Raw genomic sequence first — 57,671 nt, 5'->3', positions numbered from 1 at the left:
GGCGCGGGTGGCGCATGGCGAACAGATCACCTTGGCGGCGGAGACGCTCGACGCTTACCATCGCCTGATCGCCCGCTTGTTGCCGTTGTTCGATGTATTGGTGGTTGGCCCCGAAGATGCCGGGGCGACCATCCCGCTGGCGCGTCCGGCTGAAGCGCCGACCCAACCCCGGCGGCGCTACGATGATGTCCCGGCCATCCCACCGCGCCACGATGCCGACTCGGGGCGCACAACTACCCGCATGGTACGCCCGCCGCCGCGTGAGCGCACCGCCTACCCCGATGATGAACTGGCGCGCTATGTCGCCCGCCCACCCCGGCGTGCTCAGACCGACTACGACCGGCTGGGGCAGGTGGGCGGGAATAGGTGGCAGCGCAGCTTCCAACAACAGCCATGGGTCTTACCGGTGCTGATTGTGGTTAGTCTGGCGTTGATCGTGGCGGCAGTGGCAATCAGTTTCCAGCAGATCCGCGCTGTGCGCAGCCTGCCGACGCCCATCCCGACCAGTATGGCTCCGGCCTTCAGTACGCCCACGGTGGCCTCGCGGATCGAGACCGGGGCCACCGCAGATCCGGCGCTTATTCCACCCCCGGTTTCGCCGGTGGTGATCGTTTCGCCCACCCCAGAGGCTCCGGTTGAACCGGGGACGTTGGTACTTGGTCGGAATGCGCGGGTGGCGATCCAAGAGCCGCTCAATATTCGTGCTCAACCCGGCCTCAATCAGAGCGCGGTCTTGTTGGCGATAGATCCTGGCACGCAGGTGCTGTTGGTTGAAGGCCCCACTGTTGCTGATGGCCTGAATTGGTGGAAGGTGCGGGTGGCGAATATTGAGGGCTGGTGTGCCGGGGATTATCTTCAGGGAGAGTAGCGAGCATGTACGAGGGTTTACATATTGTCCACCGCCACCACGGCGCGATTGACCTGCGGAGCGATACGGTGACGCTGCCAAGCCCGGCCATGCGCGAGGCGATGGCGCGTGCCGAAGTGGGCGACGATGTCTATGGTGAAGACCCGACCATCAACCGCTTGGAGGAGATGGCGGCGGCGCTGTTGGACAAAGAGGCGGCGGTGCTGGTACCGAGCGGCACGATGGGCAACCTGAGCACACTGCTGGCCCACTGTGGGCGTGGCGACCGGGTGATTATGGGGGATCAGTGCCACATCTACTGGTACGAGGCGGGTGGTGCTTCAGCCTTGGGGGGCATGGCCTACCATCCTCTCGCTACTGCTACGGATGGCACGCTTGATCTTGATCAGTTGCGTGACGTGGTCTGCTTGGGCGATGATCAGCATGAAGCACCCGCGAGTCTGATCTGCTTGGAGAATACGCACAACCGCTGCGGGGGTGTGGTGTTGCCGTTGAGCTATCTGGCCGAGGTGCATGCGCTGGCCCAGGATGCCATGCTGCCGGTGCATCTGGATGGGGCGCGCATCTTCAACGCGGCGATTGCATTGGGGGTGCATGTGCGTGAGATCACGCGCCATGTGGATAGCGTGCAGATCTGTCTCTCGAAGGGGTTAGCGGCTCCGGTTGGCTCGTTAGTGTTGGGGACAGAACGCTTTATCGCACGGGTGCGGCGGATGCGCAAGATGTTAGGTGGTGGGATGCGCCAAGCCGGGGTGATCGCGGCGGCGGGGATCGTGGCCCTTGATCAGATGGTGGATCGGTTGGCGGAGGATCATGCCAATGCGCGGATGTTGGCGCTGGGCCTTGCGAAGGTGCCGGGTCTGCGTATTGATCTGGAGCGGGTACAGACCAACCTCGTGCGCTTTGAGTTGGACGTTACCGATCTGCGGGTCGAGGAGTTCTTGGGGCGGCTACGCCAGCGCGGGGTATTGATGGGGGGCATGGGGGGGCGCACGGTGCGCGCCGTGACCCACTATGGGGTCAGTGCTGAGGATGTGGCGCATGTGTTGGATGTGGTGCGCGAGGTGGTGTAGTGGTTCTCTCATCCCCTGCGTCACGGGGCGGTGGTGGGGCGGGCTTCGACAGGCTCAGCCCACGGATCATCCCCTGTGTCACGGGGTGGCGGTGGGGCGGGCTACTTCTCTGGTTGCGGGATGATTTCGAGCAGGCTATCTGAGGAGAGCGTAACGAATTGCTCAATCTCCATAGCATAGGTACGGATTACCTGCTCAACCGTGACAGATGATGGTCAAATAATAACTTCATACACGAACCACCAAAACCTGTGCTTCACGGTTAGCAGCAAAACTCAAGCACGCACGAATATCATCTGTGGTGAGATCAGGAAAATCGTCAAGGATCTCTGGGATTGTCATTCCTGCCGCGAGATAGGACAAGATATCATAGACCGTATAGCGCAGACCACGGATTGTTGGCTTCCCGCTGCGCACATTGGGGTTGATTGTGATTAGGTCATGATAATTTTTATGCATTGTTTACTCCATCATATAGATGACACTTCCACACTCTTCCCTCGCCCACTATTGTAGCATGCTCGTAGATGTTTTTCATGGTGCGGGGCGTCATCATCCCATGCGTAACGGGGCGGTGTTGTGGCGTGTCCGCAGATGACGCAGATTTCGCGCTCGTTATTGTTGCCTGGGGAAAGGGATACGGGTAGGGGCGCGTCGCGACGCGCCCAGCCCGTGTGCCCCAACCTATCCCGTGGTTGCCCACCGTATCGGCGCATCCCGTGGGCGCGTCACGACGCGCCCCTACATCCGCACAGGGGAGTCCCAGATCTCAGTCGGTCGTTGGTGCATCGTGACCAGATGGAAGCCTGTGCTCCGCCTATGGGGACGCCCCTTCCGGCGTTTCAAACCCCTTCATTTCGGGGCGGATCTAAGCACCCGTGTCCTTTAACGGGGAGGTATACTCATAGGCGTTCGGTTAAAGAGGGGCTTCGTTGTGATGAATCCCCACCGCCTCCTTGGGAGTAAAACCTATCAACCGCAGAGGACACAGAGGTACGCAGAGGGATGGGTTTCGCGCTCCCTGTGGGTACGACCTCTGGTTTTTCCTCTGCGCTCCTCGGCGTCCTCAGCGGTCAACAACCGAGGCGCAAGAGGATGCTTAACCGACTGCCTATGGGGGTATACGCCCTCGATCAGTGTTTCAAACCCCTTCATTTCGGGGCGGATCTAAGCACCTCTCTATTTTTTGAGTGCCGGCTTTGTTTCTCAGGTTTCAAACCCCTTCATTTCGGGGCGGATCTAAGCACACCAAGAAACATTCATCCTGCACGCGGCATGGCTCCGGTTTCAAACCCCTTCATTTCGGGGCGGATCTAAGCACGCTGCTCCAACACAGAATGCAAGTTCTGTGATGGATGTTTCAAACCCCTTCATTTCGGGGCGGATCTAAGCACTCAAGTCCCTCCGGCGGTTGTAGCTCAGTTGGTAGGGTTTCAAACCCCTTCATTTCGGGGCGGATCTAAGCACTCGAGCGGAACCGCTTCGAGCTCCACCCTGAGAACCCGTTTCAAACCCCTTCATTTCGGGGCGGATCTAAGCACAAAAAGTACGTGCCAGGGCAGACGCTGGCTGTGCAGCTTTCAAACCCCTTCATTTCGGGGCGGATCTAAGCACGAGTGAGGCGGTCGGCGACGGGCTCGAGCTCAACCTGCTTTCAAACCCCTTCATTTCGGGGCGGATCTAAGCACTGTGGGTGACCCAATGTCACCCACATCTCCACCCGAGTTTCAAACCCCTTCATTTCGGGGCGGATCTAAGCACAGACTAAGTCTGCCGTCGCCGCGGCCGGGGACCCAATGTTTCAAACCCCTTCATTTCGGGGCGGATCTAAGCACACCGGGCAACCCCGCAAGAGTGGCGGGCAACCGTCACGTTTCAAACCCCTTCATTTCGGGGCGGATCTAAGCACACCCCGCAAGAGTGGCGGGCAACCGTCACCCCGATCGTTTCAAACCCCTTCATTTCGGGGCGGATCTAAGCACCGGTTTCGCGCTCCTGTTCGCCTTGCGGGCTCTGGTTTCAAACCCCTTCATTTCGGGGCGGATCTAAGCACTCGCCCATAAGTGTCAGGTCCTGCACGACGGGGCAGGCGTTTCAAACCCCTTCATTTCGGGGCGGATCTAAGCACTTGCGCGCGACCTCGTCGCTCGCAGTGATCAGGGCTTGTTTCAAACCCCTTCATTTCGGGGCGGATCTAAGCACTGTGACAGGGATGGGGTGCACAACCCTGTCCCAACCTGTCGGTTTCAAACCCCTTCATTTCGGGGCGGATCTAAGCACGGAGAACGACCGTGAGCTTTGACAAGCTGGCCCGCAAGTTTCAAACCCCTTCATTTCGGGGCGGATCTAAGCACTGCTGGACGTCGTCGTCCATAGCTACACTAAAGGAGTTTCAAACCCCTTCATTTCGGGGCGGATCTAAGCACAACCCGTGGTGGTAATGAGCATCCGGCGTAGGTGAAAGTTTCAAACCCCTTCATTTCGGGGCGGATCTAAGCACCGGGGGGCCCACTCACCACCTTGGTGAGTGGCAATTCGCGTTTCAAACCCCTTCATTTCGGGGCGGATCTAAGCACTGGCCGCCCAGCGCGCGGCCTACACACTCGTCGCCCGTTTCAAACCCCTTCATTTCGGGGCGGATCTAAGCACTGGCGTTCGAGAGTGACTTGGTCATAGGCGGCGCTATGGTTTCAAACCCCTTCATTTCGGGGCGGATCTAAGCACTCAGGGCCGCCGCGGCCGAGACCCGCGATCCGGCCCGTTTCAAACCCCTTCATTTCGGGGCGGATCTAAGCACGCAGGCATCCTCGAAGCTCTGCTTCGCGGAGACCGGGGTTTCAAACCCCTTCATTTCGGGGCGGATCTAAGCACAAATATTGCGAGAAATGTCGGACATGGTCTGTTGTTTGTTTCAAACCCCTTCATTTCGGGGCGGATCTAAGCACGGCTTGTCTTGAAGAACCTGTTCAGCAACATCTTTTAGTTTCAAACCCCTTCATTTCGGGGCGGATCTAAGCACCTTGCCGTTGGCAGGAGGGCCACTGACTAAAGTTTTGTTTCAAACCCCTTCATTTCGGGGCGGATCTAAGCACGGGGTTTATTACGAAACTACCCGAAGACCTTATAAAAGTCTCAAACCCCTTCATTTCGGGGCGGATCTAAGCACTCCGTGCCCAGCAGATCGCTGAGGAGGAGGGCTTGCTGTTTCAAACCCCTTCATTTCGGGGCGGATCTAAGCACGATCAGCGCTACTTCCCCGAGACGGGCCACAGCATCGTTTCAAACCCCTTCATTTCGGGGCGGATCTAAGCACTTCGACGGCTACTGCAGGGGCTCACGGTAGGGTTCGCGTTTCAAACCCCTTCATTTCGGGGCGGATCTAAGCACTCTCCCTCATTACGGAGATAGCAGAGCGGCCTCCGAGTTTCAAACCCCTTCATTTCGGGGCGGATCTAAGCACGCCATGAGGCGGACCTTCCAGCGCGAGCTGGAAGAGGTTTCAAACCCCTTCATTTCGGGGCGGATCTAAGCACACATTACCGATAGCACGGCGATTATTCCATAAATCGCGTTTCAAACCCCTTCATTTCGGGGCGGATCTAAGCACAACCGAAGCGCTCCATTCCGCCGTTGCGCTCCCAGTACGTTTCAAACCCCTTCATTTCGGGGCGGATCTAAGCACACCTCAAACTCTGGTGTGCCGGCGTCCCAGAACTCTAGTTTCAAACCCCTTCATTTCGGGGCGGATCTAAGCACTGTGACAGGGATGGGGTGCACAACCCTGTCCCAACCTGTCGGTTTCAAACCCCTTCATTTCGGGGCGGATCTAAGCACTTCGCTATGCCCAGGCTGACCCCGTGTGGTTTGAGCGGTTTCAAACCCCTTCATTTCGGGGCGGATCTAAGCACGTGGGGGTCACTCATCTGTGACGGTCAGCGCGTATCTGTTTCAAACCCCTTCATTTCGGGGCGGATCTAAGCACGCGTATCTGCCCCCACATTGGCGATCGACACCGTTGAGTTTCAAACCCCTTCATTTCGGGGCGGATCTAAGCACATGGCCCAATCCCGCCTGAAACGGCGGATGGCTTGAGGTTTCAAACCCCTTCATTTCGGGGCGGATCTAAGCACTGTGTTTGGCTATCCGATCGGGCCTCAGCACGAGGGTTTCAAACCCCTTCATTTCGGGGCGGATCTAAGCACGCCTCCCGGTCTTTGGCTACCCGCTCACTGAGCAGCGGATCTAAGCACCCACTCCCGCCCCACCGAACTGGTGGACGGAGCCAACAGTTTCAAACCCCTTCATTTCGGGGCGGATCTAAGCACCAGCCCGGCTGTCAGTTCTTCCCCGAGACGGGCAAGAAGTTTCAAACCCCTTCATTTCGGGGCGGATCTAAGCACCCTAACTGCTCGTCGGGTAACGGGTGTCTGACGGTGTTTCAAACCCCTTCATTTCGGGGCGGATCTAAGCACGACCTATGCTTTAGCTTGAAGGAGCTTGCTATGAAAAGGTTTCAAACCCCTTCATTTCGGGGCGGATCTAAGCACCCGAACCGCGTCACCCGGTTCCAGACCACGGGCCTGTTTCAAACCCCTTCATTTCGGGGCGGATCTAAGCACACTAATCGTGGGAGCGGAAGCGAGATCCGCTATATAGTTTCAAACCCCTTCATTTCGGGGCGGATCTAAGCACTTGGGAGCGGAAGCGAGATCCGCTATAGGGACGAAGTTTCAAACCCCTTCATTTCGGGGCGGATCTAAGCACTTCCAAATGTTGGAGAGAGCCAAACGGCAAAAGGAGGTTTCAAACCCCTTCATTTCGGGGCGGATCTAAGCACAGTGTATCTCCCTCATAATGAGGGAGGTTCCGGTTGTTTCAAACCCCTTCATTTCGGGGCGGATCTAAGCACTCGTGGCGGATGGCGCCTCGTACGACCGTCGCTGTAGTTTCAAACCCCTTCATTTCGGGGCGGATCTAAGCACAAAAAAGCTCTCGAAAGGAGCAAGACTATGACCCGCGTTTCAAACCCCTTCATTTCGGGGCGGATCTAAGCACCTTCGATCGTGGGGTGTTGAACCCCACCAGCGACACGGTTTCAAACCCCTTCATTTCGGGGCGGATCTAAGCACGAGTTTCACAACTTCACTCCCACCGGCCACAAGGCCGAGTTTCAAACCCCTTCATTTCGGGGCGGATCTAAGCACCGTGAGCGGCGTTGTCCAACACAACGGGATGTGGAGTTTCAAACCCCTTCATTTCGGGGCGGATCTAAGCACATCTGGGATTTACCAACATCATATTTGACGGCGAGGAGGTTTCAAACCCCTTCATTTCGGGGCGGATCTAAGCACAAGTGGCGCCGGCCCTGGCTTTGGGGCCGCCGCCGCAAGTTTCAAACCCCTTCATTTCGGGGCGGATCTAAGCACTGATCACACAACCCGGAGGCTCCGCCCCCACCAGTCGGTTTCAAACCCCTTCATTTCGGGGCGGATCTAAGCACACTGCTCGGGCCGGGGCCGGCTGGTGTAGTCGCTGTTTCAAACCCCTTCATTTCGGGGCGGATCTAAGCACACGGAGCCGTCGGCCCCAATGGTGAAAACACCGTGTTTCAAACCCCTTCATTTCGGGGCGGATCTAAGCACTTACCACAACCGTGCTTATCGAGCTCTACCCGCCCTTGTTTCAAACCCCTTCATTTCGGGGCGGATCTAAGCACACCATGGGCGAGAAGCCTTGTTCATGCGGGGGTAAGTGTTTCAAACCCCTTCATTTCGGGGCGGATCTAAGCACACTCTCCCCCCAAACCTCGCACAAGGGGAGAGAGAGAGGTTTCAAACCCCTTCATTTCGGGGCGGATCTAAGCACCCCCAGTCGACGCCGTCGACGCCAAATTGGTGGGTGTGTTTCAAACCCCTTCATTTCGGGGCGGATCTAAGCACGTCAACGACCCCCGCAACATGGCCATCCAGAGCCTGAGCGTTTCAAACCCCTTCATTTCGGGGCGGATCTAAGCACACCCGCAGGAAGATCAGTCGTGCTGGTAGCCGCACTAGTTTCAAACCCCTTCATTTCGGGGCGGATCTAAGCACTACACCCCGGCAGTGTGCCGGGAAGGAGTTAACCATGTTTCAAACCCCTTCATTTCGGGGCGGATCTAAGCACGGTCAGGGCGTGGCTGACGCTGGCTATAGTTATCGTCGTTTCAAACCCCTTCATTTCGGGGCGGATCTAAGCACCCCCCGGTCGAGACTCCGGTTCAGCTTGAAAATAAAACGTGTTTCAAACCCCTTCATTTCGGGGCGGATCTAAGCACTAAGTTGCCGCGGTGAGGCATGGGCACCCTCCGGCGGTTTCAAACCCCTTCATTTCGGGGCGGATCTAAGCACGACCAGACCGTGTTAAGCCTAGTTTGCCCGGAGGAAATGTTTCAAACCCCTTCATTTCGGGGCGGATCTAAGCACTTTGTCCTGGTTTTTGTGGTCGTGGTTATGATGTTTTCGTTTCAAACCCCTTCATTTCGGGGCGGATCTAAGCACAAGGTTTGGTTCCGTTTTTTTGCTTACTTAGACCTGTTTCAAACCCCTTCATTTCGGGGCGGATCTAAGCACTCGACGGACCGACCCCGCCACAATGGCGGGCAACCGTGTTTCAAACCCCTTCATTTCGGGGCGGATCTAAGCACAGAGGTACAACCACCCTATGATGGGTGGCAAATTCAAGTTTCAAACCCCTTCATTTCGGGGCGGATCTAAGCACGAGCCAGAGCCTCTATCGCTGGGACGGCCAGTTGAAGGTTTCAAACCCCTTCATTTCGGGGCGGATCTAAGCACGCGCCCTTCGGCGCGGGCGTACGCCCACGCGTTGAGGTTTCAAACCCCTTCATTTCGGGGCGGATCTAAGCACCAGTTGAACCTCGTGGTGACGCTGACCGACGCGATGTTGTTTCAAACCCCTTCATTTCGGGGCGGATCTAAGCACGCTGCGGCAACCCCCTCACGGGTGGCTGCGGCTCGGTGTTTCAAACCCCTTCATTTCGGGGCGGATCTAAGCACTTGATAGCGGAGGGCCTTAAAAACCCTCCGCCAGTCTCGTTTCAAACCCCTTCATTTCGGGGCGGATCTAAGCACGCTTGCGCTGAGCTCATCAGCGCCGGCTGCGGCTTACCGTTTCAAACCCCTTCATTTCGGGGCGGATCTAAGCACCTTAGTTGCCCCCGTGACCACATCCGCATCCGCATCCGCGTGTTTCAAACCCCTTCATTTCGGGGCGGATCTAAGCACACGTGGGCGTGGTCGTGTACGCCTACATGTATAAAGATGTTTCAAACCCCTTCATTTCGGGGCGGATCTAAGCACGAACGAAGATTTTCTGGAATATCCTCAAATTTTCGCCGTTTCAAACCCCTTCATTTCGGGGCGGATCTAAGCACACTGTCACCCCACTAAATAATCCGTTTCCGCAATCGGGTTTCAAACCCCTTCATTTCGGGGCGGATCTAAGCACCCGGCACCCGCCAATTGGTGGGCCGAGCCGGGACCGCTGTTTCAAACCCCTTCATTTCGGGGCGGATCTAAGCACATGCTGGTCGTTCTAACCGGTTGTGGCATCTCGACGAGTTTCAAACCCCTTCATTTCGGGGCGGATCTAAGCACATACTTTAATGTAAGGAGTTTTCCAGATGCGTCGCTGTTTCAAACCCCTTCATTTCGGGGCGGATCTAAGCACTGGTCAAACGACGACACCGAGGCCAGTGTCTTTATGGTTTCAAACCCCTTCATTTCGGGGCGGATCTAAGCACGGACCCCAATACAGTGACCCGATTCCAGGTCACCAAGTTTCAAACCCCTTCATTTCGGGGCGGATCTAAGCACAAACCTCGCACAGAGGGGAGACTGTTCGCTGTAATTCGTTTCAAACCCCTTCATTTCGGGGCGGATCTAAGCACAGGGATGGGGTGCAACACCCTGTCCAAACCAAGTTCGTTTCAAACCCCTTCATTTCGGGGCGGATCTAAGCACGAAATGGAGGTTCATCCCTAACGAGTAGCTAGGGGAGTTTCAAACCCCTTCATTTCGGGGCGGATCTAAGCACGGTTTGGTTCCGCTTTTGCTTACTTGACTTTCAACTTGTTTCAAACCCCTTCATTTCGGGGCGGATCTAAGCACTACATGGATATGTACCATTTGCGGGTAGTTTGTTTCGTTTCAAACCCCTTCATTTCGGGGCGGATCTAAGCACTTGCTCACTGGAAAGTCCAGTGGGTGATACCTGCCTCGTTTCAAACCCCTTCATTTCGGGGCGGATCTAAGCACTTGACTCGGTTCGTGCGGAGTGGGTCTCTCGTAGAGAGTTTCAAACCCCTTCATTTCGGGGCGGATCTAAGCACAAACCCGCACCTGAAGCCGAACTCACCTCCGCCATCAAGTTTCAAACCCCTTCATTTCGGGGCGGATCTAAGCACCATTGGGCGATTTTTCGTACGAGGGTCGGAGATTTTTGTTTCAAACCCCTTCATTTCGGGGCGGATCTAAGCACGAGTGGCTTTTTGGTTTGTCCAAAATAATCTCTTTTAGTTTCAAACCCCTTCATTTCGGGGCGGATCTAAGCACATCCAAAATTGCTGTTTGGTTTGATTCTTTCCAAATGGTTTCAAACCCCTTCATTTCGGGGCGGATCTAAGCACGCTTTGACTCAACTTTTAGTGCAAGAACCAAACAAAGTTTCAAACCCCTTCATTTCGGGGCGGATCTAAGCACGTCAACAATTTTACCCGTTCAGATTTGGACAAAATTGTTTCAAACCCCTTCATTTCGGGGCGGATCTAAGCACGGGCTCCCCAATTTTGGGGAGTGTATCTCCCTCATAATGTTTCAAACCCCTTCATTTCGGGGCGGATCTAAGCACGTTTTGTAGAAAGATGGGCAACGACAAAATAAAAAAAGCGTTTCAAACCCCTTCATTTCGGGGCGGATCTAAGCACGGCGTGCGGGGCCCCCGCGAAGGGGGTGGACGGGGTAACAGTTTCAAACCCCTTCATTTCGGGGCGGATCTAAGCACTGGGTGGAGCCGGCGCTCGTTACCCCGGTACCTTTAAGTTTCAAACCCCTTCATTTCGGGGCGGATCTAAGCACCCCCCCCAAACCTCGCATAAGGGGAGAGATAGTTCGCGTTTCAAACCCCTTCATTTCGGGGCGGATCTAAGCACCACCGCGTCCGCATCTGTTCAGCTGGGCCCAACGGGTTTCAAACCCCTTCATTTCGGGGCGGATCTAAGCACGAGAAAGGGATGAACCTAGGAAGTATTGATCGGGTCAGTTTCAAACCCCTTCATTTCGGGGCGGATCTAAGCACTGATGGTGCTGGCGGGGTGTTCAATACCCCCACCGAGTTTCAAACCCCTTCATTTCGGGGCGGATCTAAGCACTGCTTGTCCACCCGAAGTTCCCTGCCCACCGTACCAGGTTTCAAACCCCTTCATTTCGGGGCGGATCTAAGCACGTCACGCCCATTAACAACCCAAACCCTCAGTCGAGTTTCAAACCCCTTCATTTCGGGGCGGATCTAAGCACCGCCGAAACCTTTAGTCCCCCTTAATTAGGGGGGTGAGTTTCAAACCCCTTCATTTCGGGGCGGATCTAAGCACGCGCCAAGGCCGCAACTGGCAGGACTTCCCCAAGCGTTTCAAACCCCTTCATTTCGGGGCGGATCTAAGCACATCGTGGTGGTGGTCGGGGGTCGTAGGTACACCTGTTTCAAACCCCTTCATTTCGGGGCGGATCTAAGCACCGGGAGGCTAAGAGGGGGCTGGCAACCGGTTTCTAGTTTCAAACCCCTTCATTTCGGGGCGGATCTAAGCACGAGGTGGGCGGTGGTGGTTGGCAGCTCGCGGATCTCGTTTCAAACCCCTTCATTTCGGGGCGGATCTAAGCACCCGCCGCTACTGGGAAACCCGTGGAGGTCTCGAGCGGTGTTTCAAACCCCTTCATTTCGGGGCGGATCTAAGCACCCGGCAATAACCCCCAGATGCTGTTCGCTGTGTTCAAGTTTCAAACCCCTTCATTTCGGGGCGGATCTAAGCACCTGTTCCTTGGCCTCTGTGTTGCCGCCGCCGCGGCAAGTTTCAAACCCCTTCATTTCGGGGCGGATCTAAGCACGGCTTTCAACGACCAGTTCGCCCAAGGCCTGCCCCCTCAGGTTTCAAACCCCTTCATTTCGGGGCGGATCTAAGCACCCCAGTTTCCTTAACTGGATTGGCCGATAAGTTGAAGTTTCAAACCCCTTCATTTCGGGGCGGATCTAAGCACTTTTTTCCTGCCTGACCGCCCTGTTTCTTGAAGCTACTTGTTTCAAACCCCTTCATTTCGGGGCGGATCTAAGCACGTGGCTTGCGATGATGCCGCCGTTCAGGCGGATCTTGAGTTTCAAACCCCTTCATTTCGGGGCGGATCTAAGCACAAAAAATAAAGATCGGCGATAGGTAGGGTTCTGCGGGTGTTTCAAACCCCTTCATTTCGGGGCGGATCTAAGCACTCTCCCCCCAAACCTCGCACAAGGGGAGAGAGAGTCCGTTTCAAACCCCTTCATTTCGGGGCGGATCTAAGCACGAGGCAAAGGTAATGATCGTGTGTATGAGTTGCGACAGTTTCAAACCCCTTCATTTCGGGGCGGATCTAAGCACTATCCTATATGCCTCCAGTGCGGGGGCATAGGGTACGAGTTTCAAACCCCTTCATTTCGGGGCGGATCTAAGCACATTGGTGGGTGGAGCCAGGTCCGCCGGTGGCCCCGGGTTTCAAACCCCTTCATTTCGGGGCGGATCTAAGCACTCCCCCCAAACCTCGCACAAGGGGAGAGAGAGTCCGAGTTTCAAACCCCTTCATTTCGGGGCGGATCTAAGCACAACACCTCTCGAATGGCGGGCAACCGTCACCACAAAAGTTTCAAACCCCTTCATTTCGGGGCGGATCTAAGCACGGTTGCAGGTTCGATTCCTGTCCCGCCTGCCGGCGATGGTTTCAAACCCCTTCATTTCGGGGCGGATCTAAGCACCGGCTACTGCCAATGGCCCGCGGCCGGCGATGAATTGTTTCAAACCCCTTCATTTCGGGGCGGATCTAAGCACAATTTGTCATGCCCGTCGGCGGCTCCGTCGGGCGGAAGTTTCAAACCCCTTCATTTCGGGGCGGATCTAAGCACTACAGATCACCTTGACCGCGAAGGTCCGACGGCGATGTTTCAAACCCCTTCATTTCGGGGCGGATCTAAGCACGACATGTGACTCTGCAGGGGTAGTAAAGACTGAATGCGTTTCAAACCCCTTCATTTCGGGGCGGATCTAAGCACTGCTCGTTTTGTCGGCGTGTGGGTTAGAACCACCCAGTTTCAAACCCCTTCATTTCGGGGCGGATCTAAGCACTTGTTCCTGGTCCAGTGAATACCATGATTACATCTATGTTTCAAACCCCTTCATTTCGGGGCGGATCTAAGCACGATGCCAGTTCTTCAGCACCGAGCATACGCTTTGTGGGTTTCAAACCCCTTCATTTCGGGGCGGATCTAAGCACTACCTGCCGATAATGGCAGGTTCCGGTTGTAATTTTTGTTTCAAACCCCTTCATTTCGGGGCGGATCTAAGCACGCTCATTGCCCTGATCGCTGTCTTCGCCCTGTCAAGTTTCAAACCCCTTCATTTCGGGGCGGATCTAAGCACGTTATCATGCGTTACGTAAAGGCTTTTATCCTTTCCATGTTTCAAACCCCTTCATTTCGGGGCGGATCTAAGCACACAATTCAGGGGTGTGGTGTATGACATGCGGACAGGATTGTTTCAAACCCCTTCATTTCGGGGCGGATCTAAGCACCTGCCCCGCGAGAGCGCCCAGCCTGGGTGCCTCTTCTTGTTTCAAACCCCTTCATTTCGGGGCGGATCTAAGCACAAGTACTGCGAAAATTGCCGAGCGTGGTCCATTGTTTGTTTCAAACCCCTTCATTTCGGGGCGGATCTAAGCACGAGGTTTTAAGCATCGTTTCCAAATTTATTGGAAAACGTTTCAAACCCCTTCATTTCGGGGCGGATCTAAGCACCATTTGAGGAGCCGCGCGGACAATTCATACAGGTGCTCGTTTCAAACCCCTTCATTTCGGGGCGGATCTAAGCACGGCCTCAGGTGCCGAGGTATCAGGCGCCATAACCTGGTTTCAAACCCCTTCATTTCGGGGCGGATCTAAGCACAAATTGGTATACTTGTTGGTGGTGGCATTTCTTTTTGTTTCAAACCCCTTCATTTCGGGGCGGATCTAAGCACCTGGCAAAAAAAGCTAAGGCCTCCCCGTTTCGCAGGCGTTTCAAACCCCTTCATTTCGGGGCGGATCTAAGCACTTGTGAGGGTTTCACCCCCTGACCCGAGCTCGGAGTTTCAAACCCCTTCATTTCGGGGCGGATCTAAGCACGTAAATCCCCCTCGCCCTGTTTACAAAAATCAATAAGGTTTCAAACCCCTTCATTTCGGGGCGGATCTAAGCACCGCATTGTCCGAGGGCTATGCTGGTTTGGCGCTTCTTGATGGCTGAAATGTTGTCTGCCATTGACCAGCGATACTCCGTAGGGTTGCGTTTTTGGCCAAATATGTGCATACTCCGTATGTCAAGCTCAGTATAGCAGGTCTTTTGTTGGGTGGCAACCATGAATCATTGGGCACGGATGCTTGCCGATCTGCCGGGTATTGCGCAGCAGACAATTGCGCGCTATCAGCGTATTTCGCTGCCCCATCAGTGTAGCGCCGAAGAGCGTGTGCTGCGTTTGCGGCAGGCGTTATGCCGTCAGGCTACGGTACGGGCAGTCTATCAATCACTTGCAGCGGATGAGCAGGCGGCGCTGCATGTCTTGCGCGATCTGCATGCGGGGATGCGGCCTGCGGCATTGGCGCTGCGCTTTGGGCCGCTGCGCTCATGGTCGCAGTTGGCCAAAGACCCGGTGGCGCGTTCGATCAGTGAACGCTTGGTGTTGCTAGGATGGTTGCTGCCGCGTCCGGCAACGCCGCACCATCCGGAGCGTTTGTTGCTGCCGCCTGAGTTGCGGCGTTGGTTGCCTCAGCCGTTGGTTATTCCGCGTGTTGCGCCTGCACCGCATACGCCCTGCTTGCCCCCGCTGATCATTACTGCAAGTGCGCTCTTGTTAGCTTCGGCACGCCAGCCGTTGCCGCTCCGTGCCGATGGCCACTTGCGTCAATCTGCCCTGCGTGAGTTTGCCTGCTTGTCCGATCTGAGTGCCGATCTGGCTGGTCTTTTGCATACGACGCTTGAATTGCTGTGTGGCCTGGGGTTGCTCACCCGCTATGCTGGTGTGGCTAGCCCGACTCCTGGCGTGGGTGGGTTTTTGGCTCTTCCGCTTGATCAGCGTCTTGAGCGCTTGCGCAGTGCGTGGGTTGCCCTCGATACGCCCGATCATTGGCTGGCACGCCTCGATATGGCTACGAATGGGATTGTGTGGCCGATCCTACGCCGCCGCCTGATTGCCTGGGTTGAGGCGTTGCCGGTGGGATCGCTCATCGCCCCGGAGGCGATCTACCCTGCGTTGCGGGCTGCGTTAGGGCCGTTGGCCGATGCGCAAACCCATGGGTTGCGACGGGTGCGCCGTTCGCCATGGAGCGAGCAGCGCGCTGCGGCGGTCTGGCAGGCGAATCTCCAGGGGATGTTGCATTGGTTGGGGTATGTTGCATGGCCCGATACGCAGCATTGTCTTCGCCCACTGGCGCTGCCAGCGGAAGAATCGGCGTGGCGCTATGGTTCGCCCATGCATCTGTGGGTGCCCTATGGAACGACTGAGCGCGATCTGTTGGCGCTGGCTCCGGCGTTGGTTTTGGTTGAACAGCAAGCCGATGCCGCGCTCTATCGGATTGCCCCGCAAGGCGTGGCGCGGGCAGTGGCCCAGCGCCATGCTGAGTTGCCCCTCCGCATGATCGTGCAGCGCCACGCCGGCCCGGAGCCTGCTGGTTGGATGCCATCGGATTGCTGGAATCCCGCCCCGATTCGGGTTGCGCCCCAGATTGTGGTTGAAAGTCCCGATCCTACGGTGTTGGAGCAGGCCGCTCGCCAGCGCACGGTGCGCCGCCTCCTGGCGCGGCGTCTGGCCCCTGGGTTGGCCCTTGTCGCGCCAACCGACGTAGCGCCCCTCGTGCGGGCCTTGCAGCGTCAGGGTTTGGCGGTAGAGTCTGATGTGGCAACGGAAGCGCCACAGACTGCCCATGGAACCGATTTTGCCCCAGGTGTGCGCGCAACCCTCCTGGTTGCAGCCGCCTTCCTGCGGCGTTATGGGCCACCCGATCTGGCCATGCCACCACCCGAACAGCTTGAACGCGTGTTGCGCCAGAGCCTCCCGCCAGCTCTGCGGCAAGCCACCGATGCGACCCTACGCGATCTGGTGCGCCAGCCGCTAGGAGAAGACGATTCGCAGCCCTGGAATCCCCAGCCGGATGCGGGCGATGATGCAACAAGCCTGCGGGCACAATTGCGCGCAGCGATAGCCGCCAAACGGATGCTCACGATCCGCTATCATGATGCGGAACAGAACGTGACCACGCGCCAGATCCGTCCGCTCGATCTCTACTTCCAGGGCGAGCATTGGTACCTTCAGGCGCATTGTGCTCTGGTGGATGATCTGCGTACCTTTCGGGTGGATCGGATTATTCTAGCTTCCGGGAAGCTTTAAGGAGTGTTGCGATGGTTTCAGACCTGCCCGAATTTCCCGCACTATCCGAGCCTAGCGTCCAGGAAGAAGAAGCGAATCGGTTACACCGCGTCCTGCGCCAAGTGGCCGAAGAGGCTCCCCGCTGGAGTGCTGATCTGCGCGTCACGATTGGGCGTGCGAGTGCTATTTGTGGTCTTAAACAATCACAGATTCGCTATTACGAATCGTTGGGGGCACTCCAACCGGCAACAACAACCGGCCAGAGTGGCGCGAGTCGGCTCTACAACCTGAGCGATCTGCGCCGATTGCGCGTGCTTGCGTTGCTCAGCAGCGACTATAAGAGTGCTGAGGCGGCTGATATTGTGCGCCGCAATGCGAGTCTAATTGATCATGAGGTGCCCTTTGCCCTCGATACAGCCCTGAAACAGGAAGGGCAAGCGATTGCCGATGGCTTCTTTTTGGCCCGGATTATTAGCGAGATTATTTCAGCGTTTGAGGCCGAATTGGGCGAGCGTCAAAGCGCACACCCAGGATCAACGCTGCCGCGTGTGCGCGGGCTCATCTACCCAGGCCAAGCGATGCTGGAAGACTGGCCGCCTGATGCTGCCACGGTACAGCACTTGGGGCAGCAACTCTGCCAGAATCCGGCTGGCAGCTTGATTGCGCTCTATCGCCCCACACCACCGAGCGATACTACCTACAATTCACAGGAATGGGCCTACGAACTGCTCCAGAGTAGCGGCTCCGATACCCAAACCTTGCTCTTCTATAGCCACGAATCGCACCCTATTACCGAGTTTGATGCTGCAGTATTTGCGGTCTATGTTCCATCCGTTACGCCCGCACAGATGCTCGTGATTGCGCTTGATGCCCCGCTTGAGCCTGCCATCCTTGAGCCAGCCGAACTCGCCCCTGGCCGCCGACTCATCCTGGATCGGCTGCTTCAATTAGCACATACCATCTATCAAGATTTTCGGCGTGTCACCCATGGGCATGGGTATCGCTACCGCTCCGATGGCTTCCCGCTTGATCTGACGCGCCAGAGCTATAGCAATATTCTCAGGCTGATTGGCGAAACCATCTTCCCCCATGACGACTCACGTATGGCAGTCCTGCTGGTTCCTGATGGTCTGGATCAGCCAACCACGCTGGCGATTCTGGCCTATCATGGCTATGTAGACGCGCTGGTTGCGCATGCCAAACTCAGCCTAGAAGGCAGCGGTCAGGGGTTGAGTGGGCGCGCCTATCGTTCACGCGAGCCTTTTGTGTCGCTCAATGTGGATGCAGACCCCCATAAGGTACGCTATGGGTTAGAAGAGCAGAGCCATGTTGCCCTAGCGATTCCACTGGCTACGAGTTGGGGGCTTTCGCCCTTTGGGGTACTCTACCTCGCCTCGCGCAATCCCGATCAGCGCCTGGATAGTGCGGCGATGACCTGTGCCCTGGTCATCGGCGATATTCTGAGTGAACTCTTAGGGCGTTGGTGGCTCACCCGGTTACGCCGCGCCCAGGATACGCGGCTGCATCAGCAACTCCCAGCCATGCTGGCATGGCTCGATAGCCTCGATGCCCATGGCCCTGGCTTTCAACGGGCGCTGGCTGCCATCCGTCGGCGCTGGGAGCAGATGCGAGTTGTTGATGACCCGGTTGCCCTGCACGAGAGCCTTGCACTCGCCGTGATTGACATCAACCACTATCGTGAACTGATCCAGGTACGCAGCAATCAGCCCTTTCCGATCTATGTCCAACACCATGTAACGGCGGCAGTGCGCCGGGTTCTCGGTGCCGACTACCAGGATTGCTACTGGTTTGGCAATGATCATGCTGTCGTGCTGATTGATCACTGCACCGGAGAGCGGGCTAAAGCACTCCTCGAACGGATTGTTGAACAGGTTGCCGATGCACCACTGAGCATCCCTGGTCGCGCAGCCAACAGCGACTTCATCTCGATTTGTGCCGCCGTGAAGGTGCTACGCTACCAGAGCCTGTGCGATATTGCCTGCGATGATGCTCTGACGCTCAACCGCCACATGAGTACGATTATTGATTTGCTGCGTAACCGTGCGGGAAGGTTGCTTAATTTCGATATATTCTCGAAAAATCAGGCAAATACCGCCCAACGTGTAGCTTTAATTCCTTAAATCTCAGTCATATACGGAAAATATCAGCGTGAACCAAAAATGATCTCAAAAAGTATCTTCCCCTCGGAGGGTACAGGTGCTATACTTAAGCCCGTAGCGGAGGTGCGGGGGCCTGCGGCCCCCGCGAAAAAGAGAGCATTGCTGGTGCGGTTGGCCGCAAAGCGGCCAACCGCACCAGCAAAACCATGGGCTTGGGACGTAGCCCCAAGCAGAAATCTCGTGAGTTTGAGGTGTATAGGGCGCATCATGATACGCCCCTATGTAATGCTCGGAAGAAAGAGGACGCACATGGGTACCGCGAACCAGCACTCGGAGGAATCTGGCGAAGAGGATCACTGTAGTACGATGATCTACCTGATCGGAGATCTACGGGTTATCACCCCGCATGGCAAAGCGGATTGGAAGATCGCCCGACTCGGCGCTCACCAGATCAAACGGATGGTGAGTTACCTCGTAGCCAAAGCCGAACACCCCATTGCCCGCAACGATCTTGCCGCTATCGTCAGCCCCAATTGGCCCCACATCGCCCGACCCAGTAACCTCACCAGTGGCTTAAAGCAGTGGTTGAGGAAGTGGGGGATGCTTCCCGCACTGATCGAACGCGAGAACAGCATGATGCTGATCCGGCATAGGTGTTGGAGCAGCGACACCGATCAGATCGAAGCCCTCGCCGAGCAGGCCAATGAACATCTCTCCAACCACAATACGAGTGCGGCCATCCACGCACTCCAGCAGGCCGCCGCATTCTGTGGCGGTCGCTACCTGCCCGATTATGACAAGCCGGATTATCCCCTGACGCACCTGCAAACCTACTGGGAATCGTTCCAGCGCGACATCATTCACCGGCTGAGTGGTCTGCTGATGGAGCATAGCGCCTATAGCGAAGCCCTCAAGGTAGCCCGCAAGCTCACCCACTTGGGGAGTGAGGAAGCGAGCGATCATAGCATATTCGCCGATATTTTTGCCGCACTTGGTAGCCAGCATCGGGCGAACTACCATCGTAGAAAGGCGTCAGATGAGGATGAGGATGATGATTTTCCTGAACACGATACGGCCGCTTAAAGCCTTCCAGTATCAACCGCAACTATGCTAACTCCGGGCACGCGCACTGCCCGGAGTTTTTTTATGTTGCGCAAAAAACCATGCCCCGCACCAGAAGAAGCCCTGCACACGGCATGCGCCAACCATGCACGCAGCATGATCCACAAGGGTATGCTAGTCGTAGGAATAGTAGATCGTAAGGAGCGTGTGTATGCACCCCGCCATTGATGTTGCAACCCTACGCCGTTTTGATGCCGCGCTACCAACAGCAACGGCAACGGCTCCATCGGAACCCCTCTTGCGCGATCTCTGGCTGATCGCCATCGGCAATTCTGGAGAGAGCGTGATTCAGCGCATCGCTGCCTTGGGGCGCGGTGATGGGCTACATCTGGCCGCATGTGGCATTAACAATGATAATCTGGCGCCACGCTCACTCCAGGTACGTACACCCGATGGGGCAACCGAGCAGGTGGCACTCACTGAACGCCTCGTATTTAGTAGCGAGAATCCGCGTGATCGAATTGATGATTATCCGCTACTCAAAGATCGCTACGCAACCCTCCTGCGTGGCATCCCCGTCTTCGAGACCTTCCCGCGTGCCGGGTATGGTGGACACGGCCATCCCGTGATTTCTGCCCTCGATATTGATCTGAATAGTAGCGCGGTGATTGCCTTCTTAAACCATCAAATTCGTCGCTTGCGTGGCAATCATGCCGCTTCAGATGGGCGCAGCGATTGGGAACGGCTCCTGCGCCAGCATCACCAACACCATGCGAACCGGCAACACCGCCCGCGTGTGGTGGTGGTTGGCGGCGGCTCTGGTTCAATGGGCAATGCCGGACACCAACTGCTGCCCGCACTGGTGCGCCATCTGCTCAACGAAGCTGGCATCAAGGACTACGAACTCTGGGGGGTTGTGTTGGGGCCACATATCTTCAGTGGCCTGACACCCTTCACCCGCCATAACTACCGTGCCCTGCTCCACGCCCTTGATCATCTGGCCCGCAATGGGCAACGCCGCACCTACCTCCATGATCTACATATTGCCCTCCAAGCCCCGCCGTATGATCGGGTCTTCTTGATGGATGCGCCGACGGTTAGCACTGAACATGGGCGAAGTAGCGACACCGATCTCGAACGCTTCTTTGATCAGACCGCGTTGAGCCTCTATCTGCTCCTCACACGCGGCACTATCTGGCCGACAATTGCCAGTCATCTGGCAAATGAGGAGATCAGTAGCGATGGCCGCCTGCGCTACCTGCATACACTCCGCGCAGCCGTAGCGAGTCTGGATGTGTCCCACCTGCAATCAGCACTAGCCGATCAGATCCAGATTGCAAGCCTGCAAGCCCTAGCTGCCTGTTTTGAAACCGCTTGAGATCAGAAGGAGTAACCCAATGCTTGCACGTATGCTCCCGGCGACAGAAGCAGCGCCACCCCCTGAGAACGCAGGTATCACCTTCTGTAGCGCCGCCATGCTCACCCGCGATCTGCCCGCTCATCTGCTGCTCGATGCAACCGGACGCCCATTTTCCCCGGTGGTGTTGGCAGTGATGGATGATCTCAGCCAGATGCCCGCCCAATTTGACCTCTTGATCCGCAAGGAGGCAGTGGGAGGGGCCGAAGCGCTGCTTAAACAGAATGGCGAACGGATTGGCGATGCGGCTATCAATCGGTTGCATCGAAGGTTAGCGCATAGCAGCGACATCACCCCATTTAGCATCTTTTTGGAGAGCCTGCATAGCGAACTACTCCACCTCGATCATCTCTTCAGTGCGCAGTACGAAGAGGTTGGCTATGAGCTACGCAATTGCCAACAATCACTCCAGACATGGCAAGAGACGACCGAACAGGAACCAGGGCTATTCCAGAATATGATGGGCTGGATTGTTGGCAGTACCAAGCGGATCTCGCTGCCCCAAGCGATAGCCCTGTGGAATCGGCGTGAAAGTCTGCATCTCAGCTATCACGCTGTGGCCGCAGCACGGGCGGTGGTTGGGCGATTGAACGATGAGGTTGAGATATTACGCGAACGTCAAGCGAGTCTGCTGCAAACCATTGAGCGCAATCTAGTGCAAGCGCAGCAGCAGCAGCGTGAACACCGGGCAGCAGCAGAGGCCATGTCGCTCTATGCCCCCTGGACATGGCAGATTAACCCTGATTCCCTGTCTACACAACTCATGAAGCGGGTTGCGACTGATCGTTTGGTTGCCGATCTGATTGCGTACATAAGCAATAATACTCATCTTGATCATCTTGCCGAGGTGGCACATACACTTGCTGAGCGTGAAGCTGCTCGCATTATAGACAATCTTTCGATAGCCGAGGCCATAATGGCTGAAGCTGGTGATCTCGCTGATCCTGCCCTTGATCCATTGGTGCTGGTTGGACAGGCGCTCCTCAGTCAACTCCAAGAACAGAGCGCTTGGCGCTTACTGCGCACGGCGCACCCACGGGTTGAAATCGTCCAGGTGACGAATGATGGGCAACCCCTCTTTCATCTCGATGGTTTAGGCAGCGCCGCTTATGGTGATGCCATCCAACGGATGGGGTTTGTGCAACTCGAATCGGCGATCTCTAGTGCTGATCTGCGGATTCTTCAGGAGGGGAACGAGCAGTTTGAGCAGATTCTCAACCAACGCAACCTGTATGTCCTAGAGGATCTGGCCCAAGCTACGTGGAGGTAGTCTATGTACCCAAGCCCCCACCTTGTCGGGTTGCTACTCGTAACTGGCACCCTATTCATACACACCCAGTCCAACGCAATCCTTTTAGCGCCCGCCATCAGTGAAGCCGAACCAGCGCTGCAAGCGCGGGGTATCTTCTACCAACAGAGTCACGCGCTCGATCTTCCCAGCCGGGTACGCATTGCGAGTAGCCCAGATGGCACGGGGATGCTCTGTACTGATGATGAGGTTCGTCTGCATTTTCAGCCTGCCCAGGGTGCGCTACAGATGTGGCAGCATCTCTTTGCTGACCCAGAGGGCCATACGATTCGCTGCCTGCCACCACAAGAGATTGACCTCGCTGCGGGTGCCGGAAGGTACACGGTGACAATCACCCTCACTGATCAGTTTGCCGATACCTTCAGCAGCAGCAGTTATTACCTGATACCGCTATACCCGCCACCCACACCAAGCCCAACTCGGTCGGTAGCCAGTAGCCAGCATAGTCCAACACCTACCGCTACCATCCTTCTGCCACGATCAACACCGAACCAGAATACAGAATCGGGAGGATCAGATCTGACACGATCTCTCTGGTGGTGGGTACCAGTGGCGACCCTCGTGTTCCTGATACTCATCCTGCGCCTCCGTCCGCAACGGATCACGCCCCCACGCTTCCAGGGGATTATTGATCTTCGGGATCGTGAGACGGGTGAACATCGAACTATTCTGCTGCACAACTACCCTGCTGGCGTGGCGATTACACGCCAACCACTCGATTGTACGCCATTGCGCAGCCCAAGATCGCCACCCGCTGCGAGCACATGTATTCTGCCTGGGCCTAACGGAGCAGTTCTGAGTGGCGAGACCCAGCCTACCCCTCTCATCCCTGGCGAAGTAGTCATGATGAGCCACCTCGAAATACGGATGCGTTAGACCCGGAGGTACCCATGTTATGGTGCATGATCCCCAGCGCAATAGCGGCATTCCTGATCGCCCTACTCTTTCTGGTCGCACCCCGGCCACGTCTGCCCAAGCCACGCAACCTACGCCCGCGTCAGATCCTACGCGGGTGTCTGGCCAGCATCTTCCTGGTGTTGGGGCTACTCCTCAGCCTGCTCAGTCTGGCCCTGATGCAACCACCCATGATCACGGGTATCTAGTGCTTCAAGTTGATGGTACTCCCGGCCAGAACCATAGTGGGATGGCCGGAGTCGCGGCAATCGTGCGTAGTCCCGGCGGGCAGATCCTTGCGTGGCGCTCATGCCAGATGCCCGCCCACACCAGCAATGCGGCTGAGTACCAAGCACTCATCGTTGGACTCCAGTTGGTTCTGGAACGCTATGGGCGTGTGCGGGTACGCTGCCTCACCGACAGCCAGGTTGCGGTGGAACAACTCAGTGGCCGCGCCAACGTGCGTGCGGATGGCCTCGCACCGCTCTATGCGCAAGCCGCAGCCCTCGCTACCCAGCTTGCCCATGTCACCTTCATCCACATCCCACGCGACCTGAACCGCCTAGCCGATGCCTTGGCATGGGAGGCACTGAGCGGAAGGCGACTCTTGCGCGGCTATACGTAGCTTCCGGGAAGCTTTACAAGGAGTTGATATGCGCCTCTTTCCTGCCTATACACAAACCCGATTGATTGACCAGATCTGTGCCGTTGACAACATGACCTATGCCTACCGCCAAGTACGCAGCAATATTGCGGCCTATCGTCGGGCGCGTAGCACCGGCCCAGATGGACTCTCGCTGCACGATTTTGATGCCAACTGGCCGCAACAGATGGCCAACCTCACCGAAGAGTTGCGCAACGGAACCTATCAGCCGATCCCGGCGCGTATGGTTGCCATCCCCAAAAAGAGTGGCGGCGAGCGCGCCATTACGATCATGGCCATCCGCGACCGCATCGCCCAACGCGCTACCCTTCAGGTCTTGGAACCGATCTTCGATCCACTGTTGCACGACGCCGCCTACGGATGCCGTCCGCGCCTGAGTGTTACCGATGCGATTGAACGGGTGGCGCGCTATGCCGCCCAGGGCTATACCTGGGTAGTTGATGCCGATATTCAGGACTATTTTTCCAGTATTGATCAACGGCTGTTGCTCACATTGGTGCGTCAGCGCGTCCCTGAGGTTGCGATCCTACGCCTGATCGCCGCTTGGCTCAGAAGTGGCAATGGGGCCTATGTAGATGTAGCCCCACTCGCCTGGGAAGAACAAGGCGTTCCTTCGCTGCTCAACCGCACACTCCAAACCTTCCGCCGGATGTGGGATAACCATACAGAACACAGGCCACCTATCCCACCCACATTTAGCCCCACCGATCCGGTTGAAGATTGGGAAGCGCCAGAGGTTTCAGCGTGGCGCAGCCCATACAGCCCACCAACCCCGTATGGTGTGGGCCAGCAATCACCCCTGAACAACCTGTGGACAGCATTGATGTTGGCCCAACCCGCCCTGAATGGAGTACGGCGCGCATGGCCGAGTATCCAGCGCATCGGAGGGCGGCGCATCGCCCTGGCCGGTGCGGTCGCTGCCGGGGCTATCGCCGCCTACGAAGTCGCCACCAACTGGCCGCGTGAAGAGCCGCGTGGCACCGCCCAGGGTGGGCCACTCTCGCCACTGCTTGCCAACATCTACCTGCATCCCTTTGATATTGCGCTGACCAGCCAAGGGCTACGCTTGGTGCGCTACATGGACGACTTTGTGGTGATGTGTGCCAGCCAGAGCGAGGCCGAACGCACGCTACGCCTCATCGAACGCCAACTCACGATCCTCAACCTGCGCCTGAATCATGAGAAGAGCAGCATCCGCAACTATAACGATGGTCTCGATTTTCTCGGCCAGAGTCTCATTCCACGTCGGCGTGGCCCCACTATCGAGCGCGGACTACAAACATTCAGCGAAGCCGAGGTGATCATCCGCACAACCATGAAGCGTGTACGCACCCAGAAGCAATCCTCACACCGTCGCCGAACCAACCGCAAACCAGCGAAAGGCCGCTAAGCCATGCCTGCCCTCTACGTGAATGATCAGGGTGCAAACATTCGCAAACGCGACAACCAGATCATTGTCAGTCGCGGCAACACGACCCTTCAGGTCGTACCCATCCACAAACTCGAACAACTCATCGTCATGGGGCGCGGGGTGCAACTCTCGACCGCGCTTCTGATCACCCTGCTCGAAGCCGGGGTACCCGTCACCTTCACCAACCAGAGCGGCACACGCCACTACGCCACCCTCGCGCCGGGTGTCTCGCACTTTGCGGCGTTGCGCAGCCAACAAATGGCGCTCGTCCAAGATCCGGCGCGGGCGTTAGAACTGGCCCGCAGCCTAATCACGATCAAGCTCAGCGCCCAACAAGCACTCCTGCGCCGCAGCAACTGGCCCGCCAGTCGCTCCGCAATCAGCCAGATCGAGACTGCCCGTATAGGGGTGCAGAGCGCGAGCAACCAGGATAGCCTGCGTGGCTATGAAGGTGTAGGTGCCGCCGCCTATTTCGGTGCGTGGCGTGCCAGCCTGGGAACGGCCTGGGGCTTCCATGGCCGTGCCTTCTACCCGCCGCCCGATCCGATCAACGCGATGCTCTCGTTCGGCTACACCTTGGTGCTGCATGAGGTTGTGGTCGCCATCCAGATCACCGGCCTTGACCCCTATCTGGGCACCTTCCATGTGATCGAAGCCGGACGACCCTCACTGGCCCTCGATCTGCTCGAAGAGTTTCGCCCCAGCCTGGTTGATCGACTGGTACTTGATCTGGTAGAGAACCAGACCCTGCAACCCCAACACTTTGAACATCCCGCCCAACGACCAGAGGCAGTCTACCTGAGCAACGCTGGGCGTGAGTTGCTGATTGAACGCTACGAGAGCCTGCTCAACAGCCCGGTAGAAGTTTCTGGGATCGGGCGCACGGCATGGCGGCAGGCGATCCGGCTACAAGCCCAAGCGATTGCCCGCGTTATGCGTGGCGACATTGCCCACTATGCAGGGCTAGGAGTGGCCTAACCATGTTCACCGTGATTAGCTACGACATTGTCGAAGACAAACGCCGCACCAAGATACACAAACATCTCCATGGCTATGGTGTGCGGGTTCAATACAGCGTCTTCGAGTGTGATCTGAACAAAAAACAACTCAGCCAGCTTCAACAGGAACTCGCGGCACTGATAGACATCAACACCGACAGCATCCGCATCTACCAACTCGAAGCCGACTCAGCCCGCCGCACCCAGATCCTTGGCATCGGGCGGGTAAGCGTTGAGCCGGCGTACTACTATGTGGGCGGGTAGGATCAGCAAATGGGCAACGTCTGATTCCTTCCTCCTAACCCGTTGAGGGAAGGGCCGCCACCTCCACCCAACCATGCCCAAACACACACGCCTTCCCCACATGAATAGAGTTACCAATCAACAGCATGAGCGCTATCTCAGGTAGAACCTCGCGCAATATCACCGTCCCGATCATCCCGCCCAGGGTCATCGGGCGCGGCTGGGCCCCACGGGTACTCGTGCGTTCCCAGTCCACCCACTGGATCTGCGGGTTGTCGAGGCGCACCGAACGCGCCGCTGCCACCAGCGGGCGGTAGTCGGTTGGCCAGGGGGTAGCGTGGAAGGCGGCAAGGGCGGCGAGACGCCAGCAGGTGGCTTGGATGAGGGCGGGCAGATCGAGGTGTTCGAGGAAGGCTCCGCGTGCCTTGAGCCGCAGCGGAGTGCGCAGGGTGAGGCGCAGATCGGCGGGGAGTGCCTCGGCATGTGGGGTCAGATCCGCCACTCTGAGTGTTGGGAGTTCCCCTGTATCGAGCAAGCGCCCATCCTGGTAGATCGGACGCCCAATTGGGCGCAGCGGTTCGAGAGCTTCCACGCGCTCCAACTTGGCCTTGGCGTGATCGCGGCCGAGCCCGGCCTTGCCCAACTCTTCAAACCCAACCAAAAAGTAGGGCAGGTAATCAATCCCGCGTCCGATCAGAATCAACCCAAACTCCAAACTATCACCCGCCGCATAAGCGCGTTTGTGATCCAAGGGTGGCTCGATCACAAATGGGCGCGGGACATCCTGAAGATCATGGAAGTGCGGCACATCGGGCGGGTGCGGGGTCTCAAAGACCCAACGATAGGGGCAGATCTGGGTACTATGGCACTGATCCGAGTGGCCCCAACATCGCGCCGGGCATGCGGCGCGTTGGAAGGCGTAGCCAAACCCGCCGCGCAACAGGGCACCCTTGTAGGGCGGGAGGGTGGTTGCTTCCAGCAGGCGATAGGTGACACGCGCACGGAGCAGTGGCAGATCGGGCAGGGTGAAGAGATCTGACATAAGGCTCCTATAGACATGGGGAATGAAGCGTTTAGTGCATGATACAATATTAAGATATAGTAGGGTATATGCAAAGCCACCTCCGGTGGGGGTTCGGGGGAGGCTTCGCCTCTCCCGAAGAACTCTTTTTCTCTGCTGTTGGCGGCGAAGCCGCCAACAGCAGAGAAAAAAGCGGGTCTGGGGTGCAGCCCCAACATGGGTTTTAGGGCGGTAGCCCTAAAGTTACTGTCAATGGGCGGCTACGCCGCTAAAAAATACCAAATATGAGGAGCGTTTATAGTGGCAACTAAACTCATCAGGCTCGCCGATGGAACCATGATCGAAGTTGAGGCCAAGCCGAACGAGCCGCAGCAGATCTCCTCAGATCAGGCGCGTAGAGTAGAAGAGACCATTGAACGCATCAAGCCGCTGCTGATCAATGCCTGTCGGCCAGCCGTTGCTGCCTGGAATGAACTGAGCCAGGAGATGCTGATTGAACAAGCAGAGATCGAACTGGGCTTGGGCTTTGAGGGTGAGGCTGGTATTCCCTACTTGGCTAAGGGCAGTGCTAATGCCAACCTGACGATTACGTTGACGATTAAGCCTAAGCCAAGTGAGGGTCATGCATGATTCCGCCACCCTCGATTGTCCTCATCCAGAGTCAGGATGATACAAATACCGCAATTGGTACCGGTTTTGTGATCTACCAGAGTAATGCCGATAGCTACATCCTAACGTGCGCACATGTTGTGCGGGATGTCGGCGGGCGTGATCTGGTAAAGGCCGAGGGTGTGCCAGCCGAGGTAGTTGCTATCGGCGAAGATCATGGACTCGATCTGGCCGTTCTGCGGGTCGCGCAGATACCGGGTCGAGTGGCTCTCAGGCTACGCAGCACGGGCAATGCCGAACATGCGGTGCGGATCGAGGGGTACTATAAGCATATTTCGTACTACCCTCTGGAAGCCATCGAAGGGCGGCTGGTACGATCATTCACGCTCTCGGACTCGCGTAGACAGCACTTTGTTTCTGGATGGTACATCACCATCAACGCTCAACAACATCTGCGTGGTGGCTACAGTGGCTCCCCTGTCTGTGTCGCTGATGGGGCGGTAATCGGCGTCATGATCACCAGCGAGGGCGAGCAGCAGGGGCGAGCGATCTCTATCGAGGCGCTGCGGGCGATCTGGCCGGAGATGCCCGTGGGGCTGCTGCTAGATGCCGCTGCACCAGCAGTGCCAGAGCCACCTCCGAGCAATAATCAGCCCGTGGTGCTGGATGTTCTTGTGCCCGATCATGTCAGCGATCTGATCACGACCTACAAACGGCGGCTCCATATCCTAGAGATCCAGCAGGCCCAGAAGGGGATCAGTACTGAGCCGCATATCATCATTGAGATCGAGGATCTGCGCAAGAAGATCGCTGCCTACGAGGTGCAACGGGCAGACAAGCAGGCTCTCGAAGTCGAGTTGCTGGCCTTTCCAACGGCAACACCGAGCGATAGCGCCGCTGAGAGCCTAGACTGGCGACGCTACTATGATCAGACAACCCCCACCCCAGATCTCTGGCAAGCGCGGCTGATCCCCGACCTGCTCGCACTCAAGCAGCGCCTCAAGCGGAGGCGCGCCACCACCCTGCTGCTCGACTCGGATACCCGTCTCTCTGCCGCGCTCGCCTTTGGCTATGCCTTCCGGCAGCCCACTGGCTTTCAGCTACGGATCAACCAGCATGGAGACATCTGGACGACCGAGATGCAGGCGCGGGTTGCGGCCCCCCTAACTCGGCCAGAGATCGAGCCATTGGCGGGTGGCGGAAGCGACATCACCATCGAGATGAGTAGTGCGCGGCAGCATATTCACCCCGATGTGAAGACCTGGCTCGACGCGCATCCTGGGCAGATCGCTCGGCGGGTGCGTCTCGCGGTGAATGTCGAACAGCTTGATGGCCCGATGTCCATCGCTATTGCCCGCGCCATCTTCCAACTCATGCACGATCAGCGTCGCACGCACCCCGCCCCGCAGACGATTCACTTCTTCGCAGCGATGCCCAAAGGGTTGGCAGTACTCATCGGCTGGCACCTACATACCTGTGGGCCGGTGCAGTTCTATGAGAAACTGGGTGCCAGTTACCAGATCTCGTGTTTGCTCGATGAGCGGTGGTAAACCTCATCAACCGCAGAGGACACAGAGGTACGCAGAGGGATGGATTCTATATATATACCTACAGTTCTTCCTCTGCGTTCCTCTGATGAGCGGTGGTAAACCTCATCAATCGCAGAGGTACGCAGAGGGATGGGTTCTATATATATACCTACAGTTCTTCCTCTGCGTTCCTCTGCGTTCCTCTGCGGTTAAAAACCAGAGTATCGCAGTGCCTCTCAACTCTTCCTGTTTTTGGGGGCGCGTTGTACCCGCAGGATGGTGCGTTGCTCACCGGTCTCGATTGCGATCACCTCGACCCGCGCCTTCTCGCCTGGTTGCCATGCCGGGGTGTCGGCTTGAATGTCGAGTATTGCCAGCACATGTTCCGGGGCATGGCCGGGTACTTGGATGGCGATCTTTTGCGTATTACGTTCGATCACGTTACTCGTGATGATCTGACCCACTACGGGAATCGTGCGCGGTGAGGGTGTGGCTGCGGTCTGTTCTCCCTTCTTTCCACAAGGAGTAGTGCTTGTTGGGGGTAGCGAACGTAGATCCATCCGCCCATAGCCGCTTGACGTTTTGGCTCCCACGCCCATCTGATCCAGCGCCGCTGCAAGTATCTCAAAGGCGCGGCTACGCCACGCTGGTGGCCCACTTAGGGCGAGCAGGAAGCTGCCGGTGGCGGTGAGAAAGGGAATCGGCATCGGGCTGTCCCAGTCGGTGGGGGCTTGGCTGCCGCCCTGGTTGTAGTAGGCTTGGTGGTGAACGGTAAGCACATCGGCAGCTAATGATTGCGGATGGGCCGGATCGTCGGGGTACCACAAGGCATCGTGAAAGGTGACATAGCCCGCCGTGCTGGTGGCACCAAAGAGGAGTTCGTAGGCGCTCGGTGGCTGCTGCGCTGGATCATCGGGGTCATAGATCGTTGCCGGTTTGCCCCAGGTGTCATCTAGGCGCTGGCGCGCATAGGCAGCGGCGAGTCCTTTGAGCGCACTGCCCGGAATATACGGGATGCCGTAGGTGCGTTGTAGGCTGATCGCAGTCTCTAGGACGCTCGCGTTGCCGATGCCGACCACGACCCGCCCGCGTGCGGTCGCGAGGCGCAGTTCGGTGTCGGCGAGGTGGGTGAGGGTGTCGCGCCAGCGCCGAAAGCTGCACCGGTAGAGATCCAGCACTGCGGGTGTGCTGGCAATTGTGGCGGTGTCGGTCACCAGATTACGTTTGGTCTCTACGTCCTCGCCAGTGCGCTGTTGAGGTTGAGGTTGGGTGGGGATGAACTTGTCGAGCCAGAGACCAGGATGCTGGCATGCGTTCTTGTTCAGGCTTTGAAGGTGATCACGGCGGCTACTCATGGTTCTTCTCCCTCGCTACCCTCAACATGAAGTACCGATTGGGCAAAGCGTTTGAACCAGAGTAGCGCCGCTAATGCCTCGTGGGTGAGCCGCATGTAGCTCGCCAGTGGAGGTTTGCGACTCGCAGTGCCCAACGAATCGGCATTGGGGTAGCCCAAGACGATGGCGAGATCAGTGAGCAGATCCTTCTGCGGTTGTTGGCTATTCGGGCGCGACTGTACAAACGCAACGGCCTGAACTAAGCCTGCGCTCCGAATGAGGATCGGTAGGCCATGCGCCATGCTGCCATAGGCTTGTTTGTAGGCTTGATCACGCGCCGCAACCCGGCTCACCAACTGGAAGACGCCATCCGCCTGACGCTGTTCACGAGTCTGGATGTCTGGCATGGCTCACGCTCCCCCTAGCCGTACCCGGCACACGCCCCGCCCAACCGTGGCCTTACCGCCAAACTGCAAGCTCGGTTGGATCATCGTTTTGATCCGCTCTTCAATCGCAGCGCCATCCAGCGCCTTACGCTTAGGAGCCTGTACCGGGTTGATCAGCAGCATGCTGGAGAGGATACTCTCGGCGGGCAGCGCCTCTTCGTACCAGAGTTGCCCATTGGCAACGGTCTTGGTATCGTCCTTCAGTTTGATGCGTGCTACGACCTCGGTGGCGGTGTTGAGCAAAAAACTGAAGACCTCGTCCTGCACAACGCAGAGCCGCTCGGTGAATGTGGTGCGCCAATAGGTGGCATCGGGTTCAGGATCGGGGAAGAGCCAGATGCCGAGCTTGGTGGCCCAAGGAGCCAAATCCGTATCAACACTCGGTTGCAGATCGAGATCTTCGAGAACGACCATCTGGCGTTGCCCTTCGCGGATCACCAGACGCGCCTCACTGGCAAGTGCGCATGTCTCAGCCGGTGGGTCGGGTGGTGCGGGGAGATCGTCAATCCCGGCATCGCGGGCATCACGGGCAAAGCGGCGTAACACATAGGGCGAACTCACCCAAGCGAAGGTGCCGCCCAGGCTACGAATGGGGAGCAGCAACAGCCGCGCATCGGCAAACTGCACCGAACCGGCAAACTCGGCCGCATTGGTAGTATCGGGACCAAAGATGGCCGCAGTCTCTTCAGGCGAGAGTCCCGCACTATCGCGCAGCGTCCCCTTGATGGAAGAACCCGGCAGGTAGGGCAGTCCGGTGGCCTTCTCGCGGGCAATCGGCAGATCGATCACCCCCGAACCCTGGCCCGTCCCGGCGTGGAGTGGCGAGAGGGCGTGAATAAAGAGCAGGCGCGTGGTCGTGGTCATAACCTACACTCCTCCGTTGCGGCGTAGAAAGTTGAAGAATCCCTCCAGGACATCGGTAGGTACACTTCCAGTAGTATCACGCATGAGCGGATCAGGAAGTAATGTGCCACGATCATCAAACTCTGGAATCGAGGTAGCTTCGCCAACGGTGAGTCTCCAGCGTGCCGAACGCGAACCACGTGCCACATTGATATCTAAATCATCAGGTGGTTGTGTCCCTGCTAACCGTAGCACCAATCCTCGATAGCCGTCTGACCAAGGAATAGGTCGCAGAATAATAGGACTGGCTAGGCGTTCGATCAGTTCTGGTTCTCCATGTTGATAGATGACACCTCTGAGCAGATTCTTCCCCGCTGGATCACCACTTGCTCGATCCTTAAACTCGAACTGTATCGGTAAACCAAATGCTGCACGAGGAAAAGCCTCTACCGTACTCACATCGTGCGTGTGATCATGCACATTTCCATCGGGATCTGTAAAGTTGGCACGGGAGCGCGTGCGCCGTCGGATCTCGTCTGGCTCTGGCCAGTGGTTACGACCGGGCATAGGGCGCTGTTTACGTGTGTTAGTCTTGCGATCACGATACCAACGCGGATGTTGTGGCCGTTGTTGACGAAAGTTTTTCAGATGAGCGATCAATGTCTGCCACACCTGTATGGGATCAGGATGGAATGGGAAGAGAACGACATCGGCATACAAGTAGGGAATGTTTGGGAACCATGTACCTGTCACCTGCAAATTAGCCATACGATGCTCAATCCATTGACGCGCTGTGTGCAGATCCGACGCTGGAGGAATGAGAGGTTCTGGCGTTTCACGCGCAATAGCCCCAAAACCGCGCCGAGTACGCGCCCCAAGCCCACCGAAGGTCTCCCATGCCCAGAGCGCTGCATCAAGATCTGGCTGATACGTTGTCGGGTAGCTCAGGATGAGGCGGAAGCGTACTCCTTCACGCACCACTGCATCGGTTTTTTGGAGTGGAAACGAGACATAACCAAATGCCGAACGCATATCTGTGAGTGGTCTTCCATCAGGCGGCGTAAATGGCTTCCCCGCATCCAACACCTGCACCTCAACCTGCACCTTTGATGGGCGATCATGCTCCTTGCTACTCGCCGCGCCCCAGAGCAGATCCTCGGCATGCTTGAGAGCACTGAGATCAGCGCCAAATTGCCCACCGCGTGTAGCGCGCCACCAGAAACGCAACTGCCCGCGCACCTCGGTAGCGCGCACGGTGGAGATCGGGTCGGCTGTGCGGGGTTCAACCCCACCGCCAAAGAGCGGGGTGATCAGGCGATATTCGCGCACCTGGCGCACCATGTTCAGATCCGGCTTGGGGGCCAGATCGGGCGGATCATAAGGGGGAACTCGACTCACTGCCGCACCTCCTCTGCACACCCAGCACTGGGCCAGGCACCAATCGCCGCCAATCCGAAACCATCTCGCTGATCCTGAAGTTTGTCGCTTACCGCCTGCATCCAGGTGGCGTCAAGCCATGCCGCCACATCGGCCTGTTGCGCAAAATGAACATAGTAGACACTGCCCGCCGCTGCGAGGTGGCGCGTCTTTTTGGGTCGCCCATAGCGCCCGTTGGGGTGCTGGTAGGCCATGTCCCAGCCAGAAATGACCTGGGCGGGCGGGACGACGGCGGCCACCAGGGTGGCGGCGACTTCTCCACGTACCCACGTCAGCGGCGGGCGGTAGCCTGCGTCAAAGCAGGCGGGGGTGAGCAGCAACACCCGGCAGCAGCGCTGGCGGATGATCTGCTCGCGTAGCCCAGCAGGCCACGCCGGGAGCGCCGCGTTGGGTAACGCACTCCAGCGCATCAGCCGTCGCTCGCCACCTAGCGGTGCGACACCACCCGGAAAGTGTGGCGTAGCGGCGGCGAAGGTGGCAGCAAGGGCGAGGCGGCGCGTCTGGTGAATCTGGGGCCGTGCCGCCGGGGTAGGGGTCAACTCTAGCCCACTGGTCTGGAAGAGCGCACCTTCCTGGGCAGTCTGGGTTGTGGGCTGGATGACGACATGCATACGGGTATTGACCGCCAACTTCCTGATGCCCAGTTGGTCTGGATCTGGCTGATCGTCACGAGGAGCCTGGAGCCAGTCATCGTAGGTCTGCTTGAACCAGAACGGAGGTGCCTTGCTCCACGCTTTAAGTCGCTCATACTGGGCAGGCAGCACCGGGCGCAGCCCATCGGGCATGGCGATGGTGCTACCCGACGGCAGATCACGCGGGGCCAACCAGCGGCGCAGGGTGTGGGAACCATCCTGAAGCAGCAGCGCATCGGCAGGTGCGGGGAAGAGCCAGTCACAGATCGTCGCATCCTCGGTTTCATGTAGTTGCACGAGCAGCGGGCCACGCACTGCATAGTCCAGCACCGCATTACTCTGGGTGCGATCAAAGGAGCCATCGGCCAACAGACCAGCCTTGTGGCGCAACGCGCCCGCAATCGTGGCCGGGAACGGGAAGGGCAGCGTGCGGGCGCGTGCCCCAGGGGTAGGACCAAACGGACGCCCATCACGGACAATCAGTGGGTCACGCGGCTCGATCAGCCAGAGATGCTCTGCATGCTCACTCAAACGGGTGCTCCTTTCTCGGCCAGGAGTGTTCCTCGCGCCCGCGCTATCTCACGGGCCACAATCAATTCGTCAGCAAGCTGATCAATCCCCCGCACCGGGCGACCATCTTTGAGGTTGCCCGATTCTGCGGCCAAGGCCGTGGTGAGCAGAGCCAGATCATCCGATGCGATGCGCTGCGTCCCACGAGCGCCGCGTTTGCGCTGCAAGATCCGTCCGGCCTCGGCAACCAACGCCGTAGGTGGCAGCGTCGCCCCGACCCGCTCATCGAGCGAGCGCAGTTCATAGGCCACACCATCGGGGATGGCATCCTGCTGAAAGCGATCAATCAGCAACTGAAGTCGGGTCACAAATGGGCTATCCCAGCCGCCGCTGATGGTCGTATCAACCCCAGCGCGCTTACTCAATATGATCGCTAGGCCGTTCTTACCCATCCGCGCCTTGGCTAGATCTTCGGCTTCGTGCACCAGTCTGAGCGCATCGGTCAACGGCTCAAGGTGGTGGCAGATCGCAATCCCAACCGAAAGAGTAGCGCCAAAGGCTTGCATCTTTTCAGCATACGAAGCATGCAACGCCGTCGCACAATCAATCACACTATCGAGCGGGACAAAGGCCAGCAGATCATCACCACCGGCATAGACCAAAGCCCCGCGATACAGATCAGGATCTTCCACAATCCCGCGCACACCCGCCGCAAACGCATCAAGCGCGAGACCGAGTTGGCGCTGCTGCTCCAGGTCGGGTTGCCGATCAATCACCTCGCCCATACTATCGCCATCGGCCATCAGGATGGCATAGTAGGGTTCGGGTTGATCATCTACGCTGGCGTGCAGATAGGTAGCCAACGCTGCCTGCGCATTGCTCAGGGCTTGGCCATCCAACTCTTCGGCTAAACGGCTAGCGAAGAGGATACTGGCATCGTAGTCGTTCAGCGTGACTGGCGAGCTAAAGCGCGGATCAAGTTTGAGCATGTTCAGGCGGCGGTTCCCGGCCTGTAACGCATAGGCCGCCCGCAACGCTTGCAGGTAGGCATCCAGACCCTGGCGCACATCCAAACCCGCCGTATGCGCACGCCAGAGCATGGGTAGCGCGGCAAAGTGGGAGGTACTAGGGAAATCGGCCTGCTCATCACGGGCGCGGTAGTGGCGCTTAAAGAGATCAACCCCAGAGAGGCGTTCGGCGGGGCCAGCGCCATACAGCGCCAAGAGTCGCTCGGTTTTGTTGGCGAAGGGGGCTGGATCATAGTCAGCATCAAACTCACGATCATCAATCACCGACTCGCGGCGGCCATCAATCGAGGATTTCGGCACCTCTAAGGCCCAACTCGGTTGGTGGAAGGTGCGCGTATACTTGCGCGCCATCATGGCAGCATCGAGATGCCGACGGGTTTGCGGCACATCATCAAGCAGCGGCACCGCCACCCAAACGATCTCGATCAGATCGGCCATCTGCGCTTCTGCCCGCTGCCGATAGCTGGGATCATCCGGCCAGGTAATACGTTGCCGATTGTCGAAGACGGTACTCATCCACTGTTTTAGTTCAGCCCGTACCCGCTCTTCTACCTGCGTACCAACTTCATGGGGATCAGCCCCATCTGCCAACCGCGCCACAATGCGATTCACCACATCATGCGTATTAAGGTCATCCTGGGCGGGGAAGATCAGGGTCGCCTGATGTTCCTGGCGCAGCGCGAGGGCGGCACGCCGCGCCAGGCTACTCAACAGCATCGAACCGGCCCAAAGATCGCGTGTCCGGCGGGCAGCGGCAATAAACTCCTGCACCGGGCCAATGCTCAACAAAAAGAGATGCTGCATACAACTCCTTAGGTATGGCGTAGATCTTCAGATACCTCCACCCACATGCGGCCTGGATCGCATGTTACCAACCCCAGCTCCGTGCTGCGGTTGTCATCGCCTCGCAGACTACCCAATTCTCGCTTGGGTTTATGGTGCCAGATGACGATTTCTCTGATCAGAAGAGAGTATAGCATATGAGGAGAGATCCAACATTGTGGATCTCTCCTTGCCATGCCCTTTGTGCTACAATGTATTCAATCGCCGCTTTTCGCTGAAAGGGTTTGTTATGGAAGAACCGAAACTTTTTGTGCTTACTCTTCTAGCTGTACGCGCTAACATAGAAGATACCTCACCTACAGGTGAAGCAGGTGCAAGTACTATGCTATTGGTTCAGAACTCATCTGCCTCCGCAGAATCTGAGGGATGGAAGAATGTATATGAGAAATACCCTCAATCTGAGGGTTGGTTTGAACATCAGGTGACTGTGTTTGAACTACCCTATAGTATTGAAACAGATGGTTATCAAGTAGAGTATCATATTCATAAATCAGGAGGTGTGTCGTGATTTATGCTGGACAGGCACATATTCGATCAGTGAATTTCAAACCAACGATGCAATTAGTAGCTAAAGAAGAATTAGATTCGGAGCAGCGTTGGTCTGAATCGTTTGCTAGATCACAGGATGCTTTAATGAAGCTTGCTGAGAGAGCACGCCAGAATTATCTTGCAGGGAAAACCGAATTGTTAGACCCTGATAAATTGTGAAATCTCGCATCGACTCTGATTTTCGTGCAGCTTTTGCTTGTCTTCCTGCTGCCGTGCGTCAACAAGCACGCACGGCATATCGGTTATTCATTGCTAATCCGAATCATCCTAGCCTACATTTTAAATCAATAGCTCCTTCTGTCTATTCAGTACGAATTGGGATTCACTACCGTGCTCTAGGAGTGCGGGTGAAAAATGATGAGATCGTATGGTTTTGGATAGGCTCGCATGCTGAATACGATAAGTTGATTAAGCAGTTATAAAGGTTTGGCAGACTTCATGGGTAGATCTAAGTGACCCCCAACAACCTCTCAACCCCCGCCGCCCCCAATGCCTCCTCAACGGTGTCGGCGAGGCGCTCGTAGGGGTCAATCGGGTTACTGCTGGGGCTGTGCGGTTGCCAGCCGAGTTGCTGGAGCCATGCGTGGCGGAAGGTGGCGCTGGTGAAGAGGCCGTGGATGTAACAGCCCCAGATGCGGCCATCTTGGGTGTGGCAGCCGTCGGCGATGTTGGTGGCGGTGTCGCCACGTTGGGTGATCTGGGCTACCGGCGCACCCGCTGCACTGCGGATGTGGCTGCGTCCGGCGTGGATCTCGTAGCCGCGTAGCGGCGTTCCCTGCGCCCAGGGCATGGTCGCCTGCGCTGCAACTTCAACCGTCTCTTTGGTATGCTCGAAGATGGTGGCGACGGGGAGTAGCCCTAACCCCGCTTCGGCTCCGCCCCCACCTTCAACCCCTAGTGGGTCGCTGATCGTTTCGCCCAGTAGTTGGTAGCCACCACAGATGCCGACGACCGCGCCGGGGAAGGTGCTGAGTGCCGCGTCAAAGCCGCGCTCGTGGAGCCAGCGCCGCGCCGCCAGGGTGTGTTTGGTGCCGGGGATGATCACTGCTGCCGCCCCGCTCAGTTGATCGGGTCGCTCGACATAACGTACTTCTACCCCTGGCTCGCGGGCGAGGGGGTCGAAGTCGTCGAAGTTGGCGATGGCGGGCAGTTGGATGACCGCGATCAGCGTCTCGCCGCTGGCAGCGCGTGGCCCGCGCTCCAAGGCTACTGCGTCCTCTTCGGCCAGGCCGAGATCGGTGATCCAAGGCACCACCCCCAACACCGGCAGGCCGCTGCGCTGCTCCAGGATCTCCACGCCGTCGGTGAAGAGTGCCGGGTCGCCGCGAAAGCGGTTGACCAGCAAGCCGACCACGAGCGCCCGCTCTTCGGGATCGAGCAGCATGAGCGTGCCGAGGAGTTGGGCGAAGATCCCCCCGGCGTCAATGTCGCCCACCAGCACGGTGCGCGCCTGTGCGTAGGTGGCCACCCGCGCATTCACGATGTCGCGTGGCTTCAGGTTCAGCTCCACCGGGCTGCCCGCACCTTCGGCAATGACCAGATCATACTCGTTGCGTAGTGCATCTAGGTTGCGGGTGACGATCTCCCAGAGCGCGTCTTTGCGCTGCCAGTAGTCGTGGGCCTCCATGCTGCGCCACGGGTGGCCCTCGACAATGATCTGGCTGCGGCGGTAGCCTTCGGGTTTGATCAGTACCGGGTTCATCTGCACGGTGGGGCGGATGCGGGCGGCCTCGGCCTGTACGATGGTGCTGCGGCCTATCTCACCGCCGCCGACGGCGATGCCGGCATTGTTGCTCATGTTCTGGGCTTTGAAGGGCGCAACACGCAGCCCGCGCCGCACGGCAATGCGGCACAGTGCGGCAACCAGGGTACTCTTGCCCACCGATGAGGCGGTGCCGAGAACCATTATGACTGGGGCGGGCATAGGATCTCCTTCCACACGCGCAGAAGCGTCTGGTTCTCATCAGGGTGGCGCGGGGCAATCCGCACCCAGGCGGGTAGGCCGAAGGATGTCGCGTCGCGGACGACGCAGCCACGCCGCAGCAGCGCCATCCGGGTGGTGGTGGCGTCGCCACTGCGCACGAGCATAAAGGGCAGTGCGGTGCGGTGGACGGCAAAGCCCAACGCGGCGAGACCGTGGTAGAGTTGGTCGCTACTGGCCCAGAGTTGGCTCATGGTGATCGGCAGAAAATCGCTATCGCTTAGGGCCGCCGCGCCCGCTGCCAGTGCGGCGCTATTCACGCTCCATGTCGGTTGCAGGCGCGCAATCTGGCTGATGACGCCCTCGGTGCCGATCAGGTAGCCCAGGCGCAACCCGGCGATGGCGTAGCTCTTGGTGAGCGAGTAGAGGCGTAATAGCCCCGCTGGGGCATGATCGAGTGGCTCGCGCAGGGGGTAGGTGGCCTGCACAAACCCGGCATAGGCGCGATCTACCACCAGCATGCCGCCGTTTGCTTCACAGCATTCGCAGAGTGTGATGATCTGGGCGGGAGTCAGATCTATCCCGGTGGGATTGTTCGGTACACACAGCCATGTCAGCCGTGGGCGCAGGGCGCGGATCTGGCGCTCGATGGCTTCTATATGCAGGTTGAAGTGGGCTTCTTCACTGGCCCGCCATTCTTCCACTATCGCTCCGGCCAACTGGCTGGCGTGGGTATACTCGCCAAAGGTTGGCCCGATCACCAATACTGTATCACCGAAACTGAGTAGGGCACGGGCGATCAGGTGGATGAGTTCGTTGCCGCCATTGCCTACCAGGATCTGGGCCGGGGCACAGCTATGGCGCAGGGCGAGGCTGGTGCGCAGGTGGTAGCAACTGCGATCTGGGTAGGGAGCCGGATCGAGGGCGGCCAGGGCAGCGCGGACCCCTGCGGGTGGGCCAAAGGGGTTGAGGTTACTGCTGAAGTCAATCAGCGTTTCGGCGGCGATGCCCCAGTGGGCCAGTTCGGCATGGTCAAGCGCTCCGTGGACGATCATTCAATGCTCCTCTGTACCTGTACAGCAGCCGCATATTGACGCAAAGGCGCAACGACGCAAAGCTTTTGCTTGGGGGTAACTATTCACACTTGGGGTAAAAGAAACCTCGTTTTGACGCAAAGGGTTGTTGCAGGCTTTGCGCCTTGGCGTCTTGGCGTCAAAACCGGGATTACGCTTCTTTGGCCCACGCAGCCGCGAGAGCCTTGATCTCTATCGGTATTCCACTCACCACCAGATAGACCGCATCAGCAGCGGCGGCCACCTGCTGGTTGGCGCGCCCCAGTACGTCGCGGTAGATCCGGCCCAGTGGGTAGGCGGGGACAATCCCCATGCCGACCTCGTTGGTGACGATGATCAGGTGCAGGGCGCGGGTCTGGGCCACAGCCAGGATCGCGTTCACCTCGGCCACAATCGCTGGCTCCGGGTCGGCTTCGTGGGCCAGCAGCAGGTTGGTGACCAGGAGCGAGAGGCAGTCGAGCAGCACCACCGCGCCCATCGGTACCGCTTCAAGCGCCTGCGCAACGTTCAATGGGGCTTCGATGGTGGGCCAGGTGGCCGGGCGGCGCTGCTGGTGGTGGGCGATGCGCTCTTGCATCTCGGCATCACGCGCCTCGGCTGTGGCCACATAGATGATCGGTTCGCCCAGACGCCGGGCGTACTGTTCCGCATGGGCGCTCTTGCCACTGCGCGCCCCGCCGGTAAAGAGAGTGATGCTACTCATAGGAATATTCGCAGACTGATAACCGCTAACGCCACCACTTCGCTCAGTTCACACAATGCCCCATAGGTGTCGCCGGTGAGGCCACCCAGCGCCCGTGTCCACCATGTGGCCAACAGATGCGCCACGCCAGTCACGGCGAGGACTGCGAGCAGGCCGGGTAGCCCGGCGGCGAGGCCCGCAATCAGCAAGGCGCTGCCCGCCGCCACCACGAGGGTGATCGGGCTGGCTTGGGCGCGGGCGCTCTGGCCGAGGCCATCGGCGCGCGCACTGGGGAAACGCACGATACCATAGATCATCGCCCAGCGACCCAGCACCGGGGCGATCAGGACGGCGGGCCACCACATGGCCCCGGCAGCCAGCAGGAAACTCACCTTTAATAGTACCACTGCTGCGAGGGCTAGTGCGCCCATCGCCCCGATCCGGCTATCACGCATGATCTCTAGTTTGCGCTCACGCGGACGCCAACTCATCACGCCATCGAAGGTGTCGCTCAGGCCATCGAGGTGTAAGCCAGAGGTGAGGATGACCCAGAGCACCACGATCAGGGCGGTGGGTACCGGGCTGAGCCAGAGCAGGTTCGCACCTGCGCCGGTGGCCACCAGCAACCCGCCGATGACCAGCCCTGCGAGGGGGAAGAAGGGCAATGCGGCGGCAAAGCTACCCTCCGCCGAGGGCGGCAGCCATGGTTGGGGCAGAATAGTCAGGAAGCGCAGCGCTTCGCCGAGGCTACGCAATGGGTTAGAGATACGCACGGTGGGGTTCCTTTATGATGGTGAACGATGGGGTTCCCCTGTAGGGGCGAAGCATCGCCCCGCAAGGAGCCGGGGAACACGAACAGGATTGGCGGGCGATGCTTCGCCCCTACGGGATGATCGGGATGATCGGGGTTCCCCTGTAGGGGCGAAGCATCGCCCCGCAAGGATGCCGGGGAACACGAACAGGATTGGCGGGCGATGCTTCGCCCCTACGGGATGATCGGGATGATCGGGATGATTGATGCTGCCTGCACAAACCGTTCCACCATCTGCGGGGCGGCCAGGAAGTGCAGATGGATGTAGGAGGCCAGAACATTGCCGATTTGGGTACCCTCATTGCTCGCCTCTGGGCGCATAGCATCGGGTTGGCGCGTGTAGAGCCACGCCGTCTCCGGCGGGCGCTCGGCCCAAACCGAGTAGTGGAACTCGTGGCCGCGCATCGTCTCGCCCGCCCGCCAGAGCCAACTATCGGCCAGCGCCGTGACGGTGCGGTAGCCCAGCGTCAGCCGCCCGCTCATGGCCGAGTGGCCGGGCAGCACGCCTACCATCGGGAAGCTGCGCCCCGCCTCATCCTGCACCGCCTGAGTCAGATACATCAGCCCGCCACATTCGGCATAGATCGGCATGTTCTGCTGTGCAGCTTGACGTAACGCATTGAGCATGGCATGGTTGCCACTCAATGTCTCGGCATAGAGTTCGGGGAAGCCGCCACACAGATAGATCGCCCCGGTCGCCTCTGGGAGAACCTGGTCATGCATGGGGCTGAAGAAGGCCAACTTGGCCCCAGCCGCTTCGAGCAACTCCAGATTCTCCGGGTAGATAAAACTGAAGGCTTCGTCGCGGGCGATGGCGATGGTGGGGTTGGTGCGAGCGATTGGCGCGGGCGCAGTGGGGAGCGGTGCAGGTTCGGGCATGACCTCGGCGGCGCGTGCCAGTTCGAGCAAGCGATCCAGATCGATCCCGGCTTCGACACGGCTGCGCACCTGGGCGATCCACTCCGCCCAACGCCCCGGCTCGGCGGTGGGCACGAGACCCAAATGGCGTTCGGGTAGATTGAGCAGCGCCTCGCGGGTCAGTGCGCCAACCACGGGCAACCCGACGCTTTGCTCAATCGCCTGCTGCACCATCTGAATATGGCGGGCACTCCCGGCATTATTGAGGATCACCCCCACCACCTTGACCTGCGGGTCGAAGCTGCGCAGCCCGTGGATCAGCGCCGCTGCCGTGCGCGCCATCGAGGCGATACTCAGCACCACCACCACGGGCGTGTTAGTCAGACGGGCAATATGGGCACTACTGCCGGTATCATCATCCCCGGCATAGCCATCGAAGAGGCCCATCACCCCCTCGATCAGTGCCACATCGGCCCCGGCGGCGCGGCGGGCCAGGATCGTCGGGATGTGCGCGGGCGGCACCATCCAGGCATCGAGGTTGGCGCATGGGCGACCGGCAGCCAGCGCGTGGTAGGTAGGATCAATATAGTCGGGGCCACACTTGAACGGGGCCACCTGAAGGCCGCGTGCCGCCAGCGCGGCGATCACCCCGGCGGTGATGGTGGTCTTACCACTGCCGCTCATCGGGGCGGCGAGCATGAGGCGCGGGAGGTTAGGCATGGGAGAACTCCTGGGTGCTCTAAAAGTGTGGTATGTACAAAGTTCCAAAATCATCAGTCGCCCCTCACCCCCCTAGCCCCCCTCTCCCGTTCGCTGCGCGAACAGGCGAGGGGGGAATAGGCCAGGAGATACCTCAAGATAGTACCCCCCTCGCCTGTGGGCGAAGCCCACGGGAGAGGGGCTGGGGGTGAGGGCCATCCAGTGGCGAAGTGTCAAATTCGTTAGAACCATGTCCTACCAGTGTACACGCTACTTGACACAGCGGGATCGCCAAGGCGGCTCCGCTGGCCTCACCCAGCCGCATCTGCATGTCGAAGAGCGGGGGGCTGCCGATGCGCTCGAAGACGGCGGCGTGGCCGCGTTCGACCGAACGATGCGTGGCGATCAGGTAGGGTTGAATGGCCGGGGCCAGATTGAGCGCCACCAACGCGGCAGCCCCGGCGATCACGCCATCAACCAGCACTGGGACGCGCTGCGCCGCAGCCCCCAGCATCAACCCCGCCATCCCACCAATATCGAAGCCCCCCACGGAGGCCAGAACCCCCAGGCCATCGGCTGGATCGGGGCGGTGCAGGGCCAGCGCGGCTTCGATCAGCGCCACCTTGCGTTCCCACCCGGCCTCATCAATGCCCGTGCCGCGCCCGGTGACACTGGCCACCGGCAGCCCACACAGCCCGGCAATCACCGCGCTGGCGGCGGTGGTGTTGCCGATGCCCTTTTCGCCGGGTGCGATCAGATCGGCCCCCGCCGCGATCAGTTCGCTGGCGATGTCCATTCCCACCTCCACGGCGCACCATGCCTGCTCGCGGCTCATCGCTGGCTCGCGGGTCATGTCGCGGGTGCCGGGGGCGATCTTGTGCTGGCGCAGTCCGCGTAGATCGCGCAGGTCAGCATCCACCCCGACATCCACCACCACCAACTCGGCGTTGGCGTGGCGCGCCAGGACGCTACTGGCTGCCCCGCCGCGCAGCACGTTGCGCACCATCTGCGCCGTGACCGCCTGGGGAAAGGCGCTCACTCCGTGGCGGGCAACCCCGTGGTCTGCCGCCATAATCACCATAACTGGGCGTTCGATGCGCGGGCTGGGCGTGCCGCGTATGGCCGCGATCTGAGCACCTAACTCCGCTAAGCGTCCGAGTGCCCCCGATGGGGCTTCGGGGGCGGTGAGTTGGGGGATGAAAGGGATTTGCATACTATCGGTTGCTCTCCGTTTGACGCAAAGACGCCAAGGCGCAAAGCCTGCAAGTTAGAATTCAATCAAAACCTCTGCATCTTTGCGTCTTTGCGTCTTTGCGTCTTTGCGTTAAAACATGTATCCTCTCTGCGCCTTTGCGTCAAAATAGACTTCTTCAAAGCTCACGCTGCTCAATCTGCTCAAACGCCTCAAACCCCTCCTCAACCAGACTCGGCACAAACCACTCCAGCGCCGCACCCAGCCCGACCACCTCGCCAATGATCAGGATGGCCGGAGTGGGTAGATTGGCCGCGTGCAGCGCAGCGGGCAGATCGGCCAGGGTGGCCCGCACCACCCGCTGTTCGCGGGTCGTAGCGCGGCTGATCACCGCCGCCGGGGTGCTGGCCGCCCGCCCCGCCGCGATCAGTGTCGTACAGACCAGATCAACCCGGTGTAGCCCCATCAATACGATCAGGGTGGGAATGTGCGCCAGCGCGTTCCATTCGGTGTTGCTGTCGGCTTTGCCAGGAGCCTCGTGGCCGGTTACGACCGCAAAGGCGGTCGAGTAGCCCCGGCTGGTGACGGGGATACCCGCGTAGGCAGGGGCGGCCAGCGCCGATGAGACCCCCGGTACGATCTCGAACTCCAACCCGGCAGCGGCCAGGGCTTGGGCCTCTTCAGCCACATGCCCGAAGACGCTCGGATCGCCGCCTTTGAGCCGCGCTACGTGGTGTCCGGCACGGACATATTCGACCAGCAGATCGGTAATGGTGTCTTGCTCCAGTTTATGCCGGTCGTGGGCTTTGCCGACAAAGACCTGGATGGCATTGGGCCGCGCTTGGGCCACCAGTTGCGGGGCCACGAGCCAGTCGTAGAGTACCACATCGGCTTGGCGCAGCAGGTTCAGCCCGCGCACCGTGATCAGGTCGGGGCGGCCTGGGCCAGCCCCGATGAGATAGGCTTTACCGCTCAAGGTTTGTCTCCTTGTTACTGTAACTCCGAGATTCCGATTTTGACGCAAAGACGCCAAGGCGCAAAGTTTTGTTAGTGCGAAAAAGCCCTGGGAAAACTGCAATGCGGCGCGGTGGCTGAGCTTGTCGAAGCCAAGCTTGTCGAAGCCAAGCTTGTCGAAGCCATGCGGCGCATCCCAGATGTTTTCGCTGACAAAGGATTCGATTGGAACCTCTAGTGAAAACTTTGCGTCTTTGCGCCTTTGCGTCAACAAAATACTTCTGTTTCCCCCACACAGCTACTGGTTATCAGCCATCAGCCAGCGCGCAATCGCGTCGCGCAGCGCAGCGGCACGCGCCGGACTGCTGCCACTCGTACTGACGGCAACCGTCAGGCCCGCGCTACGGTGCAGGGCGGGCAGGTGGAAGTTGCCCTCACTGGGGGCATCGGCCACATTACACAGCACCCCACGCTCCGCCGCCTCGTGCGCCACCATGGCGTTCACCGCACGCTGATTGGTGCATGCGAAGGCCAAGCGTGCCGCTTCCAGATCACCCGCCTGGAAGGGCCGCGCCTCCCACTCAATCTGGCCCGCTGCGGCCCAGGCTTGGAGTTGCGCACTCGCCAGCGGGCTGATCAGCCGCACCGCTGCGCCTGCTGCCAACAACCCACGCACCTTGCGCTCCCCCACCGCCCCGCCCCCCACGACGGTAACGGCCACCCCCTGCATCCCGGTCAGAACGATGGGGTATTCGGGCACACGGGTGGGCGCATCACGATGCGCCCCTACGGGCGGGTCTTGGGCCACGGGCGCATTGTGATGCGCCCCTACGGATGGGTCTTGGGCCACGGGCACATCATGTGGTATCCCTCCCTCGCCTGTTCGCGCAGCGAACGGGAGAGGGGGGCTAGGGGGGTGAGGGCCAACGTCCATCCTCCCTCCCGCCGCATAGCCGCGTGGCGTCACCACATGGCCCCCGGCGATGTAGCTACGGCTGTTGCCGATCAGCACCACGGTGAACATGTCGGCCAGTGTCGGATCAGCCTCGGACAGCGTCGTCACCACCATACGCTCATCGGGGCGCGCCACGTTGGTGGCGAAGATGACCGGGGTATTCGCGTTGCGCTGGGTACGCAGAATGTCTAGTGCCACCCCTAGCTGCCAGTGGCGATCCTGCGAACGTGGGTTGTAGAGCGCCACCACCAGATCGCCGTTAGCCGCCGCCGCCAACCGGCGCTCGATCAGATCCCAGGGCGTGAGTAGGTCACTCAGGCTGATCACACAGAAATCGTGGCTGATGGCTGCCCCCATGCGCGCCGCTGCCGCCTGGAAGGCGCTGATACCGGGGAGGACGCGCACCTGCGGCGTCTGGCCATCCCAACCACGCGCCTGCAACCCCTCAAAGACCGGCCCGGCCATCGCGTAGATGCCAATGTCGCCACTACTCACCAGTGCTACCCGCCGCCCGGCCTCAGCCGCCTCAATCGCCTGCATGGCCCGTTCCACCTCGGTCTTCATGCCCGATGCGATCACCGTCTGTTGGGGCGTCAGCAAGCCCTGGATCGACTCGATATAACCCTGATAACCCACCACCACCTCGGCCTCACGCAGCGCCGCGTGGGCCGCCAGCGTCATCTGCTGGGGGTCGCCCGGCCCCAAACTGACCAGCGTCAGGTGGCCGGAAGGGCGCGGTTGGCACAACGCCACCGCCAGCGTGCAGCGCTCGAAACGCTGCTTGGGGACGAGCAGTTCACCGCCCGCTACCAGCAGTGCGGCTGGTTCGGCCACGCCGATCAGATCGAGGTGTTCACTGGCCGCACTGGGACTGAAGTCGCTGGGGTTGAGGTGCGCCATCTGCGCCGCCGTCACGATCTCCAAGCGTAGCCCCAGCCCCTCGGCCAACGCGATCAGCCCGGCTTCCTGCGCCTTCTGCTCCACCGTTGCCAGCGCCGCTAGGTTGGCCCGGCTCAACCCCGCCGCGTCCAACCCACTCAGCAGCGCGGCCTCCAGTTCGGCACGCGGCACCCCGCGCCGACAGCCCATCCCCACCACCAGCAGGGGCAGGTTGTAGCGCACGCCCTTGCTGGCCAGTTGCGGCCAGAGATCGGCGTGCGCCATGTGGCTCACCAGCACCCCCGCCCGGTAGCGTGCATCCAACAACTGCGCCGGGTCATCCACAAAGGTGAGATCGGGACACGCGGCCAGCCAGGTCTCCAACAGTTGGCGCTGCGCGTGCAGGGCGGGATGCACATAACAGCCCAGCGCTTCACCATTCACCAGGCACCCCATGGTGTGGGTGAGCGCCGAAGCCGGATCAACCCGCCAGCCCTGCTCCTGACCGAGCAGATCGAGCGCAGGCAAGCCCTGGGTGTCACTGGCCGTGGTGATCGCCGCGTGGCCGCCGGTGAGATGCGCGATCTGCCGAGCCAGCGCGTTGGCCCCGGCGCGATGCCCGCCCAGCAGCGGAATGACCGAGTTGCCCGCCTCATCCAGACAGATCACCGCCGGGTCGCTGCTTTTATGGCCGAGCAGCGGCGCACAGGCGCGCACGGCAATTCCCGCCGCCATCACCAATACTAAGGTGCGCCCCGGCTGCCACTGCTGCGCGATCAACGCCGCCACTGGCCCCTCATAATGCTGCGTGTCGCCCAGCGCGAAGCGACGTGGCACCCACGCCTCCCCGCCCAACCCCTGGGCAAGCTCGTGGGCCAACTGGCTGCCACGCCGACTCACCGCGATGATGAGGGGGGGGGTAGCGCCCAGCGACTGAAGTCGCGGGCTAACCTCACGAAGCCCGCCTACGCGGGCTGGGGTTAGCCCGCGTAGGCGGGCTTTGTAGTACCTAGCCGGGGGCTTCAGCCCCACGGCGAAGGTACCTGACACCTCCGCCACACCCCGCCGATAGCCGTGGCTAAAGTTGGGGTCGTAGAGACGGCTGGCCGGACTCGTCAGCGCCGGGTCGAGTGCCGCCCCGACCATAATCAGTGCGTGGCGCGTGAACCCGGCCTGCCGCACTGCCTCGGCAATGTCGGCCAGGGTGCCGCGCACCACCTGTTCATCGGGCCAACTCACCCGGTAGACCACTGCTGCCGGGGTGGTGGGCGTATAGCCACCACTAGCAAGCAGCCCTTCGACCACCTGCTCGATCTGATCCACACTCAGATAGAGCACCAACGACGCACCGTGCGCCGCAAGGCCACCTAGCCCCTCGCGGGGCGGTACGGGTGTGCGCCCCGCGCTGCGGCTCAGAATGAGCGTCTGAGTCACCTCCGGGATGGTCAGTTCCACACCTAAGCGCGCCGCTGCTGCAAAGGCAGCACTCACCCCCGGCACAACCGCGTAGGCCACATTGCGTTCGCGCAACAGCCGCATCTGCTCGTGGATCGCCCCATAGAGCGCCGGGTCGCCGGTGTGGACCCGCGCCACCACACCACCCGATAGAGCCACTTCAGTCATCAGATCAACAATCTGGCCCAAGTGAAGATCGGCAGAACCAACAATCCTCGCCCCCGGTTTCTGCGCCAAACCGGCCACACTCGCCTGCACCAGACTATCCGCATACAGCACCAGATCGGCCTGCTCAATGATCGTCCGCCCGCGCACCGTTATCAGATCGGGCGCACCTGGCCCGGCACCCACAAAATAGACCATTCCGGCACTCATGAAACACTCTCCCGCATAGCTACGTTTCCTAAAATTCAGATGTTGACGCAAAGGCTGTGCTTGGGGTAAAAGAAACCTCGTGTTGACGCAAGGATGCAAAGGTTTTATTGCAGGCTTTGCGCCTTTGCGTCTTTGCGTCAAAAAAGGCTCCGCATAGGAGTAGACAACTCGCTTACCCCAATCATGAAGAGTCCCGCGTGCGGCGCACGATCAATAAGGATAAGTAAGGGGCTTCATAGTCGCGCAGGCTGGCCAGATCGCGCACCACGCGCTCTTCGGGCATACCGATGCGCTCGGCATAGACCGCCTGATCGAGCAGATTCATCGCGCTCAGCGTGGCGATGATCGCGGGCAAATGACGCCCCACCTTCATCAGAATCAGCGTATGGAAAGCGGTGAACAAGCCACGCAACTCCTCCGCATCTTCCGGGGCAGGCAGGATGGCCACACGTTCATTCCCGCTACTGAGCGGCAACGCCACCTGTGCCGCCGTCGCCGCAAACGACGTAACCCCCGGAATGATCGTCACCGCGAGGCCGGGTTCGGCGTGTAGCAGCGCGTTGCGCAGATTGGTGAAGGTGCCATAGAGCAGCGGATCGCCCAACAAGAGGTAGACTGCCCGCACCGGCGTGTGCGGATGCGCCTGCACACACTCCAGGATCTCACGCGCTGTCTCCTGATAGGCAGCGCTCGCCAAGGCCGGATCGCGCTCCATCGGGATCGTCAGCGGGACAACCTGCTGGCGGGTCGGGTCAATCCAGGGCTGCGCAATCCGCAACGCCCGGCTCGCCTCATCGGGGCGGGTACGCGGCGTAAAGATCAGATCCGCCGCCTGAATGGCACGGATACCCTTCATCGTCACCAACTCCGGGTCGCCGGGGCCAAGCCCGACTACGGTGAGGTGGTAGGTTGATTCTTCAAGCATAGATGCTTATACTTTCTGGTATGGTGCAATCACAAACAACAACCTCAACGCCCCGTCTCGCCACCCAATTTCTGCGTCTGGCTCTGCGTCGAGCCGCCCGTGGCACGGGGTCGCAGCGCATCTTCTATGAACAGAGGAGTGCTATGCAGCCAGTACCAGATCTGCACGTCGTGCTTGGATCGCTGCGCTGGGTGCTTGTGGGCGGGTTGGCGCTGCGTGCCTATATGCCGGAGCGTGCCACGCTCGATGTTGCCATCCTCATGCATGCCGATGATGCGTATACTGCGCGTCAAGCCTTCCTCAAGGCCGGGTATTCGTTCCAAGGTGATCTGAGTATTGGTGGCTTTACGGTGCAATTGGCGCATGAGCCTCCTATTGATGTGCTTACCCGTAACGATCCGTGGCTGGACATGGTGTTGCGGCAGCCAGTTCGTGATCCGGCTAATATGCCGGTCTTAGCGCGTCCATATCTCATTCTGCTCAAGTTGCAAGCTGGGCGAACCCAGGATTTGGCCGATATTCAGCGTCTCCTTGCGCTCACCCCACCCACAGAGCGCCAACAGGTGCGTCAGGTGGTGGAGCAATTCAGCCCTGAGTTCCTCGAAGATTTTGATGCCCTGATCACACTGGCAGATCTGGAATTTGGGGTGTCGTAACGACGCAACATCTTGCGTCTCTACGACGCAACATCTTGCGTCTCTACGACGCAACATCTTGCGTCTCTACGACGCAACATCTTGCGTCTCTACCCCCTACATTCGCCACGTCAACAAGAAAACAGGATTCTGCGCCTCTAGGCGCACCATCCCCAAGATCGGCGCAGCCACACTCACCTGCACCTGCGTCAGCCGCGCATCGGGCAGGCTCGTGCGGGCGGTATGCAGATTCTCCAGGGTGACGAGAGCCAGCACCAGCCGCCCGCCGGGGCGCAGGCGTTGGCGCACCAGATCGAGCAGTTCGGGCAGCCAACCGCCACTCCCACCAATAAAGACCATATCGGGATCGGGGAGATCGGCGCACACTCCGGGTGCGGTACCCTCGATCAGATGCACATTTGAACACGGGAAGCGGCGCAGATTCTCGCGGATGTGCTCACACATCATCGCCCGCCGCTCCACCGCATAGACCGTGACTGCCGCTTGCCAACGCGCCGCCTCGATACTCACCGCCCCGCTGCCCGCCCCCAGATCCCAGAAGATCTCGCCCGCTTGGGGTGCCAGTTCGGCCAAACTGAGCAGCCGAATCTCGCGCTGGGTCAGCAACCCCCCACTGGTCGAGATGGCCTTATCGGGGATGCCGGGATGGGTTGGTACCTCCTCGCATGGCATTGGGACAGCCCCGGCCAAACGCTGGCCCTCCGGCTCCTCGTTCCAGATCACCAGCACATTCAGCGGCGCGAAGCTTGCGCCCGCGATCTCCCCCAGGCTGCCCCGCACAATCCGCTGCTCCGGCTCACCCAGGTTCTCGCACACCGCACACGGGCGCTGCGGCGACATCCCGGCATCCAGTAACGCTTGCGCGATCACCCCCGGCGTATGCTGGTCATCGGTGAGGATGCCCGCTTTACTACTCAAACAGACCGCCCGCACCACATCGCGGGTGGGTCGCCCGTGGGCACTGAGCAGGGCGGCGTCGTGCCATGGTTCACCCAGCGCGGCGAAGGCGAGTTGATAGGCGCTCGGTGCGGGCACGATCTCCAACACCTCGGCACTGAAGCTCCGCCGCAGACTGGCTCCGATGCCGTAACAGAGCGGATCGCCCGATGCCAGCACGACCGCTCGCAGCCCGGTCTCGTAGGCATGGCGTAGCCGTTGCTCAAGCACGGCTAACCCCTGGCGCATACTCAAGCACTCGCCACTAAAATCGGGGAAGTAGCCCAAATGGCGCTCACCACCCACCAGCAGATCCGCCGCCAACACCCGCTGGATCTGCGCCTCAGGCAGACTCGCCCGCCCCGCCCCGGTAATTCCGAGAACTACGATCTTGTGCATGCGCTTTTTCCTGTCACCGTAACCATTTACACATTGAATGGCCCTCACCCCCAACCCCTCTCCCGTGGGCTGCGCCCACAGGAGAGGGGGGCACATTCCTGTGTAGCCCGGAGCATATTCCCCCCTCTCCTGTTCGCGTAGCGAACGGGAGAGGGGGGCTAGGGGGGTGAGGGCCAAATCCTACCCCTCTACCCGCACCAGCGCGGTACCATCAAAATCCACCAAGATCACCTCCAGGCGCGGATGCCCACCGAGCCGCTCGACATAACGCCGCGATTGCGCCAACGCCAGCCGGGTCAGGTGTTCCAGCGGAGCCAGCGTGCCATACTCCTGGCACAGTTCGAGCATGTGACGGCTGGTGTTCGCGGCTGCCACCGCCGCCACCAACCCCTCTGGCGCACCCGCCTCGCGGCAGACCTGGGACAGAAAGGCGAGATCTACCGGGTTGCCCGCAACGTGCGTCACCATCCGCCCCTGGGCTGTCTTGGCGATGCGGCTGATCATGGCCACCAGCGCCACCTCCGGGACACGCTGGGACACACAGGTGCGCAGCGCCGCCCCGGTAAAGATACTGATTTCCACACATGCCAGATCGGGCAGGTGCGGGAAGAGCCGCTTGGCCGCCTCCGCCGAGCGCCCGCCGGTGGCCAGCACCACCTTCGCGACGCTGTGGTAGGCCGCCAACTCGACCGCCTGCACCACACTCGCCCGCCACGCGGCGGTGCTGTAGGGATGCACCTTGCCACTCGTGCCCAGGATGCTGATCCCACCGATGATGCCCAGGCGCGGATTGAGGGTGCGTTCTGCCAGTGCCGCCCCGTCGGCGACACTGATCAGCACCTCTAGCCCATGCAGATCGAGGTAGCGCGGATCATGGAGAACCTGCAACACCGCATCCGCCACGTTGGCGCGGATCTGCTGGCGCGGCACCGGATTGATCGCCGCGCTCCCCACCGCCAACCCCAGGCCAGGCAGTGTCACCCGGCCCACCCCGCTACCGCCCTCGATATGCACACCGGGCGTCGCACACCTGCGCACATAGGCCGAAATCCGCGCCCCGTGGGTCACATCGGGGTCATCGCCACCATCCTTGATCAGCGTACAGACCGCCGTGTCACCCGCAAACCAGCACGCCAGTGGCAGCATGCGGGTCGTTTCGCCGGTGGGCAATCGCACGACCACATCAGTAGGCCACGCCCCACCGAGTAAGGCCAGCGTCGCCAACTTGGCCGCCGCCGCCGCAGTCGTACCAGTGGTGTAGCCCGTGCGCATACCGCGCCGGTCACGTGGGGGGATAGGAATCTCCATACTTACAACTCGTCATTCCCTGCGCCAACCGCCAAGCGCAAGAGCGCATTCACCGCCGCTGCCGCAATCGTCGAGCCACCCTTACGGCCCAGCGTCACCAGCCACGGCACCTGAGTCACCTGAGCCAAGGCGGCTTTACTCTCGGCTGCACCGACAAAGCCCACCGGCACCCCGATCACCAATGCCGGGCGGGCACCGGCCTCCACGAGTTCAATGATCGCTTCGAGCGCAGTCGGCGCATTGCCTATCGCCACGATACTGCCATCGAGCAACCCACGCTCAGCCGCGAGGCGCATACTCTGGGCACTGCGCGTCCCACCTTGGGCCGCCGCCACGTCACGAACTGCCGGGTCATCAATGAAGCAGTGCAGACTGCCGCCAAGTTTGGCCAGCCGTTGCGCACTAATCCCCACCCGTACCATGTGGACATCGGTGATCACCGCGCAACCCGCTTGCAGCGCGGCTACCCCGGCCTCAATCGCACCGGGGCTGATCTGCACCAGTTCAGCAAACTCAAAGTCGGCGGTAGTATGAATGATCCGCTCCACCACCGCTGCCAGCGGCGGTGCAAAGGCCAGCCCGCGCTCAGCGAGGCTACGCCGGATGATCTGGAACGACTCGGACGCGATGGCGTGGGGGTGTAGGCTCATAGGTGACTTGCCTTTAGGCGCGGAAACCCGGCAGTTTTAGTGCCGGGAGGAGCGCACTGCTTTAGCCCGCTTTCGTACATACATACATGCACGGGCGTTCGGATTGTGCTATACTTGTTTTATGACGCAGACGCTCTCCACACGTACCGTATGCTGCAAGCTGTCGCTTGACGCTGACGCTGTAACCGCCATTCGGGCCACGGCTGAGGCATTCAACGCGGCGGCAACCTACTGTGCCTCGGTCGCGTGGGAGGAGCACATTATCAACAAGAACAAGCTGCACCATGTGGTCTACGGCTCCACCCGCGTCAATTACGGGCTGGGGGCACAACTGGCCTGTTGCGCCAGGGATAAGGCGGCTGAAGCCGTGCGAGCAGCGCGGGCAAAAGACCACGCTACCTGTCCGACGTTCAAGCCGGACAGCGCGATCCGCTACGATGCCCGCACCTACCGCCTGATGAGCCTTGATCGCGTGAGTCTCAATACGCTGACCGGGCGTGTGGTTGGTCACATGGTTCTCGGTGCGTTTCAGCGGCGTTACCTGTACGACACGAGTTGGAAGGTGGGTGGTGCGGAACTGGTGCAGCGTGACGGGCAGTTTTACCTGCACATGACGCAGACCAAAGCCAGTCCGAAGCCCGATGAGCCAACCGGCTTCCTGGGCGTTGACTTGGGCATCGTGAACCTGGCTGCCGATAGCGAGGGCGAGACGTACAGCGGGGCGGATGTCCAGCGGGTACGCGAGCGCCGGTTCCAGCACCGCCAGCGGCTCCAAACCGCCAACACGCGCCGCGCCCGCTGGCGGCTCCGCAAGAACGCACGAAAAGAGTCGCGATTCCAGCGGGATGTCAACCACTGCATCAGCAAGGCGTTGGTGCAGAAGGCACGCACGGCCCGTAAGGCACTCGCCGTCGAGGATCTGACGAAGATCCGCGAGCGAGTCACGGTTCGACGGGCGCAGCGCCGTGCGCGTCACTCGTGGGCCTTTCGACAACTTCGGAGCTTTCTTGCGTACAAAGCGGCTCAGGCTGGGGTGGTGTTGGTCGCGGTTGACCCGCGCAATACCTCCCGTACCTGTGCGGTATGTGGTTACTGTGAGAAAGCGAACCGACCCGATCGGTCCCATTTCCGTTGCCTCTCGTGCGGCCATACGGCTGCCGCTGACACGAACGCTGCCGTGAATATCGCCTCCAGGGCCGCCAGTCAGACGGCCTACTGTGCTGCGTCGCCTTCGGGCGAAGGAGCGAGCACAAGCCCACCAGTTTTAGCGGTGGGTATCTGACAGGTGGCTCTCTCCATGGTGATGATGATGATGGTGGTGGTGATGCTCGTCATCCTCGTGCTGATGGCGATACGAACAGAGATCGCAGGTCATCGCCGCCGCCCCGGCGACACACTCCTGGTAACGTTGCACCACCGCCTCCAGCAACCCCGCGTGGGGGAAGAGGTGCTGCGCCACCACAACCTCGATCTGCGGGTACTGCTGCTGCGCGGCGTGGGCTTGGGCAGCAATATCATCACGCACAAACCCCGCGAAGAGGATATACGGCAGCACAATCACCCGGTGTGCGCCGAGTTGCACACAGCGCGTTATTCCCTGGCCCACATTCGGAGCCACCACGAGTTGGTAGGCATATTCGACCATACCATACTCCTGCTGCTCATAGAGCATCCGCGCCAGCCGCGCCAACTCGGCATTACTCTGGGTATCCTTACTGCCTCGCCCTACCAGCAACACGGCCGTCTCGGCATGCCCAACCGGCTGCGAACATTGTTCCAGCACCGCAGCCGCCCGATCTGCCAGCGCGTCCACCAGCCGCTGATGCGGCCCCACCGGGGTACCATAGCGCACCTGCACATGCGGATGTTCGCGCTGAGCCGCCGCCAACAACCCCGGCACATCGCGCTTCTGGTGCCGACCCGGCCCCAGAAAGAGCGGCAACGCCACAATCTCCTGCGCCCCCGCAGCCACACACAGATCAAACCCAGCCCCAATCGAAGGCTCGGCCAACTCAAGAAAACATGGCTGGGTTGGCACACCTAACGCCGTCTGCAATTGCTCTGCAAACGCCAAAAACTCCGCATTCCCCGCCGTATCGGGGCTACCATGACCGATGAGAAGAAGCATAACTATATCCTAGCATTCAGGTTTTAACGCCAAGCCGCCAAGGCGCAAAGTCTTCAATAGAAGCCCCATCAAAACCTTTGCGCCTTTGCGTCAATATGAGGTCTCTTCTACCCCAAGTGTGAACAGTTACCCTTCGCGCCTTCGCGTCTTCGCGTGAGAAACACCACATACTGCTACACTCAACCCAAAGATCCCCACCGCCACCCGCGCCATCCAGCGCGCCTCCGCGATCAGCGCCGCATCCGCCACCCGCGCCCCATCACCCAACACATACACATCGCGCTTGGTGAGGGTCGTATTGAGCGCCCCGGCCATCGCCGCCATCGGCCAACCCGCATTGGGCGAGGCGGTGCAGCCATGATCGCGCCACGCCACCTGCATCGCCGCCCGTCCGCGCCCGTGGCGTACCTGTGCCGCCAACCCAATCAGCAGCGCCGTCAGGCGTGCCGGAGCCACATTGAAGAGATCATCCAGGCGCGCCGCCGCCTTCCCCAGATACTCATACTGCTCGTTGCGGTAGCCCCACATCGCATCGGCAGTGTTACTCAGGCGGTAGGCCACCAAGCCCCCCAACCCACCCGCCAAATAGGCCAACGCCGGAGCCACCAGACTATCCGAGAGGTTCTCAGCCAGCGACTCTATCGCCGCCCCCGCCACCTCCTCCGCCGTCAAGTTACTGGTATCGCGGCTCACCAGATGCCAACTCAACAAGCGCCGCGCCTCCACCAGATCACCCGCAGCCAGCGCAGCCTGCACCGCCCCGACCGCCCGATCCAGCCCGCGATAGGCCAGCAGGGTGCTGGCGAGACCCGCTTGGAGCAGCGGATGGGGCGGAACCTGGCGGGCCAGCGCAGCCATACCACTCGCCCCCACCCCCACCCAGATCGCGCCCCACCCCAGGCGTGCCCGTATACCCTGCGGAGCGAGCCGTTCCCCCAGGCGCATCCAGTTCCCCAGCAACACGACCGGGTGCCACTGGTTGGGCGGATCACCGAGGAGGAGATCGGTTCCTAGGGCTAGGAGGAGCGCCTTGCTGCGATTTTCTATACTCATGAAATCTTCCTGTGTCTTACCGCAGAGGACGGAGAGGGACGCAGAGGATCTAATCTAGGAACCCCTCTGCGTCCCTCTGTGTCCTCAGCGGTGAAAATACCCACCGAATGATCTACCGCAGAGGACGGAGAGGGACGCAGAGGATCGGCAAAGAAAACTCCTCTGCGCACCTCGGCATCCTCAGCGGTGAAAATACCCACCGAATGATCTACCGCAGAGGACGGAGAGGGACGCAG

General features: G+C 59.6%; 43 protein-coding genes and 1 CRISPR repeat array (1 of these 44 running past the window's edge). Of the genes, 21 read left to right on the top strand and 22 right to left on the bottom strand.

The window, feature by feature from the left end; translation table 11 throughout:
- Positions 1–868, top strand: partial view of an SH3 domain-containing protein gene (locus tag EKD03_RS05765; RefSeq protein WP_129628506.1) — the 3' portion only. It extends 284 nt beyond the left edge of the window; the window shows 868 of its 1,152 coding nt (coding positions 285–1,152); its start codon lies off the left edge, out of view; its stop codon occupies positions 866–868.
- Positions 869–873: 5 nt separating this feature from the next.
- A complete protein-coding gene (ltaE, locus tag EKD03_RS05760; protein ID WP_129628504.1) occupies positions 874–1,941 on the top strand; it encodes a low-specificity L-threonine aldolase in 1,068 nt (355 codons plus the stop codon).
- 228 nt (positions 1,942–2,169) lie between these two features.
- Here the strand turns inward: ltaE and EKD03_RS05755 are convergent, their stop codons facing one another.
- The gene (locus EKD03_RS05755) at positions 2,170–2,400 is read right to left on the bottom strand and encodes a DUF433 domain-containing protein (protein WP_129628502.1); all 231 of its coding nucleotides are present in this window, start codon (positions 2,398–2,400) and stop codon (positions 2,170–2,172) included.
- Positions 2,401–3,079: 679 nt separating this feature from the next.
- Positions 3,080–14,465: a CRISPR direct-repeat array (repeat unit 37 nt; unit sequence GTTTCAAACCCCTTCATTTCGGGGCGGATCTAAGCAC).
- A 158-nt stretch (positions 14,466–14,623) separates the two neighbouring features.
- On the opposite strand from EKD03_RS05755, the gene EKD03_RS05750 reads away from it, so the two are divergent.
- From EKD03_RS05750 to cas2, 11 genes are all read left to right on the top strand, one after another.
- Positions 14,624–16,648, top strand: coding sequence for a WYL domain-containing protein (locus EKD03_RS05750; RefSeq protein ID WP_129628500.1), 2,025 nt, complete (start codon positions 14,624–14,626; stop codon positions 16,646–16,648).
- An 11-nt stretch (positions 16,649–16,659) separates the two neighbouring features.
- A complete protein-coding gene (locus tag EKD03_RS05745) occupies positions 16,660–18,768 on the top strand; it encodes a GAF domain-containing protein (protein WP_129628498.1) in 2,109 nt (702 codons plus the stop codon).
- Between the two features lie 288 nt (positions 18,769–19,056).
- Positions 19,057–19,830, top strand: coding sequence for a bacterial transcriptional activator domain-containing protein (locus EKD03_RS05740; RefSeq protein ID WP_129628496.1), 774 nt, complete (start codon positions 19,057–19,059; stop codon positions 19,828–19,830).
- Between the two features lie 190 nt (positions 19,831–20,020).
- On the top strand, positions 20,021–21,187 hold the full coding sequence (locus EKD03_RS05735; RefSeq protein ID WP_129628494.1) for a hypothetical protein: 1,167 nt from the start codon (positions 20,021–20,023) through the stop codon (positions 21,185–21,187).
- 19 nt (positions 21,188–21,206) lie between these two features.
- Positions 21,207–22,496, top strand: a complete 1,290-nt coding sequence (locus EKD03_RS05730) for a hypothetical protein (protein ID WP_129628492.1) — start codon at positions 21,207–21,209, stop codon at positions 22,494–22,496.
- 3 nt (positions 22,497–22,499) lie between these two features.
- Positions 22,500–23,411 (top strand): hypothetical protein, encoded by a 912-nt coding sequence (locus EKD03_RS05725; protein ID WP_129628490.1) that lies wholly within the window; start codon positions 22,500–22,502, stop codon positions 23,409–23,411.
- Positions 23,412–23,437: 26 nt separating this feature from the next.
- The gene (locus EKD03_RS18770) at positions 23,438–23,638 is read left to right on the top strand and encodes a hypothetical protein (protein ID WP_129628488.1); all 201 of its coding nucleotides are present in this window, start codon (positions 23,438–23,440) and stop codon (positions 23,636–23,638) included.
- Positions 23,638–24,054 (top strand): reverse transcriptase-like protein, encoded by a 417-nt coding sequence (locus EKD03_RS18360; RefSeq protein ID WP_238613405.1) that lies wholly within the window; start codon positions 23,638–23,640, stop codon positions 24,052–24,054. The genes EKD03_RS18770 and EKD03_RS18360 overlap by 1 nt, the downstream gene beginning before the upstream one ends.
- Before the next feature lie 28 nt (positions 24,055–24,082).
- A complete protein-coding gene (locus EKD03_RS05710; RefSeq protein WP_129628487.1) occupies positions 24,083–25,483 on the top strand; it encodes a reverse transcriptase domain-containing protein in 1,401 nt (466 codons plus the stop codon).
- A gap of 3 nt (positions 25,484–25,486) precedes the next feature.
- Positions 25,487–26,482, top strand: coding sequence for a CRISPR-associated endonuclease Cas1 (gene cas1 / locus EKD03_RS05705; RefSeq protein WP_129628484.1), 996 nt, complete (start codon positions 25,487–25,489; stop codon positions 26,480–26,482).
- A gap of 2 nt (positions 26,483–26,484) precedes the next feature.
- Complete coding sequence (cas2, locus tag EKD03_RS05700; protein WP_129628482.1) at positions 26,485–26,766, top strand: CRISPR-associated endonuclease Cas2; 282 nt, start codon at positions 26,485–26,487, stop codon at positions 26,764–26,766.
- 34 nt (positions 26,767–26,800) lie between these two features.
- On the opposite strand, the gene cas6 is transcribed toward cas2, so the two are convergent.
- Positions 26,801–27,787, bottom strand: coding sequence for a CRISPR system precrRNA processing endoribonuclease RAMP protein Cas6 (cas6, locus tag EKD03_RS05695; protein WP_129628480.1), 987 nt, complete (start codon positions 27,785–27,787; stop codon positions 26,801–26,803).
- A 279-nt stretch (positions 27,788–28,066) separates the two neighbouring features.
- Here cas6 and EKD03_RS05690 point away from each other — a divergent pair, with 279 nt between their 5' ends.
- Complete coding sequence (locus EKD03_RS05690) at positions 28,067–28,396, top strand: CU044_2847 family protein (protein ID WP_129628477.1); 330 nt, start codon at positions 28,067–28,069, stop codon at positions 28,394–28,396.
- On the top strand, positions 28,393–29,925 hold the full coding sequence (locus tag EKD03_RS05685) for an SAVED domain-containing protein (RefSeq protein ID WP_129628474.1): 1,533 nt from the start codon (positions 28,393–28,395) through the stop codon (positions 29,923–29,925). Before EKD03_RS05690 ends, EKD03_RS05685 begins: the two co-directional genes overlap by 4 nt.
- Positions 29,926–30,140: 215 nt before the next feature.
- On the opposite strand, the gene cmr6 is transcribed toward EKD03_RS05685, so the two are convergent.
- From cmr6 to cas10, 6 genes are read right to left on the bottom strand one after another with little or no spacing between them, the layout of a single operon-like run.
- Positions 30,141–31,259: a type III-B CRISPR module RAMP protein Cmr6 gene (cmr6, locus tag EKD03_RS05680; protein WP_129628472.1), complete on the bottom strand. Its 1,119-nt coding sequence runs from the start codon at positions 31,257–31,259 to the stop codon at positions 30,141–30,143.
- Positions 31,256–31,645, bottom strand: a complete 390-nt coding sequence (cmr5, locus tag EKD03_RS05675; RefSeq protein WP_202976769.1) for a type III-B CRISPR module-associated protein Cmr5 — start codon at positions 31,643–31,645, stop codon at positions 31,256–31,258. The genes cmr6 and cmr5 overlap by 4 nt, the downstream gene beginning before the upstream one ends.
- A gap of 3 nt (positions 31,646–31,648) precedes the next feature.
- On the bottom strand, positions 31,649–32,548 hold the full coding sequence (gene cmr4 / locus EKD03_RS05670; protein ID WP_129628470.1) for a type III-B CRISPR module RAMP protein Cmr4: 900 nt from the start codon (positions 32,546–32,548) through the stop codon (positions 31,649–31,651).
- A gap of 3 nt (positions 32,549–32,551) precedes the next feature.
- The gene (gene cmr1 / locus EKD03_RS05665) at positions 32,552–33,925 is read right to left on the bottom strand and encodes a type III-B CRISPR module RAMP protein Cmr1 (protein WP_129628468.1); all 1,374 of its coding nucleotides are present in this window, start codon (positions 33,923–33,925) and stop codon (positions 32,552–32,554) included.
- Complete coding sequence (locus tag EKD03_RS05660) at positions 33,922–35,127, bottom strand: type III-B CRISPR module-associated Cmr3 family protein (RefSeq protein WP_129628466.1); 1,206 nt, start codon at positions 35,125–35,127, stop codon at positions 33,922–33,924. The genes cmr1 and EKD03_RS05660 overlap by 4 nt, the downstream gene beginning before the upstream one ends.
- Positions 35,124–36,938, bottom strand: coding sequence for a type III-B CRISPR-associated protein Cas10/Cmr2 (cas10, locus tag EKD03_RS05655; protein WP_129628464.1), 1,815 nt, complete (start codon positions 36,936–36,938; stop codon positions 35,124–35,126). Before cas10 ends, EKD03_RS05660 begins: the two co-directional genes overlap by 4 nt.
- 23 nt (positions 36,939–36,961) lie before the next feature.
- Here cas10 and EKD03_RS19040 point away from each other — a divergent pair, with 23 nt between their 5' ends.
- The 4 genes from EKD03_RS19040 to EKD03_RS19035 are packed head-to-tail and all read left to right on the top strand — an operon-like array spanning position 36,962 to position 37,948.
- A complete protein-coding gene (locus EKD03_RS19040; protein ID WP_129628562.1) occupies positions 36,962–37,111 on the top strand; it encodes a CRISPR-associated protein Csx3 in 150 nt (49 codons plus the stop codon).
- 23 nt (positions 37,112–37,134) lie between these two features.
- Positions 37,135–37,485 (top strand): hypothetical protein, encoded by a 351-nt coding sequence (locus EKD03_RS05645; protein ID WP_129628462.1) that lies wholly within the window; start codon positions 37,135–37,137, stop codon positions 37,483–37,485.
- Positions 37,482–37,685 (top strand): hypothetical protein, encoded by a 204-nt coding sequence (locus tag EKD03_RS05640; RefSeq protein WP_129628460.1) that lies wholly within the window; start codon positions 37,482–37,484, stop codon positions 37,683–37,685. The genes EKD03_RS05645 and EKD03_RS05640 overlap by 4 nt, the downstream gene beginning before the upstream one ends.
- Entirely contained in the window at positions 37,682–37,948 is a 267-nt protein-coding gene (locus EKD03_RS19035) for a ParE family toxin-like protein (RefSeq protein WP_129628458.1), read from the top strand. Before EKD03_RS05640 ends, EKD03_RS19035 begins: the two co-directional genes overlap by 4 nt.
- A 26-nt stretch (positions 37,949–37,974) precedes the next feature.
- Here EKD03_RS19035 and EKD03_RS05630 read toward each other — a convergent pair whose 3' ends face one another.
- From EKD03_RS05630 to cobI, 9 genes are all read right to left on the bottom strand, one after another.
- Complete coding sequence (locus EKD03_RS05630; RefSeq protein ID WP_129628456.1) at positions 37,975–39,450, bottom strand: cobyric acid synthase; 1,476 nt, start codon at positions 39,448–39,450, stop codon at positions 37,975–37,977.
- Positions 39,432–40,502 (bottom strand): pyridoxal phosphate-dependent aminotransferase, encoded by a 1,071-nt coding sequence (locus EKD03_RS05625; RefSeq protein ID WP_129628454.1) that lies wholly within the window; start codon positions 40,500–40,502, stop codon positions 39,432–39,434. The genes EKD03_RS05630 and EKD03_RS05625 overlap by 19 nt, the downstream gene beginning before the upstream one ends.
- A gap of 169 nt (positions 40,503–40,671) precedes the next feature.
- Entirely contained in the window at positions 40,672–41,223 is a 552-nt protein-coding gene (gene cobU, locus EKD03_RS05620; protein WP_129628452.1) for a bifunctional adenosylcobinamide kinase/adenosylcobinamide-phosphate guanylyltransferase, read from the bottom strand.
- Positions 41,220–41,975, bottom strand: coding sequence for an adenosylcobinamide-GDP ribazoletransferase (gene cobS, locus EKD03_RS05615; protein WP_129628450.1), 756 nt, complete (start codon positions 41,973–41,975; stop codon positions 41,220–41,222). Before cobS ends, cobU begins: the two co-directional genes overlap by 4 nt.
- Before the next feature lie 212 nt (positions 41,976–42,187).
- Entirely contained in the window at positions 42,188–43,591 is a 1,404-nt protein-coding gene (locus EKD03_RS05610) for a cobyrinic acid a,c-diamide synthase CobB (RefSeq protein WP_174842817.1), read from the bottom strand.
- A 133-nt stretch (positions 43,592–43,724) separates the two neighbouring features.
- A complete protein-coding gene (gene cobT, locus EKD03_RS05605) occupies positions 43,725–44,783 on the bottom strand; it encodes a nicotinate-nucleotide--dimethylbenzimidazole phosphoribosyltransferase (RefSeq protein ID WP_129628448.1) in 1,059 nt (352 codons plus the stop codon).
- 157 nt (positions 44,784–44,940) lie between these two features.
- Entirely contained in the window at positions 44,941–45,738 is a 798-nt protein-coding gene (gene cobA / locus EKD03_RS05600) for a uroporphyrinogen-III C-methyltransferase (RefSeq protein WP_129628446.1), read from the bottom strand.
- Positions 45,739–46,014: 276 nt separating this feature from the next.
- Positions 46,015–49,380: a precorrin-4 C(11)-methyltransferase gene (cobM, locus tag EKD03_RS05595; protein ID WP_129628444.1), complete on the bottom strand. Its 3,366-nt coding sequence runs from the start codon at positions 49,378–49,380 to the stop codon at positions 46,015–46,017.
- A 181-nt stretch (positions 49,381–49,561) separates the two neighbouring features.
- Positions 49,562–50,305: a precorrin-2 C(20)-methyltransferase gene (gene cobI / locus EKD03_RS05590; protein WP_129628442.1), complete on the bottom strand. Its 744-nt coding sequence runs from the start codon at positions 50,303–50,305 to the stop codon at positions 49,562–49,564.
- 143 nt (positions 50,306–50,448) lie between these two features.
- On the opposite strand from cobI, the gene EKD03_RS05585 reads away from it, so the two are divergent.
- Positions 50,449–50,961: a hypothetical protein gene (locus tag EKD03_RS05585; RefSeq protein WP_238613404.1), complete on the top strand. Its 513-nt coding sequence runs from the start codon at positions 50,449–50,451 to the stop codon at positions 50,959–50,961.
- 96 nt (positions 50,962–51,057) lie between these two features.
- On the opposite strand, the gene cbiE is transcribed toward EKD03_RS05585, so the two are convergent.
- From cbiE to EKD03_RS05570, 3 genes are all read right to left on the bottom strand, one after another.
- A complete protein-coding gene (gene cbiE, locus EKD03_RS05580; RefSeq protein WP_129628438.1) occupies positions 51,058–52,296 on the bottom strand; it encodes a precorrin-6y C5,15-methyltransferase (decarboxylating) subunit CbiE in 1,239 nt (412 codons plus the stop codon).
- A 180-nt stretch (positions 52,297–52,476) separates the two neighbouring features.
- Positions 52,477–53,604, bottom strand: a complete 1,128-nt coding sequence (locus EKD03_RS05575; protein ID WP_129628436.1) for a cobalt-precorrin-5B (C(1))-methyltransferase — start codon at positions 53,602–53,604, stop codon at positions 52,477–52,479.
- Between the two features lie 2 nt (positions 53,605–53,606).
- Positions 53,607–54,254 carry a precorrin-8X methylmutase gene (locus EKD03_RS05570; protein ID WP_129628434.1) on the bottom strand — a complete coding sequence of 216 codons (648 nt, stop codon included), beginning with the start codon at positions 54,252–54,254 and terminating at the stop codon, positions 53,607–53,609.
- A gap of 121 nt (positions 54,255–54,375) precedes the next feature.
- On the opposite strand from EKD03_RS05570, the gene EKD03_RS05565 reads away from it, so the two are divergent.
- The gene (locus EKD03_RS05565; RefSeq protein WP_129628432.1) at positions 54,376–55,536 is read left to right on the top strand and encodes an RNA-guided endonuclease InsQ/TnpB family protein; all 1,161 of its coding nucleotides are present in this window, start codon (positions 54,376–54,378) and stop codon (positions 55,534–55,536) included.
- On the opposite strand, the gene EKD03_RS05560 is transcribed toward EKD03_RS05565, so the two are convergent.
- Together EKD03_RS05560 and cbiB are read right to left on the bottom strand one after the other, a co-directional pair.
- Entirely contained in the window at positions 55,519–56,382 is an 864-nt protein-coding gene (locus EKD03_RS05560) for a sirohydrochlorin chelatase (RefSeq protein ID WP_129628430.1), read from the bottom strand. The two genes, EKD03_RS05565 and EKD03_RS05560, sit on opposite strands and share 18 nt — an antisense overlap.
- A 126-nt stretch (positions 56,383–56,508) precedes the next feature.
- Entirely contained in the window at positions 56,509–57,435 is a 927-nt protein-coding gene (cbiB, locus tag EKD03_RS05555) for an adenosylcobinamide-phosphate synthase CbiB (protein WP_129628428.1), read from the bottom strand.
- Positions 57,436–57,671 lie beyond the last annotated feature (236 nt).

The sequence above is a fragment of the Candidatus Oscillochloris fontis genome (assembly GCF_004138135.1).
In the GTDB taxonomy this organism is placed as follows: domain Bacteria; phylum Chloroflexota; class Chloroflexia; order Chloroflexales; family Chloroflexaceae; genus Oscillochloris; species Oscillochloris fontis.
Note: the sequence above shows the minus strand (reverse complement) of the source record. Positions and strands in the feature narration are given on the sequence as shown.

Bases quoted from the DNA above. Each gene is read 5' to 3' on its own strand.
- cbiB (WP_129628428.1), bottom strand. From the start codon at position 57,435: ATGAGTATAGAAAATCGCAGCAAGGCGCTCCTCCTAGCCCTAGGAACC.
- cas6 (WP_129628480.1), bottom strand. From the start codon at position 27,787: ATGTCAGATCTCTTCACCCTGCCCGATCTGCCACTGCTCCGTGCGCGT.
- EKD03_RS05585 (WP_238613404.1), top strand. From the start codon at position 50,449: ATGCAGCCAGTACCAGATCTGCACGTCGTGCTTGGATCGCTGCGCTGG.
- EKD03_RS05745 (WP_129628498.1), top strand. From the start codon at position 16,660: ATGGTTTCAGACCTGCCCGAATTTCCCGCACTATCCGAGCCTAGCGTC.
- EKD03_RS18770 (WP_129628488.1), top strand. From the start codon at position 23,438: ATGATCCCCAGCGCAATAGCGGCATTCCTGATCGCCCTACTCTTTCTG.
- EKD03_RS05560 (WP_129628430.1), bottom strand. From the start codon at position 56,382: ATGCTTCTTCTCATCGGTCATGGTAGCCCCGATACGGCGGGGAATGCG.
- EKD03_RS05725 (WP_129628490.1), top strand. From the start codon at position 22,500: ATGTACCCAAGCCCCCACCTTGTCGGGTTGCTACTCGTAACTGGCACC.
- EKD03_RS05625 (WP_129628454.1), bottom strand. From the start codon at position 40,502: ATGATCGTCCACGGAGCGCTTGACCATGCCGAACTGGCCCACTGGGGC.
- EKD03_RS05730 (WP_129628492.1), top strand. From the start codon at position 21,207: ATGCTTGCACGTATGCTCCCGGCGACAGAAGCAGCGCCACCCCCTGAG.
- EKD03_RS05565 (WP_129628432.1), top strand. From the start codon at position 54,376: ATGACGCAGACGCTCTCCACACGTACCGTATGCTGCAAGCTGTCGCTT.
- cas1 (WP_129628484.1), top strand. From the start codon at position 25,487: ATGCCTGCCCTCTACGTGAATGATCAGGGTGCAAACATTCGCAAACGC.
- cobM (WP_129628444.1), bottom strand. From the start codon at position 49,380: ATGAGTGCCGGAATGGTCTATTTTGTGGGTGCCGGGCCAGGTGCGCCC.
- EKD03_RS05750 (WP_129628500.1), top strand. From the start codon at position 14,624: ATGAATCATTGGGCACGGATGCTTGCCGATCTGCCGGGTATTGCGCAG.
- cobU (WP_129628452.1), bottom strand. From the start codon at position 41,223: ATGAGTAGCATCACTCTCTTTACCGGCGGGGCGCGCAGTGGCAAGAGC.
- EKD03_RS05575 (WP_129628436.1), bottom strand. From the start codon at position 53,604: ATGGAGATTCCTATCCCCCCACGTGACCGGCGCGGTATGCGCACGGGC.
- EKD03_RS05755 (WP_129628502.1), bottom strand. From the start codon at position 2,400: ATGCATAAAAATTATCATGACCTAATCACAATCAACCCCAATGTGCGC.
- cas2 (WP_129628482.1), top strand. From the start codon at position 26,485: ATGTTCACCGTGATTAGCTACGACATTGTCGAAGACAAACGCCGCACC.
- EKD03_RS05735 (WP_129628494.1), top strand. From the start codon at position 20,021: ATGCACCCCGCCATTGATGTTGCAACCCTACGCCGTTTTGATGCCGCG.
- EKD03_RS05740 (WP_129628496.1), top strand. From the start codon at position 19,057: ATGGGTACCGCGAACCAGCACTCGGAGGAATCTGGCGAAGAGGATCAC.
- EKD03_RS05570 (WP_129628434.1), bottom strand. From the start codon at position 54,254: ATGAGCCTACACCCCCACGCCATCGCGTCCGAGTCGTTCCAGATCATC.
- EKD03_RS05630 (WP_129628456.1), bottom strand. From the start codon at position 39,450: ATGCCCGCCCCAGTCATAATGGTTCTCGGCACCGCCTCATCGGTGGGC.
- cas10 (WP_129628464.1), bottom strand. From the start codon at position 36,938: ATGCAGCATCTCTTTTTGTTGAGCATTGGCCCGGTGCAGGAGTTTATT.
- cmr4 (WP_129628470.1), bottom strand. From the start codon at position 32,548: ATGACCACGACCACGCGCCTGCTCTTTATTCACGCCCTCTCGCCACTC.
- EKD03_RS05710 (WP_129628487.1), top strand. From the start codon at position 24,083: ATGCGCCTCTTTCCTGCCTATACACAAACCCGATTGATTGACCAGATC.
- cobT (WP_129628448.1), bottom strand. From the start codon at position 44,783: ATGCAAATCCCTTTCATCCCCCAACTCACCGCCCCCGAAGCCCCATCG.
- cmr5 (WP_202976769.1), bottom strand. From the start codon at position 31,645: ATGCCAGACATCCAGACTCGTGAACAGCGTCAGGCGGATGGCGTCTTC.
- ltaE (WP_129628504.1), top strand. From the start codon at position 874: ATGTACGAGGGTTTACATATTGTCCACCGCCACCACGGCGCGATTGAC.
- cobI (WP_129628442.1), bottom strand. From the start codon at position 50,305: ATGCTTGAAGAATCAACCTACCACCTCACCGTAGTCGGGCTTGGCCCC.
- cmr6 (WP_129628472.1), bottom strand. From the start codon at position 31,259: ATGAGTAGCCGCCGTGATCACCTTCAAAGCCTGAACAAGAACGCATGC.
- cbiE (WP_129628438.1), bottom strand. From the start codon at position 52,296: ATGCACAAGATCGTAGTTCTCGGAATTACCGGGGCGGGGCGGGCGAGT.
- EKD03_RS05685 (WP_129628474.1), top strand. From the start codon at position 28,393: ATGATTCCGCCACCCTCGATTGTCCTCATCCAGAGTCAGGATGATACA.
- EKD03_RS05610 (WP_174842817.1), bottom strand. From the start codon at position 43,591: ATGCCTAACCTCCCGCGCCTCATGCTCGCCGCCCCGATGAGCGGCAGT.